Source organism: Chryseobacterium sp. HNCC26DJ239 (assembly GCF_057180445.1).
In genome coordinates this window covers 1-44,325 of sequence record NZ_JBXUGJ010000009.1, presented here as the reverse complement: position 1 = coordinate 44,325, position 44,325 = coordinate 1, and the positions used below count along the sequence as shown (strand labels likewise).

Below are 44,325 nucleotides of genomic sequence, written 5' to 3'. Positions count from 1 at the left end.
TATCGGTCATTCTTGCGAATCTATTGAAGAAAGACTCAGAAAATAAAATCAGTGCTATTGAATTAATCTTCTAAAAAGTAATTCTTAATTACCTTTTCAATTCTTTCCAATTGAAAATCTGTTAAACAAGAACCAGAAGGAAGGCAAAGCCCTTTATTGAATAAATCTTCTGAAACATTGTTACCAAAATATAAAGCATCAGAAAATATAGGTTGTAAATGAAGCGGCTTCCATAAAGGTCTAGATTCAATATTTTCTTCTTGTAAAGCCAATCGCAAACCTTCACTTGATTTTCCAGTTTTTGAGGCATCAATAACAATTGCCGTAAGCCAATGATTCGAATAGAAATCCGATGATGGTTCAGAAAAAACCTCAACGCCAACAATATTTTTGAATATATTTTTATAAAACTTATTAATTCTTCGTCTCGCCTCTACTCTCTCCTCCAAAACATTCATTTGGGCTCTTCCAATACCTGCCAAAATATTACTCATTCTGTAATTGTAACCTGTAATCGAATGTTGATAATGAGGTGCTTCATCTCTTGCTTGAGTCGCCAAAAATATAGCTTTCTCTTTATCTTTTTTTGAGTGACAAATTAAGGCGCCCCCGCCAGAAGTTGTAATTATTTTATTCCCGTTAAACGAGAAAATTCCAAAATCACCAAAAGTTCCGCAATTTTTATTTTTATACTTAGCCCCTAAAGCCTCGGCAGAATCTTCAATTAGAGGAATTTTATATTTATCTGCAATAGCTGTTATTTCATCCATTTTTGCAGGCATTCCGTACAGATGCACAACAATAATAGCTTTAGGTTTTATTCCGTTTAAATTACGATTTTTTATAGCAAATTCTAGAGCTTCAGGACACATGTTCCACGTTTCTGATTCACTATCAATAAAAACAGGTTTTGCTCCGCAGTACACAATTGGATTTGCCGAAGCGATAAATGAAAAAGTTGAAGTAATAACCTCATCGCCTGCAGAAACTCCCAGCAATTTTAAAGCTAGATGAATGGCCGAGGTTGCCGAATTTAAAGCACAAACTTCCACAGAATCTCTTAGAAAATTCTTTAATTGTTCTTCAAAAAGATTAATATTTTCGCCAATTGAAGTTACCCAATTACTTTGAAAAGCTTCTTCAACCAAAGCAAGTTCGCTACCTGAAAGATGCGGTGGTGAAAGCCATATTCTCTCTTTCATAATTTAAAATCAAAAAAGTAAATATAATCTTTCTTCTTAGAACTCGAAATTTAATAACAGAAAACTATTTTTTGATACGGTCTCCTTGACCTTTTCCGCCAACGGTTGCAAAAATATACTTAAAATAGTCAGAAACAGTCAAACTTTCAAGCATTTCGGCGTCTTTTATAGCCAATTCTACGGGTGTCGACATGTCGATTTCATTGATTTGAGAAAGCCCTGTAATTCCCGGAACTACGCTATAAACTCCTCTTTTGTCTCTTTCAGCAATAAGTTCTGTCTGATTGAACAAATTTGGACGAGGCCCCACAAGACTCATATCTCCTGTCAAAACATTGATGAGTTGCGGAAGTTCATCCAATTTAGATTTTCTTAAAAAACTCCCGAATTTGGTTACAGAGGCTTGATTAGAAAGATGGGTTGCCACAGATTTCGTATTCACATCCATCGTTCTGAATTTAATCAGTTTGAAAGGTTTTTTATTTTTCCCTACTCTTTCCTGTACAAAAATGGGCGATCCGGTATCAAACAAACCAATAACATACAAGATGATGAAAATTGGTGAAAGAAAAAGGAGTCCGAAAAAAGCAAATAAAAAGTCGAAAATACGAGTCATGGTTATATTTTTGGGCGAAATTTTGGTAAATTATTTATTTTTAAAACTTTCAATCGTTTTGCTTAAACCTTCTTCCGTAGATTCAGGCAATTGATTAATTTTTAGTGCGTTTTTTATTTTTTCATTTGAAACAACATACGATTCGGTAAGTTTTTTCAATCTCTCTGAGTTTAAAGGTAATTTTGCTTTATCACCAACAGAAGCCACTTTTTCAATTAAAGATTTAGAAATTTTCCACAGCTTCGGTTTTTTACCTAAAACTGAATTAATAATCGAAATTAACTCGTTACTCGAAATACTTCTATCATCTGCAAAGTTATAGATTCCTGAGGAAATATTTTGGTTTAACAACATTTCCGCGATTAAAAAGTTTAAATTATCGATGCCAAGGAACGACCTTTCGTTATGAAAAGCCGCCAAAGGCCATGGAATTCCTTTTTCCACGACTTTGTAAAGTAAGTTTAAATTTCCTTTATTTCCAGGACCGTGAATCATGCAAGGTCTTATGATGAATAACCTTTTCCCGTTTGGTAATTCTTGGTTGAGTAAATATTGTTCTGCTTCATTTTTAGATTTTCCGTATGCCGTTTTGGGGTTGGATTGATGATTTTCATCTAAAATTCCGTCCACAGAATCAGCCGTAGCTTTTACAGAACTGAAAAAGAAGAAATCTCGCGTGTTCGATTTTAAAAATTCACCAAAAAGCTTAATCGTTAAGTCTCGATTAACTTTAAAATACTCAGATTCTTCTGACGTATTTGAAGTATCATGTGCTTTACCTGCAAGATGGATAATTGCATCTGTTTCGTTCGGAAAGCTCCACTGATTCCTCAAAGATAATCCTGAAACTTCAAAACCTTTATTTTCAAGAAATTTCGATAAATTTTGGCCAACAAAGCCATTGACACCGGTAATTGTAAGTTTCATTTTTTTCCTTCTAGAATTGAAATTAATTTATCCAGCAACATTTCTCTTTCAAAGTTATCTTTAAAATATTTCACTCCATTTTCTCCCATTTCTTTTCTTTGTTCGGAAGAAAGATGATATAACTTCTCAACATTTTCTGCTAGTCTTTCAGCGTTTTCAGCGGAAGAAGAAAACCCGCACTTTGCTTTAGTAACAATTTTTGCACCTTCTCCATTCATAGAAACCAACATGGGTTTTCCACACGCCATATACGACTGAATCTTTGCAGGAATAGTAAGATCAAAAATCTTTTCATTCTTCAAAGAAGCGATAAGTGCATCTGCACATGCAAAAAAGTTTGGCATTTCTGTACTAGGAAATGACCCCAAAAGGAAAACATTCTCTTTCACACCTTTTTCTTCAACTATTTTCTCGAAAGTTTCTCTGTAACGACCTTCACCTAAGAAAACCCAATTAACAGGCAATCCTTTCTGTTTAACAATTTGAGCTGCAGAAATAAGCGTATCTAAACTCTGAGACTTCCCTAAATTACCCGCAAAAACAATATTGAATCCTTCAGGTAAAAGTTTTTGATAATCAGGAGAAGCTGGTTTTTCTTTATAAAATGCTTCAGTAGAATTGGGATAGAAAATGAGTTTTTCTTCTGGAACATCTTGCTTCAAAATATATTCTTTAAAGCCTTCTGACTGCACTAGTACTTTATCTGCTTTTTTGTAAATAAGACGTGTAATTTTATCAAAAAAACTTAGTATTAGTGGATTTTTAAAGCCTCCTGCGGCAGTTAAGCTTTCTGGCCATAAATCTTGTACCCAAAAATAATAAGGTGCTTTAAATTTTTTTGAGGCATGAATTGCAGGAATTCCAACGGTAATAGGGGATGGTTCATACACAAATATTTTATCAAAAGAACCTTTAATTTGATTCACCTTTAGCCAACCATACACTACAAAGGAAATATAATTTATAAAAAGTTTAATTCCTCCATTTCCTCGTGGAATTAATTTAGAACGATACACTTTAATACCTTCCCAAATTTCGTCTGAGCTGTTTGAATCATAACCTTCGAAAAAATTACCAGAAGGATAGTTTGGAAGTCCCGTTAAAACCGAAACTTCATGTCCTCTTTCTTTTAACCCTAAAACAAGGTCGTTTATTTTAAAATTCTCAGGCCAGAAATACTGAGAAATAACTAAAATCCTCATTAATAAAAATATAAATTTTCATGTTCTTGCATCCACACTAGTTGCTCTTCGAGCATCGTTCTGTAATCTGGAACATAATAGGGTAAAACTAAGGATTTTTTCAAGGATTTATCGACTTTCTTATTATCAAATGCTAGAATTTCGACATTTTCTTTCTTCCAAATCTCCTTAAATAAAGAAATTAGATGAAATTTATCAATAGGAACTCCGTTGGTAAGATGTTTTAGCCCTGTTTGTTTGTTTAGAATACAATATTCTATTGTTTTTGCAAGCTCTAAAGTGGTAACTCCGCTCCAAATTGCAGAAGTATATCCATTTACTTTACCCGTTTGATTCATAAACCAATGGAAAAGGCCAATTCCTTTTTCGTTAAGTTCGGGACCAATAATTGAAGTTCTTAATGTAAGATCTTTTTGATTTACAACTTCTCCCAACGCCTTTGATTGTGCGTAGAAACCTTCACCATCTTTAAGGGCATTCTCCTCATAATTTCCTTTTTTACCATTGAAAACACAATCTGTACTGATGTGAATAACTTGTGTTTTAGAATCTTTGGTAATTTCTTCTAAAAAGTGGGGAAAATAACTATTGAACCAAATTGCTTTTGCTGGATGGTCTTCAGCATCTTTATTTAAAATTCCGATACAATTTATAACTGTATCAAATTTTTCTGTTTGAATGATTGATTTTAGTTTTTCAGTATTAGAAACATCAAGTGAGAATATTTGTTGATTTTCAATAATATTTCTGGCAATTCCATACACTTCAAAACCAACATTTTTTTTTAGATAATGATAAAGCATATGACCTGCCATACCTTTAATCCCGATAACAAGTATTTTTTTTATTTCTTGTTCCATATTACTTTGTCAACAATCGAAGTATAGCTTTGTATTGCTTTTATAACACGATCTGAAGTATTGGTAACTTCATATTCAAATGGAAGACGAATCTCAGCATCAAAAAGGCCTTTTGATATTTTGATGGCATTCAACATTTGATCTTTAGAAATTCCTCCTAAAACAATTGTTCCTGCATCGATTGCTTCTGGTCTTTCCGTACTTGTACGAATACTTACTGCTGGGAAACCCATCATTGCAGATTCTTCACTAATAGTTCCACTGTCTGAAAGTACAATAAATGATTTGCTTTGTAATTTTACGTAATCAAAAAAACCAAGTGGAGCTACATTCTTAATTAAAGGATGAAACTGAATATTATTTTTTTCAATTTTATTTTTTGTACGAGGATGTGTAGAAAAGATAATTGGCATTTGATACTTTTCCGCAACTGCGTTGATTGACTCTACCAGTATTTCAAAATGATTATCCAGATCAATATTTTCTTCGCGATGCGCACTTACCACAATAAAATTATCTTCTTGTAATGATAAACGTTCTACTACATCGCTATTTTCAATCTTAGATTTATATTTATTTAGAACTTCTTTAAGAGGAGATCCTGTTACAAAAACATGATCTTTTCTAAAACCTTCACTTAATAAATATCTTCTGCTGTTTTCTGTGTACGTAAGATTGATGTCACTAATATGATCTGATATTTTTCTATTAATTTCCTCAGGAACATTTTGGTCAAAGCATCTATTCCCTGCTTCCATGTGGAAAATCGGAATTTTCAATCGTTTTGCTGCAATCGTGCTTAGAACACTATTGGTATCTCCTAAAACTAAAAGTGCATCTGGTTTTTCGTTTGCAAGAATTTCAAACGATTTTGAAATAACATTTCCTATAGTTTCTCCCAAATGATTACCTGAAACGTTTAGAAAGTAATCAGGTTTACGAAGTTCTAGATCCTCAAAAAAAATTTCGTTCAATTCATAATCATAATTTTGTCCGGTATGAATAAGAATATGATTAAAATATGTATCGCATTTCTTGATACACTCTGTAAGACGAATAATCTCTGGTCTTGTTCCTAAAATCGTTGCAACTTTTAGTTTTTTCATTGTATTTGTATTCAGATCTCTAATTTTTAATAGATCTTACTTTTAGCTACTTTATTATTTAACTGAAAAGAGATTTAATCCTTTTAACAAATTCTTAACTCCCTCTACATCTAGTCTTTTAGTATTATGCGAATTATAATCATCCAAAAGAGTTACAATCTGATGCCCTTCAGAAAAGAATTTTGCGTAGTTTAAATCTCTATTGTCCGCAGGAATCCTGTAAAATTCTCCCATATCTTCTGCATTCATCATTTCTTCTCTTGTACAAAGCGTTTCGTAAAGTTTTTCACCATGCCTTGTTCCGATAATTTTAATTTTATTTTTCGCACCTTTTAGCTCTAAAATAGCTTGTGCTAAATCTCCAATTGTAGTTGCGGGAGCTTTATTTACAAATAAATCACCAGGATTACCATGTTCAAAAGCAAAAAGAACCAAATCAACCGCCTCTTCCAAAGACATCAAAAAACGAGTCATATTAGGATCAGTAATTGTTAAGTCTTCATTTTTATTGATTTGATCAACAAAAAGTGGAATTACAGAACCTCTTGAAGCCATTACATTACCATATCTCGTAAGACATACCACTGTTTTTTTTAGATTTCTGGCTTCCGCAATAGCTACTTTCTCCATCATCGCTTTAGAAATTCCCATTGCGTTAATAGGATAAGCTGCTTTATCAGTTGACAAACAAATAACTTTTTTTACGCCATTAGAAGAAGCTACTCTTATAACATTCTCTGTACCTTCTACATTAGTTTTCACTGCCTGCATTGGGAAAAACTCACAAGAAGGAACCTGCTTTAGCGCTGCTGCATGAAAAACATAATCAACGTCTTTCATTGCATAATCTAAGCTGTTATAATCTCTTATATCGCCAATAAAATATTTAATTTTATCATTTTTGTAATGGTTACGCATATCATCTTGTTTTTTTTCATCCCTTGAAAAAATGCGTATTTCTGCAAAATGATCTGTATTTAAAAATCTATTGAGGACAGCAGTACCAAAGGAACCTGTACCACCTGTAATCAATAATATCTTATTTTTAATCTGCATGTCTCTATTTAAATACTTTATTTTTTTTATCTTTTGAAGGATATGTTATCAATACAGCTCTATTTTTATCCAAATATACAAAAAGGCTTCCTGCAACAACTCCTACATTTCCGTGTTTATTTATTACTTCTTTAATATCTTCAAAACTTCCAGCACCTCCTAAAAAACATAATGGTAAAGAGGTTAAACTTCTTACTTTCTCAAGTAATGAGTAATCATACCCTTCCATTGTTCCATCTTTATCTATCGAATTTATAACAATTTCTCCAACACCTAAACCTTCAGCTTTTCTTATAATTTTTTGAAAATCTTCTTTGATTTTTACTTTTCCATTATGTACAAAAATAGTATAATTTTCATCAATTTTCCTTAGGTCTAAAACCAAAACTACGCTTTGAGAACCTATAGTTCTCACCATTTTTTTTATTTCTTTCTCATTTTCAAAAAAAAGTGAAGAAATTGCAATTTTTTCTATTCCTAACTGTAAAATTTTCTTTGCAGAAGCTTCTGTTTTTACTCCTCCACCATAACAAATTGGCATTCTTGATTGCCTAGCAATTTTTTCAAGCAGTTCATAATCTGGTTCATTTTTTTTTACTGATGCATCAATATCAAAGATTATTACTTCATCAACCTCTTTTTCATTAAAAATCCTAATTGTATTTAAGGGATCACCAATGTACTTTTCATTTTTGAAATTAATTGTCTTTACAAGTCCGTGATTTCGCAACAACAAACTTGGTATTATTCTCGCTCTTATCATTTAGCTATAATTTAGCAAAATTAAATAATAATTTCTCTCCGCAACGATGACTTTTTTCTGGATGAAATTGTGTTCCATACACATTACCTTTACAGATTGCTGAAGTAAATTCCCCTCCAAATTCACTTATTCCAAAAACTTGATCATTTTCATGAGAATCAAAATAATATGAATGTAAAAAATAGAATAAAGAATCTTTTTCAATTCCATGAGTTAATTTGTTCTCTTTAATAAAATGTACGTCATTCCACCCCATATGTGGTAATTTGCTTTGATGAGATACTTTAGTTACATCTATTTTTTTTATTATCCCTTTTATCCATCCAAGCCCATTAGAAATACCTTCTTCGCTACTTTCAGCCATTAATTGCATTCCTAAACAAATACCAAGTACTGGAATTTTTTTTTGAAGAACTAATTCGTTCAAGACTTGTTTCATACCAGAAGCCTCAAGATTTTCCATAGCATAATCAAAACTTCCAACGCCTGGTAAAATAAGTTTTTCTACATCAGTTAAATCTTCAACATTGGTGGCAACTTTCACAGGAATTCTCATTCTTTCGTATGCATTTATAAAAGCTTTAGTATTTCCAATACCGTAATCAACAACTGTAATCATCTAAAAAGTCTTTTTTCCAAACCTAGACTTGTAAGAACTTTTGCTCCTAAACCAATAAAGTTCCTTTTGTTCTTATAGTCTTTAAATGTTTTATTTTCGCCTTCAAATAAGCCCTTTAATTCTTCTACTGTAATTCCTAATTTATTTGCTACATATTCAAATTCCCTATTAACTTCATCTTTTCCCATTTCAGGAAATTTTAATTTTTCTAAGGCTTCTTCCCTTGTCATTTGACCAGTTAGAATCAAACTTGAAAAGTGTACTTTTCGTCTATCGAACCCAAATTTTTTAGGCAACCAAAAATCTTCAAAAAACCTGGTAAAAACTGATTCATGATGCTTATGAGTAAACCTCTCCCAACCATATTTTGCATATAATAAATCTTCTGCATCCTTTTTAATAAATTGAACATAATTGAGTGGATTTATAACGTGCAGACCGAAAAAATATTTATACAGAATTTTGTATTCTAATATATCGATTATAGGAAATTTCTGCAATTTTTTCTTTCCAAATTTTTGGTGAATATCATTTATAAGCATTTTGTCGATACCAGCATAAGCGCCCCATTCCTCTGGCTCTTTACAACATTCTGTAGAAAAATTGGCTCCTGTTAAAATATATTTTATTCTATTTTTCTTAGCATATTTATACAAAGCAGAAAAAAAGGCAATATCCTGCGGCAAATCTTGGTCAGGAATCTGAGATTTCAAAAATGAGAGTTGAAGACTTTTCATTTCTTCCCAATCAATTACCTCAGTATACAAGTCTACTTGAAGTCCTTTTACTAGCTTTTCAATATTTGAAACTGCTTGGTTTGTATTCCAGCCAGCATCTACATGAAACGCTAAAGGATTCAAACCCATTATTTCTTTAGCTATATAAAGCATATATGAGCTATCTAAACCTCCACTAATACCTATAATACAATCGTATTTGTTTTTACATTTACTACTTTTTATTTTGTCTGCTACTTTTATTAAATAATCTGGATTATTCATTCCATACTTCCATGATGGTAGTATGTTTTTATCAAAATTCACAGCATAATCACTCTCCCCTTTCTCATTAAAAATAATCTTTGAATCAGTGTTATCCATCACTGTTCTAGAGCATATATGTTTTTTTTTCATCTAAAAAGGGAATTTGCGTCTTTTTAAATTAATTATTATTACAATAACTTTATTAAAGCCTCAATTTGGTTACTAGCTTTGGTTTGTGAAAATTTTAAATCTTCTTTAAGCGATAAAGATAGTGTTTTTGCTATAGAATCTTCATCAAAAGGGTTAAATGTTAAAGAAGGTTCACATACGGCATATAAATATGGTAATTCTGCACCAATAACTTTACATCCACAATCTATAGCTTCTAATATTGCAAGACCGAAGCTTTCGGCAAGTGAAGGATAAACTAAAAATTCCGCTGAACTATAAACATTTACTAATTCGCTCCTATCAATAAATCCTAAATTTACAATTGGGTAACCCTGATTTTGTTTTGCTTTAATAAGGTCGATTAAATGTTGATATGAATAATCTACAGTTATTATTAATTTACCTTTTTTTTCTTGATCATAAAACTTACAAAATGCATTGATGAGGCGTAAATGATTTTTGTGTGGCACTGCGTTACTCACAAATACAAAAGTTTCTTTTTCTCTTTCCGCATTAAGATTTCTCTCCATAGGCGGGTAAAATGGTACCCGAAGAATTTTATGTTCTGAAATATTAAATTTATTCTTAAAGTTTATGGTAATAGTATCAGTTTGTAACATCCAGAAATCACTATTCTTCGCAAAAAAATTTAAAACGCTTCTTTTTAAAAAAAATAAGAACTTAAATTTAGCAGAGGATTCTTTTGGAACTTTTATATAAAGGTCTGAGTGCAAATAAGTATAAACTTTAACCTTTAATTTTACACTTGGTGGTAAATCTCCAAAACATAAAACGGAACTGAATTTGCTTTTGTTTTTCAAATAGAAAAGATGCCTTTTAAACAATGAAGCTTCCAAGTAATAAATTTCGTTTGATGAATTTTTCAGAAAATTCATTTTACCTTCTACTCTTTTGTCAAGAAGGTAAATACATTTCTTATGTGTCTTTTCAAGCTCTTGTAAAAGATAATCTAGCAGGATTTTTCCTCCACTGTCATTAATATATATTGCGTCGATGAGTAACATTTCTAAATTTTTGTTTTCATTACTTCTGTTTTATTAAAAATTGATTTATAAGGAACATACAAATCATAATAACCTGCAATTGCACTTTGTAATCTTGTAAGGAAGTAAAAAACCATTATAAGAAGAATAATATTTTGAATTTGTTTATCCTTAAAATATAAAATAATGAAAGGACACAAAAATATTTGAACGGCATCATAATAAACTGAAAAACGAATAAGAGCGACCGACATAGGCACAAAAATAATAAATGTACTAATTCCTACTAAATAAAGATTGAAAAAACCTCTATACAAACTATCCGTGGCGTATAACTTATAAAAAAAGAGCGTTATCACAATGATAGCTAATCTATAAGACACACCTCTCATCATAGTTTCAAAAGGTGAATAAGAAGATCCAAATGCATTTTTGCTCTCTCTAAGATATGTCTCACTTTTTTCCGAAATAATAGATATATCTAAAACTACAAGATAAGAAAACAATTTTTTAGCAAAAAAAGTAAGCCCAAAAGAAATCAAAACTACCGCTATAATTTGAAACCTACTTAAATTCAGTTTCCAAATAAAATATGCTGGTAAAAAAATTATTGCAGATCGATGAATTAAAAAAGCTCCCAATACTGAAAGTAAAAACCCATAAAGTTTTCTATTGATAATAAAATGTAATGACAACATTACAAAAGCCATTGCCAAAGTTTGTCTCACAAAAAAAATTGATGCAAAACTATATGAAAACCATAAGAAAATTGAAAGTATTGGTGAAAGAGAATGCTTTCTGATAATATAGTAATTCAGCAAATAAATAATAACCGCTTGTACTAAAAGCATGTACGTATAAGTATTTGTAAAATACCTTACGATAGAAAATAGTTGAAAATATAAAATTTCATAAGATTCTTTATAATATTTTACAATATTCAAATCTCTGAACATGTAGTAGTAAGGCAACCAATCCGTTCCTTTTTCCCATCTTAAAAATGAAAGAAAGAAAAAGATAAGAATTGGAAATATCATCATCTTTTTTGAGAGATTCTTTCCAAAATTGAGTTCTACAAAACTAAGTAAAGCTAGTAACGAGAATATAATATATAAGTACATGAATGTCTATAATTTTATACAGCTAAATTGCTTATTTATGATTTTTCAACTTTTTTTGACATTATAATGATAAATTCATTAACTACTCTTATAAACTTTATGAAAATAACATTCTTATTTTGAATTCAGTTCAAAATAATATTTTGATAATTATATTGTTCCTGAATCTGCTGAAAATCATAATCCGTAACACCAAAATTTCTTTTTCCCGAAATAACATCTTCAATTATAACTTTCATTTCCATTACATTTTGACAAACAATTCCAACATCATTATCTTCTAAAATAGATTTACAATAGTCATTATCAAGACAAATTATCCTTTTCCTATTATTTATCGCATCGAAAATAGCCCCACTTGCAGTTAATCTATACATTGTTTTATTGTAAAAAAACATAATAATATCCAAGTTATCAATTGCTTTATTAAAGTCTTCTGTAGAAAGTATCTGCCCTTTTTCTGCGGCAAAATGCACTAATGGAAATTGACTTTTATCATAATAATGTAAACCAATAAGATGCATTTCGACCGTTCTATTTTCTATTTTTTCTTTTAAATATTCAGATAAAATAAAAAAATTATCTGTCCCTTTATCTTTATCTGCTACACCTACAATACCGATTTTTAAAACCTTATTTAGGGAATACCCTGTTATTTTTCTTTTTTGAAAAAAATACGGATGATTAATATATGAAAATTTGTTTTGATGATTTGGAAAAAGCTGAGTAAGATTATTTTTTATTGATTTTCCTAAAAGCAATAAAGATATATTTTCATTTATTGGATGATTAAAAAACATTAAAATCATTTTCTTATACCATCTTAAAGGTTTAAAAAGGGGAATTTGCTCTTTTAAAAGATACTCAAGCTCACCATGGCAAATAATTTGAATTGACACTTTACAAAACTTTGAAACTGTGTTTAAATATAATGTTGAAAATTCATTAAGAGAAGATAAAATAATTTTTTCTTTTTTACGATACTTTAAAATACATCTTAGAATTGTAAAAGCACCAAAAAGTTTTCTTATAAAAATATGATAGGAAAGTTCACCACTTGGAACAAAAACACTTTTAAAATCTACATTTTTTATTGATATATTTGATCTATCATTAATTTTCTTCTTTAGGTTCTCAATTGAAGAAGGGCTTGCTATATATTCCACGTGATCATAAGATTGAGACATAATAAGAAGAAAAGAGAGATTAAAAATCTCATGAAAAGTTCCTTGAGATTGGCTATCTACAAATACAACTTTCTTCATTGTTAAAATAAAGATTTAAATATACTTTTTAAGTAAAGCTTATTTTCACTCATTGTATAATCATTTTTTAAAAGACGTAAAAAAATTACAGGTAACTCCGCAAATATAAATAAGGAATAAAAACGATCGTGTTTTCTTAGAAAATAGTATTTGCTTTGCTCCATAATAATGCGTTTAAAATTAGAATATTTAGTATTAGCTCCATCACTTGCTCCTTCCAAATGAATAATTTGGGTAGTGGTTATGATATAGTTTTTATTTCCTTTTGTATTTAATCTTTTCTGAAGATCCGTTTCTTCATAGTACAAAAAGAAACTTTCATCAAAGCCTCCAATCTCTTCATACTTTTTTTTGCTCATAAAAAGATCTGCCCCTGTTACAAAATCAATATTTTGGTATTCTTTTCCCTTATCTACTTTAAAAACTGGAATGGGTAATCTTAAATAAGATCTAAGAAAGTAATTACTCATTGGATAGTAGCTTCCACTATTAATAATATTATTGTTTTGATCTACCAATACACATCCCAAGGCACCAATTTTAAGATTAATTTCATTATCCGAATAAAAATCCAATAACTTCTTGATCGAGTTCTCAATCAATATAGTATCGGAATTTAATAAAAAAATGAACTTTCCTAAAGAATTTTTCACTCCTAAATTATTAGCCGTACCAAAACCTGCATTAGTTTGATTCTGGATATATTTTACGCCTTCAATTTTACTTAAAAGTTTCGCAGACATATCCTGAGATGCATTATCTACAACAATAATTTCATAAGTGAATCCAAAAGAATGATTTTTGATACTATTAATACAATTGATAGTTAAATCACAGGTATTATAATTCACTAAAATGATAGAAACTTGCACTATTTTTTCTTTTTAGCAACGATTCCAAACTGTAAATATCCCCAATCTTTAAAATAATTAAAAGTTGCAATGTTAAACAATATGAACTTTTTGCTTCCAGTTTTATTAAGACCAACCAAATTTACAATTTCGTAGCCGTTTTCGTTAAAAAGCCTTTGAATACTTTTTCTTGTAAAAAACCTGACATGGGTTTTATCTAATGTTCCCCCATCTGTGTATTTCCAATCTTTTTTCATAATAATCTCCTCGAAAAAAATATGAAAAAATAATATATTTGGCATCGAAGCAACAATTACTCCGTTTTCATTTAGAAAATTGTTACAAGCTTGAAGCGCTTCTCCCGGATCCAAAATATGTTCAAGCACATCATTAAAAGTTATACAGTCAAATTTTTGATTTTGTAGCTCTGGTAAATCTACAGTAAAAAAACTATTGTAAACTTTGTCTAATTTTTCTGCAGCTTTTTTAGCAGAAATTGTATGTGGCTCTATTCCCCAAACTATTGAGTCTATTCTACTTTTTTTTATATAATGACCAAATGAACCATCACTGCAACCAACATCTAAAAATGTTTTGCAATATGAAGGAACAAGATGCGCAACCTCGGGTCTAGAATTTGCGTAATAATCGTTTGATTTTTTTTCGTAATCTTCTTTTAAGATATCAAATGTATTTTGCATATAAAGTTTACTATTTAAATTTTGCTATCAAATCTATGACAGAAGTGTTTATTTGATTATTTTTCTAGCATGTGATATAAATTCTTTACAATAACAGCCCAATCATATTTGTCATCCGCATATTTCTTAATATATTTAGGATCAGGCAAATCTATTTTATCATCAATAATATTTTGGAGGATTTCGCTTAATTTTCTACTGTCTCCAATGGGAAACAATTTTCCGTACTTTCCATTATCTAGTATTTCTCGTGACGGCAATAAATCTGTGGAAATTATATAACATCCTTTAGCTATAGCCTCCACCATTACAAGCCCAAAACTTTCAAATTTTGAAGTTAGTAAAAATATTTTTGCTTTACTATAATACTTATCTAGCTCCGCTCGACTTGTAATATTACCCATAAAAAAAACTTTTTCTATAAGTTTGGGATTATTGAGATAAAATTCTTTTATTTTATTGGTAAATAACTCATCAAAAGGGCCAATAATATAACATTTCCAATCTTCTAAATCTACTTCAGATAAAGCTTTCATTAAAGTTTCAGTATCTTTTGCTGGCAAACCAACTCTTCCCACTGTTATAAAAACTTTTTCTTTAAGAATTGGTAAACACTTGTTATCAGATTTAAAACCATTGGGTAACCACTCGCATTTTATTGCTGTTTGAGTATTAAAAAATTTATTTATTTTTTCAGTTTCTACTGTATTTAAATGTACATTACTGAATAAAAATTCTTTACATTTAGCCTTAAAGCCTTTACTAAAATCAATATTTAACGAACTTTCATTCAAATCTAGTTTAAAATAAAATTTCAATTTTCCAAATGATAAAATGCGAAAAAAATTGGCAATGAATAACTTATTAAAAGAAGGATGAAACATCATTATGAAATCATATTTCCAAAAATTAAGAAGTAAAAAAGAAAAAATGTTAAGATCTTCATTTTTAAAAATCTTTTTCAGCTGTACATATTTTAACCCCTCAACCTCATCTTTCAAATAAGGTAATTTTTCTTTCTTTTCATAAAAAGAAATAGAACTTTCATAATACCCATCATTTTGCAACATAAAAGGTATCATTCCGACATCTTTTACTAGATGTACGTTTTCTCCAATAGGAAAAATTGAATGAAATTTTTTACGTTTATACATTTTAAAGTTTACTTCTAATTTTATTTTTAACAAAATCAATTACCAAATTTTTCTCTTCAATATTGAAAAGCCATCCAAGAACCAATATTAGAAAACATAAGATACAAGATGTTAGCACTAAACTAACAAGATTATTATCAAATATCAAATGTTTACTTAGCCCAAAACAAACTAATGCCAAAAGAATTACCATACAAAAGTATCGTAAAGTTTTAAGCTTTAATTCATTTTTAAAAGGATATTTATAATACATTAATATTCCAAAACACAAATGTGATACTAATATAGATAAAGGAAAAACGTATTGAGCCAAAATATTATATAATGCAAAATTTAAAGCAATTACCATAACCTGCGTTAAGACGCCCATTAATGCATATCTTTTTTGACTTTGTGATGATAATAACGCCATTCCAAATACTACATAAAGAAAAACACCAATAAGCGAAATAGAGTAAAGTATTGAAAGATTAGCAATTAATTGGAGACTTTGAGTATTAATCGTGCCTTTATCATATAATAGATATACTAAAGGTAAAGAAGCTCCACTAATAAAAGCAACAATCACTCCAATTGTCAAAATACCTATTTGAAACATTTTTCTAAATTCTTCATTAAATTTTTCAATATCTTTTTTCAAATATGCAGTTGAAAGAACTGGCACTAAAATTGTTGTTATAATACTAATTATAATACTATATAAAAGTGTAGGTATACGATTAGAAAAATCAAGAATTGATATGGTTCCTTCTCCAAGCTTTGCTGCAAGAATTTTTTCAACAATTCCATTTATTTGCCCAAAAAAATAAGGAAAGAAAAAAGGCAATGCAAAAAGAAAAAACAATTTAAACCCTGAAAAACTAAAGTTCCATTTTTTTAAAGTAATAAGCTGAATATTTTTTTTGTGAAGAAAATATATAATAAATCCTAGCAGTAAAAAAGTAGAAATATATTGAGAAAAGACTAAAGCATAAATTCCCAAACCATCTGCCAAAAATATTAATAAAATAATATTTATTACTGTACTAAAAAATGCAGAAATTTCCGCAATATTGAAAATCTCATATGCATTAAGTATACTCAGCCCTATTTGCATAAGCTGATTAATCAATAGCATGGGAGCAACATAATATAGCATATTTACCAATACTACTCTTTGCTTCATGTTGTATTCTGGGGCAATAATTTCTGAAAACTTTTGAGGAAACAAATAAATAACCACTATCAAAAACAGAGAAAATATAATAAAATAGGTGATAAGAGATTGTGTATACTCAAGAGCTTTCTCCTGTGATTCAGTTTCTTTTAATGTGATAAACTTAGTTCTGAAAGTTTCGTTTACAGGTCCCCAAATTGCCAAATCAATCACCATAATAGTAGTGAAGACTAAAAGCCAAACATCTTTTTCAAGGCTTACACCAAAATATTTTGCTGTGAGTGATAACAGTAAAATATTAAGAGGTACTTTTAAAAGCTTTAGTAAAAAAAGTAATCCGGCTTGCTTTCTCACGACATAATAAATTAAAAAGATTCTTCTTTAATAGAAGTAAAAACAGTCTCACTTTAAGAAGTAAGTTACTATACATATTTGCTTCAATAAATTTGTAATTTTCAGATAAGATAATAGTATTTCTTATATATCAAAAGCATTACTAAAAAAATCTTTAATATATTTCTTAGAACTTAAACCAATTTATCCAACTCTTTTTTTGTTGAGCTCCATAACCATAACCATACTTATAGCCATACCCATACCCACTATTTTTCTTACTTACATCATTCAAGACAAATCCCACATTCTTAATTTTATTAAGATCAATCTGTTCATTTGCAAAACCTCCCACAAGTTCTTTTTCTGTATAATTTGATCTTGTAACATACATAGTCATGTCTGCTATATCAGCAATTAAGAATGAATCTGTAACCAACATTAAAGGTGCTGTATCTAGAATTATATAATCATAATCTGTCTTTAATGATTCAATGAGTTCCTCATATCTACCATTCGCCAATAATTCTGTTGGATTTGGTGTAATAGCTCCAGAATAAATTATATCACAATAAGGATTAAATGTTGACGGATGTATAATTTCTTCCTTAGGAATTGTCAGATCATACATAAATTCAGAAAGACCTGCAATCCCTTTTCTAGATTCATTATATCTCTGTAACTGAGGATTTCTAATATCCGAACCGATTATGATTACTTTTTTTCTAGGAGTTGCTAACGTAAGCGCCAAATTAAAGGATGCAAAAGTTTTCCCCTCTCCTTTTACCGTTGACGTCACAAAAATCACATTTCCTTTTTTATTTTTTGGTAACATGAAATTCATATTGGTTATCAATATTCTAAACGCTTCTGCCAAAGGAGAAAGATCATTCAATTGTACTAATTCATTTTCGCCTTTCGACAGCGAAGGCAACTCTCCAATTACAGGTTTTCCTCTAAGAAGTTTTTCTAAATCATGTTTTGATCTAATTTTGTCATTAAACAATTCTACGATATAAATTATAGCGACTGGAAATAAAAAACCAATAGCCAAAGCCAACAAGTATATCATCTGTCTTTTTGGTGATATTGGACCTGGACTAGTGAGAGCATCATCAACAATTCTTGCTTTTGGAGCTGCTATTGCAAGAGAAATTGCTGCTTCCTCTCTTTTTTGAAGTAATAATAAATACAATTCTTCCTTTATTGTTTGCTGCCTTTCAATACTTCTAAATAATTTTTCTTGCACAGGTACTCTAGAAATTTTTCCAGCAACTCTATTTTTCTCTCCAGTAATTGCATTTTTTCTGATTTGCAATGCTGTTCTACTTTTATTTAAGCTTTCCGAAATGGATGTACGTAAGCTTGTAATCTGTTTTGTTACATCTTGTACAACAGGATTCAAAACAGTAGAACCTTCTAATAACCTGTTTCTTTCAGAAATCAATTGATTATAAACTGCAATATCTGAAGATGTTTTGGAATCTTCAAGACCTACATTTAATGGTAAAACCTGATACGCGCCTTGTTTATTCAAATAATTAGACAAACTATTTACTAATTCAAGTTGAGATTCTGTCTCCAGTTGTGCATGTTGGGAATCTGCCTCTGTTTTTAATGACAGTTCTGCTTCAGATTTTATATCAGTAATGTTATTTTTTTCTTTAAAATCTTCTTTCTGATTTTCTACTTTCCCTAATTCCTCACCAATTAATTTTACTCTACCATCAATAAACTCAGCCGTTTTTTGTGCTTCAGAATTTTTGTCTAGAACCGCCTCTCTATTATAATTCACTGAAAGTCTGTTTAAAATATCCTCTGCTTTCTTCGGAACTGGTGAATCCATTGATATCTTAAGTACTGTTGCTTCTTCCTTTATCAATTCAATATTAAGCCCCTTTAATAGATCACGAGTTCTATTGATAGCAGAAGAGAATGCTAATCTGTACGATACACCTTTCCAAGCTTTGGGATTAAACTTAGGATTTTTCTGAAACATTATCACACCAAAAGGCATAGAAACAGCCTTATTAAACTCTGAAACGATATTTTTTTTAAAAGATTCACTCTCCAAAATAACATTATTATTTTCAATCATGGCGAAGACTGGAGAAGAAGGATATGAAGCATTAGGTTTTTCATTAATAACTCTTACAACAAAAGGAGACATCTCTTTGTACAGTTCAAACTCTTTTATTTTCCCTTGGGAATATACGGAAGTTTCTAATCCCAATTCTTTTACAACCGACATCATTAATTTCTTAGATCGTAATATTTCGATTTCGTTATCAATAGAATTTGTCCCCATGCTTCCCATTCCCCCTAATTCAGAAACAATAGACATTTCTGGAGAACCGGCAAGCGACTTATTCACTTCTTTAATTAATAAAGTTGTTTCAGTATTATAAACAGTGTCTGAATACCTTAGAAAAAACCATGCAGCAAGAACAGCTAAAAAGCAGCCAATAACAAACCAATACCATCTGAAAAAATAAGGTTTCAGAATTTCCCTTAAATTGATGGTATCTCTCTGCACTTGCTGAGTCATATTATTTTGATCCACTATTTGTTTTTATATTTCTTAATACTAATTTTTCGTCAATGCAATTACACTGATTCCTAAAGATACAACTACAGAAACAATTGATATATAAACACCTAAGTTAGGGTCTAATCGTGCTGCTTTTTCCCTGTTTACATTGGGTTGTATGTAGATGATATCATTTTGCTTAAGATAATAAAAAGGAGAATTAATAAATTCTGACTTCGTTAAATCAATACGATGTTGCGTAATCTTACCATCTACATTTCTTATTACTAAAACATTTTGTCGGATTCCATAAGGAGTTAAATCTCCCGCCATCGCCAATGCTCCTAAAATAGTAGCATTTCCTTCAGGAATAACATACGTTCCCGGACTTTTCACTTCTCCAGAAACTGATATTTTAAAGTTCACCAACTTAACATCTACGATTGGATCCTTAATGTATTTACTTAAAATGCCTGAAATCTTATCTCTAAATGTTTCAATATTCTCACCTTGAACACTAATTTTACCTATCTGTGGAAAAGTGATATTATAATTGGTGTCCACAAAATAGGTAGGCCCTGAAACAGGAGTCTGTTGTGGTAAACTATTAGAACTTGGTAGCGAATATTGAGTTACCGTAGTTGAGGATGAGTAATTTTGATTGAAGGGCTTCACAGCATCCATATCTCTTGCTGAGATCGAAACAATCAGCTGATCGCCGGGTTGCAATGTACTGCGACTATTTTTTATCGCATTATCTAACGCTACATTATCAATATCTGTCATATAATTGATTTCTTGTCTTGGTGCACATGAAAACAATAGTATGCCCGAAAATCCACAAAGGATAAACTTCTTTAAATTCATTCAATTTAATATTTTCACAAAAATAGGATTATTATTCTAGTTTCAAAATCTAGCTTGTCAATTTACTGTTAAGAAAAACTCTCAAAACTTTTCGAAACTCATCTTTTTACATTGACTTCCTAAAATCATCTATCAGACAAAAGTAATCAATAAAGCACATGAAAAAAATAAATTGAGTAATAAAGAATAGCAAAATATGGAAAATTTATAGCAAAGCACAAGCCTTAGGAGTGAAAATTTAAAAAAAAGAAAATTAAAAACACTGTAAATCTATTATTTCCTTTTAATTGTTCATTAATTTTAAGTAAACTTTAATTATCACTTAAAACAAAATATCCCTGAAAATTAGTAAAACTATTCATGGAAAATGAGTATGATTATAAAAAATATATCAAAAAAATATTTATTCTTCTCGATTTAGTCCAAAGGTTTTAAAATAACTTCTTGAAGTTTCAATCCAGAAGTACTGGTCAACTTTATCGCTTCAGCTCTCTTGCTTTCGGCATCGTCTAATGTATCATAGGAACCTTCATTTGGAAATATATAATAGTCAAAATTGAAAGCTCTTTCTCCCTCTCCTAATAAATATGACATCATAGAATATCTTAAGCACTCTGATACATTTTTAGCTACTTTGCATTTTTTAAACTCTTTTTCTTTATGAATTTGAGATAAATAAACATTATCACCTGTACTTCCTCGAGTTGCTAGAATAAATACATAACCTTTTTGAGCAAAGCCAAGGCAAAAGCATCCTAATAAGATTAGCGTTAAAAATAATTTTGTTTTCATGATATTTAGATTAGTTTTATTTTATGAATGAACAAAAATTCGGAAAGATTACAAACGTTTTAACGAAAAATCTTTCTTCAGTAAACCCTTATCATCTTTTCTTAAAACAAACGAAGACTGGGATTAAAAGCAAAAATTGATTTTTTTTTCGATAGTAAATTATATTAAGCCTTCACCTTTTCAAAAGTAAATTTAACTTTTCTTTAACACAATAGCTATAAAGGGGTATTTTCGCACAATTTTCATTCATAACAACATATTCATATCAAAATGGCAATAGATTAAGAAAATTCTATTCACCTATACATTTTTAAAATAGTAAAATATTGAACTTAAAATTTATAGAATATTTTTAAGAATCCATGTTTCAAAAACCAGAAAAAGAGCAATAGAATTGCCTAAACAAGCTTTGAGAGCACTTTTATTTATAGTATATTTAAAGTGAAAAACCCAACTATGAACTATTTATTACTCAACATGACGTTTCTTTTTGTCATTATTTTCGCGTTGAAAATTTTGCTTAAAATCATCAGAAAACACACACAACCTACTTATTTTGGCTGTGCTAAATACGGAAATCCACATTATAGAAAATACAGATTTGAACAGGACAAACTGAAGAAATAAGGTTCATGGGTTGTGTTTTATGTGGATGTGATAATTTGCGGATGCGCTGATTTGCTGATTCGCCGGTTGCGTCTAATGCGGATGTATAATCTGCGGATGCGCTTATTCGCAGGTTGTGTTTTATATGAATGTGATACTCTGCGGATGTGCGGATTTACTAAGTCCACACGAAAAGATTTATTAGCGGACGGCTGACAAACAAACTCTAAAAAAGCTGCCTTTGTAAAGACAGCCTATGAACTACTTTATTTTCTACGGTATTTAGACCATAAAAACCTCATTGTAATTGATGTAACATAGCTTGCTAAAGCCGCTACAGAAGCAGTAAGCGCGGACATTAAAATATTTTCCATAGGAGGCGATACAATAAAGCTGGCAATGAACCCGCCCAGAAAACTCAATTTAACATCCATATCAGGTCTTTTTTGGAGTGCAGATCACGTCTTCTTCATCGATCCTCATCGTCAGTTGACACATTGTTGATATTTTCCCTCCAGCCAAGGTAATATAGCCTGCCATAGCAATCATTTCTTTAGGTACTTGAAAGTGAAAACTTAATATTGCAGACCCTGCCATTATTAAGAACCACCCCACTTTACGTAACTTTTTGAATAGTTCGGGCATGGGTGCCGAACAACGTTTAAAAATATTCATATTGGTCATTTTTTACAACCAGAGCCATTGTGTAAAGGCTCTGGTTGAATTAAATATTAATTTTTAGTTATAGTGTTTAGGTGCTGATGCGCGGATTTGCTTATGCGCCGTTTGCGGCTAATCCGGATGTATAATCTGCGGATGCGCGGATTTACGGATGTAAGACAATGCATTAGATAAAACAACATTCTAAAACATCTATATTTTTTAACATCATCATCACTCTTTATAGAATTTACTAAGAGAAGAAAATCTTAAGGCGTGAGATTCTGCTATACGTCACCGTTTAGGTTTATAATCGCCAAAGGATTATAAGACCCATTCTTCAACGCATACATGCTGCCATTCACCTGTTGATAAAATTCAATTGCAAGAGCAAGAAAAAGCGGATGCGTAGAATTTGCGGGCATCATTAAAGTATGCGATATTTCAGGAGTTAAAGGGTCTGCTGAAAGAGGAAGCATTGCCGTAGCTTGTGATGTATTTTCAAACATTTCATTTTCAAAGTCTATTTCAGCAGCGCCAGAAACTACTTTAAAATGTGTTGCTCCTTGTGGCGCCGTGAGCATATCTATTGCATTGAAAGCCGGAATTGTGATCTGCATTTCTCCAGACACCCTATTGATCTGTGAAGAATAAGGGGCGTGCAGTGTTGTTGCCAACTTTCCAGACTCGTTGAATTCAAAGCCTTGTAAAAAAGCAACTTCACCATCTATCACATTTCGCAACCCTCTTTCACTAACAGCATCTGCCTGAATGACCTTCATCATGATTTGCGTAAGCCTACTGGCAATGGTTGTGGCTTTCACATTTGTTAATAAAGGTCTTAACGCAGCTCTAAAAGTTTTTCCAGCTTTCCCGGCTCTTCCGAACTCCTGTCCGTTTTCTCTCGTTCGTTGGAAGGCGGGATCATTTGCAATTCTGCGTGCGTCCAGCGTTCCTTTTTCTCTTACCAAATATCCATCTTTAGATTTGTAAAACGTAATGTCTCCGATGGTTCCGGTAATTTTAAAAATACCATTTTGACGTGCCATTTTTTTGGGTTTTAAGATTAAACTTATAGCCTTTTAAATATTTTGCTTTTTTAAGGTATCACTTCGACTATGCTTCGCCTACGCTCAGCAACCGGGCTGTAGTGACGCTCAGCAATCATGCTGTAGTGACGCTTAGCAAGCGGTTTATTTCGAGATTCCTCCTATTAAGGCGGATTTGAAGATTTGCACAGTCGAGGATTTGCTTACCAAACATTAAGCAAGAAAACCTCGCTGGATCATCATAAAAAAGCAATATTATAGGCTCTTATTATTTACCGTTCTTTTGTGTTGCAACATTTGACTGATCGGCTATACAAAGGTTTATAAAAAAAATGGTTTGTTTTCGGAACCTTTTCGATTTGTCGAAAGATTGTTACACTTCGACTACGCTCAGTGACCAACTTCGGCTATGCGTAGTGGCAGTGCTTCGGCTACGCTCAGCAAACGGTTAGTAATGAGTAATGAGTATTGAGTAATGAGTAATGAGTAATGAGTAATGAGTAATGGGTAATGGGTAATGGGTAATGGGTGATGGAGAATTGGCAATGTAGAATGGGGTATTGGGGTTGGGTTATGATAATTTTTGAAGAAGTTGAAGCAGTTCTCCTGATTTTTTGTGCTCTATTGCCTCTATTTTCAGTAAGCTTTTACTAAAAATCGTAGTCTTCGAAATGTTTCTCGATATTTTCTTTTAAATAATGAAGAAATTTTGCTCTGAGGATTTTTCGGTTTTTGATTTCATGAAGTATTTTCTTATGGTTGTCTAAGTCTATCCCAAAGATGAGTTCTGCGTTTTTTATAATCTCAGCCATGGTTATGTTTCCCCCATTGATGCATTTCATTTGATGAAGAGCATACAGCAACTCAATTAACGATGCTTTCGATGCCGACCATTCCAAGGGTTTTAATTTCTGAAAACAGGTATCACTAATTTCCTGCTTTTTTCTTTCGTCCATATATTTTTCCAATTTTTCTATAGCCTTATAGCCCGAAATCAAATGATCATGAGAGGTTGAAAACCGTAAATCTATATCATATAAGGTATCTGGGACTTTCCATTTTAGATCTGCAGTTTTTCTCATAAAATACTTATGATCTAAAAAGGTAGCCCCTCTTCTGTAATAGCTTAAGAAAATGAGGTTTTGTTCATATTTTTTTCTGTTGTTTTCTAATGCCTCTGAATAGTATTTCAACAAAGGTTTTCCAGAACAGATTGGTTTCTCAGATTCAATATTGATTATGAGGGAATAGAAAATAAATTCTGATACAAAGAGTGGTTTTAGTTCTCTGAAGAACGTAATCTCGTCTGCACTTTCCAGAAATACATGTGCTGCGACCAGCTCTTTAATCGCACGAATATTTACATCAATACACATTAAAGAAGCTTCTGCCAAAGCTAAAAGATTTGGACTTTCGTTTTCAATTCTGCTGAGTTGCAACAACATTTTTTTGTAGGTTTCTGTTGTTTTGAAAAGTAATTTTTTTGATGTCATGGCTGTTTGGATTGGCACTTCGGCTACGCTCAGTGACCGACTTCGGCTACGCTCAGTGACCGGGCTGTGATAACGCTCGCTTCGGCTACGCTCAGCGACCATGATATGGGCATGCTCAGGAAACTGGTTTATTTTTTCAAGAAGCCAAAAAATTTCCAGATCATTCTGTATTTTACTTTTAGCGGGGAATAGGCGATTTGGTTCCCTCTGAAAGCTTTGCCTACTTCTTCGGTAATGGTGTGGTAACTCGACATTCCAGAGCTGCTTGCGCCTCCTACCGCCATAGATGTGGTAGTAATCCCCGAATATTTCCAAGAAATTTTATGTTTCAAAAAATATCGGATGATGAGCTCATAATCTGAAGCTATTTTATAGCCTAACACATAATCACCAAGACGACCAAATAATTCTTTTTTAAAGAAAATTGATGGATGTGGAGGCATAAACCCTATCTTCAACTTTGCCGGAGACCATTTTTTTGAAGAATATCTTCTAATAATTCTCCCATTTTTATGCTGTACAATATCTCCTGTACATGCATCTACAGGATTATTAAGCAGAAAATCAACTATTTTACCTACGGTTTCGGGCTCAAAAAAGGTATCATCAGAATTTAATATTCCAATGTAATCACCTGTTGCCATAGCGATGCCTTTATTCATGGCATCGTATAAGCCTCTGTCCTTTTCAGATATCCATTTCGTCACGGTATCCGGATATTTTTTTATGATGTTTACCGTTTCATCTGTCGAATTGCCGTCTACAATAATGTATTCAATATCATGATAAGTCTGTGTTGTTACCGATTTGATTGTCTCTTCCAGCGTTTTCTCTGAATTGTAACAAACGGTTATTATTGAGATTTTCATCTGTTTTTGTCAAATATTTTTGTTATATGAACTGATAAGAATAAGAATAAGAATTACAAATATTTATAATATTTTGATTTCCAGACACATTCATCGACATAAAAAGTAATAATCAATCAAAAATTGCGAAATAAAACAATTTTGTTATATTATATTACTAATCTAAACTAAAAAAGGTTTCAGCAACTACATTCCAAGATTCAGGAAATTTCCGTTTAATATCAGAATAGTTTGGTACCACAGACATTTTATGATCGTTGACAAATTTTCTCACTGCATGTATGAATGACTCAGCGGAGTAGGGTTCAAAATAGTAAGCTGTACTCTCACAGATCCATGTGGAGTAACTAAATTTCACCGTGATAATAGGTAATTCTAAAAATATTGCTTCTACTAAAGGTAATCCATAACTTTCTGTGGATGACAAAAACAACAATGCATCAACTTTTTTATAGTACATATTCATTTCATCTGAAGAAAGTTTACCCATATTTTTCACAAAAGGTATCGCTTCAAAGGGTCTGAAATGTTCATCTTCAAGTGTTAACCAAATTTCAATATCAGAAAAATCTATTGAATTCGATGAAATATAATTATGTAAAGTAACTATAAATTCGTGTTTTTTATGTGGATAAAAAGCTGCGGGATAAAACAGTACTGTTTTATCATTTTTTTTAATTGTCTTGTAATGTTCAGTTTTCAGCCAATTTGGTACCGGCTGCGGAGAAATGATTATCTTATTTTCAATTGCTGGATAAGATTTTACAAGAGCATCAGCCATCGCACCCGTTTGTACAATGATATTAGATGCAAATTTATTATTAATTGAAAACAGAAGTCTGTTGATACGAAAACCAACACTTTTGCCCGAATTAGAATTGATCTTTGGATAAACTAAATTGAGCTGATGTACGAGTACAATCTGATTTTGTATTCCTCGTAGAGGTATATCTCCCAAAACTATAGTTTTGGTATCCGAAAACAAAAACTTAGAAAACAAACATTCCACTAATCTTGATATACTATTGGGCAAAAATCTTATGTATCTAATTACATTACCTTTCCTTGGAAAGTAATCGGCCAATAACCCCTTAGAAGGCAAATGTATGGTAGAATCATCCAAAAAGCCAAGCGAAGAACTTGCATCCAAAAATGATTTTACAACTTGGGACGCACCTAAGCCATGCACATTAGTTGCATGTATCTGTATTTTAGTTTTTTTCATCACTGCATATTTTGAATAATTCAAGATGCTTTACTACCATTTCTTCAACGGTAAATTGCATGGCAATATCTAACGATCTTTTTTTCATTTTTTCCAGATCTGCTGATAACACATCATTTATTGCCTGTGCCAAAATATGAGGATTATCAACGTCTACAATAAAACCGTTTTTACCCTGATCAATGAGACTGAAAGCACTGCCTACTCTATTTGTGGATATAACAGGTAAACCATTACCAACCGCCTCATTTAAAACCAATCCCCATATATCTTCCCTACTTGGAAAGACGAACAAATCTGCTATTTTTAAATAATTTAAAACAACTTCTTTTGACTGCTTGCCCAAAAAGTTAACTTTACAAGGTATTTTATGATTCTGAACTATATCTCTTAAATTTTCAAGTTCTGGACCATTACCAATAATTAAGACTTCAACATCTGTATCATTTAAGAATGGTAAAGATTTCAACAAAACATCTACACCTTTCCGCGGAATCAGCTGACCTACAAAAATCAAATATCTAACATCTTTGTTTAACTGTAACTTATCTTTTAAACGATAAAGCTCGTCTCTATTGATTGGCTTATTTACAATTTCATTCTGATGAAGAGATGAAAAAGAATATTCATATATTTTTTTTGGTTCTGCACCATAAAAAATTAGTGTTTCGGAAGTGTTAATTCCACTAGACAGCCAGTAATCAGCCGAACTGATTAACAACTTTTTAAAATTAGTTTTCAAAAAACCTTTCGTAACGAATCCTCCATCAGAATTTAGAATAAACTTTTTTTTAAAAAATATACAATAGAATATTGTCAGAATTTCTGGCAATAAATAATATCCACCAACCACTAAAATGTCATTTTTATGAGATCTTAATAATCTAAACAAGTTTAAAATACCTTTAAATTTGGATTCATCAAAGAGATAGAGATGTTCAAATTTATTTTCCTTTTCCTCCTTTTTCCATGGAGAATTAATCATACTCCTGTTGTAGTAGATTACTTTTAAATCAACTTCTTCAGAGAGCTTATTAAAAAAATCAACTCTGTACGGAGAAGGTATGTACGTTAAAAAAACAATTTTTTTTGTTCTGACCATATTATTACGCTAAAGCTGCTTTATTTTCTTCGCTGGAACACCTCCTACAACCGTATTAGACTCGACATTTTTGTTAACTAAAGCCGAGGTTCCTACCACTGCACCACTATTAATTATTATATTACCCGCAATAGTTACTCTTGCACCAATCCAGCAACCATGATGAATTTCTATAATAAAAGATGTACCCTTTCCTGCTCTTCTGTCACTGTCCCCAATTTCGTGCGATCCGGTGACAAAAGCTACATCCGGAGCCAAATCACAGTTATCTCCAATTCTGACTTTCCCATTTCCATAAATTTTGAGTCCGCTTCCAATCCAAGTATTTGATCCTATTGTTAGATCAGCTACAGTTCCCATTTCAATTGGACCAACTATTCTAGAATTTTTTCCGACAGAAATACCCCCAATTTTCAGCAAAAAATTCTTAAATGCAAAGTATTTTGTTGTTGATAAAAATGAATTTATAATAAAAAGCGCTAAAACTCTTAATACTTTTTTAATCATGTTTTCGAAGCATTTTTTTCAATTATTTCAAAACTTTTTTTCCACTTATCAATTCCAAACATTTTGAAAACTTTTGATGATTGATTAGCGTATTGATTCAATAATAGATTTTTATCAGTATATTTTAGTTCGTTTAAAAATATCCTAAAATCATCTAAGTTTGGCTTAACATATAAGTAATCTACTCCATCTAGTTCAGAATATTCCATTGTTGAAATAAGAATTTTATTAAACATCAAATGTTCTATACTTTTTGAAGGAAAATTATACAAATTCTCCTCATATTCAGGATCTCTACTATTAAGTGAGAAAGTAGCTTTATCTAATTCAACAAGATATTGATCATAATCTAAAAAACCTAAATATCTGATATTAGAAAATTTATTGCAATATTTTTCTACCAATCCTTCATCAACGATTTTTCCAGTTATAATTAATTCATATTCTGGGAACTCAGAGAAAACTTTTAAAATCAACTCTGGGCATCTATTTTCTGATAAAATACCGGAAAGTATGAATGATAAATTTATTTGATTTATCCTACTATTGTTTTTTATGTCTGTGACAATACCAGGTAATATTATCAAATTTTTTTGAGTCAAAAATTTGTTAGAAGTCAAACTGATAATACCATCAGATCTATTGATTACTTTAAAAATAAAAGTCTGTAGTGAATATACTTTTTTAGATGGAGTAAAATCTAATAGAATTATAAATTGTTTAACAGATCGTTTAAATATTTTTGTTAGAAGGAAGAGAAAAATTGTCTGATGAGTTAAGTTATAATACCATACGTTCGCTCTTTTACCAAATAACGAAAAAGCTTTTAAATTATCAAAAAAGGTATTAAATAATTTTAGTTTCTTGGTACTACCTAAAATCCTGTTTTGTATATAAATAATATCACTATCAGTTTGAATTTTCTCCTCAATATTAGGAGGTATGATGGACAAAATTTCATCAAAACAATTATTATCAATAAGATTATAAGAAAAATAATTTGCTGCAGCAGAAACATTTAAGCTCTTAATTTTAACTGGTGGTACTACGTTTGTTAGGAAAATTCTTTTACTCATTTTAACGATGTTTCATATATTTTTTATATTAAATTTTTTTTCTTATTAGAAAAACACTGACCAAGATGTAGAAAAAAACCTGAGTTTCGGAAAATGATGAATTACTTGTTATATTAAATATTATAATATTATTAGCTATAGCAAGATTCAAATATCCGAAAGAGGGAGATAATCTTGTTCTGTTGTAGATAGTGTATGAATAAAAACCATGAAAAAAAACAAATATAAATGAACCTAAATATCCTAAATTTTCAAGCAGCGGGGCAACAGTTGAAAGCCATCCTGTACTTATTATTGTAGACTCCGAATCATATTTTTGTTTATAGTTGTCTAAACGCTCAGCTTGTGTTTCACCCAAAACGTCAAATCGATCAAATTGTCTTTCTACGAAAGGTGAAAATCGTAAAAACTTAACATCTGCAAAATTTATATCACTTTTTTTAAGATATTCAGACAACATAAAAATCTCATGGGAAAAGTAAAATGTGTAATCAACAAAAAAATTTTCAACTGCTTTGGGGCCCATACTCATAGTCTTCTTAAAATCTTCGCTGTAAGTCATACTATTTTGAGATTCAAAAATTTCTAACTTCGATCTACTATCTAGAGATGAACTTCTCTCAGTTGAAATAAAAATAAAATATCCCAATATCAAACTAATGAAACTTAAGAAAATATATTTATGCACTTTTGACAGAACTATCTTAATACGGTAATACTTCATTACTGAATAACATAGCAATGAAGATATGATTAGCTGAAAAACCATTTGTCTACCTGCGGACAAGACACTTCCGAATGCAAAAAATAGTATTCCTAAAATATAATAGATTCTGTATTTTGATTTCTTTAAAAAGAAAAATGCTGCAATGGAAAATAATCCACCAAAGTATAAAACACCTGCTAATTGAGAAAAAATTGTTGCCTCACGAGAATTATACAAATCTCGTAATAAATTAGGTGCTAATATATTTCCACCATAAATTACAACAATCTCTACAGCCAATAGGGCTGTTGCAATTACTGAAAATACAGAGAAAACTATCGTATATTTTTCAATTTTAGATAAATCTAATGATGAAAAAAAACTACTAAATCTAACCTTGTCAATTTTATTTCTACTATTAGAGGTATACATACTAAAGCAATATCCTAAAGTAAATATTGATATTAATAATATACACAAAGAAACTGCACTAGATGATTCTATTGTACTACTAAATTGGAGAATCCCACAAAAAGCATTGATAAACAAAATATTCCACGCCATAAACATCCAAAGTAAAGGGTTTAATGGATTGAAATATCTGCAACCAACTATCAACAAGCCGTAGCAAAAAACAAAATTTATTACTGAATTGAAAGGATGCAATAGCAGTACTACAATAATTAGTACCTGAGCCAAAATAACTTTCATAAATTATCAAATTTTCATCTATATCTGTAGAAAAACGTTTACGACTATATACTAATTACATATCACTTATTATCTTTATAGCATGCTTTATATAAAAATTTAAAATATGAAAAGCCTATTTTAGGAGGCAGTAAAAATGCTAAACATCTTATCTTGTTTAAGAAACTTAATTTCATAAACACATTTAAATTTACATTTTTATAACTAGCCTTAAATATTTCATTACCAAAATGATCACTTGATGAGTATGCAGAAACGCATAATGCGAATCTTTCAAGATAAACATAATCAACTGATTCCCGAGGCAAAATTCTTATTCTTGACATTGCGCTAAGATAGCTATCCATTTGTTTAATAATTTGAAGACTATCATTGATTCTCTTAATTTCCTTAGAGTTATCGGTCATTATGGAATTAGGTCGAATATTGTAAATGTATGTATTTTTACTACTGACAATTGCTGAACTAATATTATACACTAAGAAAAAAGACCACAACCGATCTTCATGATAAATATTACTAAAAAAACGTAAATCATTAGCTCTGATTATTTCCGTTCTAATTAATCTGTTCCACGCATTATTTGGTATCTTATGAAGTAAATAAATCTCATTGTATTCATATCGTTTTACAAACACGTCTGAAGCAATTACTTTTTTATTAGACTCAATGTGGGAACATATTATAATATCAGAATTGTATTCATTCATCAATGACATCATATATTCTATACAGTCGTCTGTAATTGTATCATCACTATCTAGAAAGAAAATGTATTCTCCACTAGATATTCCAATTCCACTGTTACGTGCCTCAGATAACCCCCTGTTGCAATCATGCTTAAAAATCTTAAAAAATATATGACCATTATACCTCTCGATAAATCCATTTACTAAACTCATGCTGTCATCAGTACCGCAATCATCAACTATAATACATTCAATATGTTTATACCTTTGTTCAGTGACTGATTCTAAGCAAGACAGTATATATTCTTCAACATTATATACTGGAATAATAATCGAAACTAATTTACCTTCTTTGACCATTTTGACAATTTTGACAATTTTTGAATGAACACATCTTTTAATTCCTTTTCTATGATGAATATGAAACTATAAATAAGAATTTGAGCAACAATTAAAATAGTATTAATTAATAATCTTTTGAAGCCGACATCATAGTTTTTAATAATTAATAGAGGTATGATAGACGTAAAAACAAATAACATTAAACATGGAACAATTACTTTGCTCAAAAATTTTTTTATATTGAAAGCCTTAATGTATTTATTTAAAATTATCAAATCACTTATAGAAACAAATATTATTGTGATAATAATTGCAGAGTATGAGTAATACGGAATTTTTGTGAATAACGAAATAATATACATCAAAGGAATTGTAAGCAAATTTAAAGTTCCTGATATGAAACTTATGTGTTTCATTTTACCAGTCGATTGTATAGCTATAATCAATGGATAAAAAACTGAAGCTATCAAAATATAAATCAAACTTATTCTAGTAAATTCAGTACTATACGGAGGAACATTTTTTAGCCATATACTGAGTACATATTTACATTCAATTATTATTGGAAAGGTAAAAGTAAATAAAAGTACAAATGAATACTTTGAAGTAAGCTGTACCAAATTAATCATTTTCAGTATTTCATCCCTCGAAAAGGACATCACAATTTGAGGTCTAGCTGCCATAACGATATTGTTTGAAAAACCGGAAACAGCGTTTCTAACCTGAATAGCAACACCGTTAGCTGCATTTAGTAAAGGCCCCCACAATAGATTTAAAACAAAACCTACACCTTGATTTCCAACCATATAACACACACTCCCATACATATCTAAAAAAGAAAATGTTAATATTTCTTTTAGGAAATGTTTATCATACGTAAAACTATAATTGCAGACAGAAAACGTCCTTTTGCAAAACAAATAATTGCATATTAATCCAAAGAGAGAAATTAAGCATAACATTACTGAATACGATAGTAATTTATCAAATTCGATAAATAACAAAGAATATGTTAAAGCAAGTTTCAATATAGATTCCGATATTGAAAAATAAGCAAAAAAAGACATCTTTTCATATGCGACTATGGTTGCTTCGTACGAAATTCTAATGAATGCAAATAAGAAATTGAAAAGTATAAAATGGAATGCCAAAAGAGAAGTCTCAATTCGTGATTTTGGAATAACCAATTTATGTTTGATTAAATAAGCCCCTAAAACTTCTGCAATCATAAATATTAAAACTCCCAATAAAATTTGAATTGTTAAGCTAGTATTAAAAACTTTCTTTAAATTTTCTAAATTATTTTTACCTAATTCAAAAGTAAAAAATCTAGATATAGAGCCACTTAAAGTTCCATTTAAAAAAGAAAAAAATAAAACTATACCACCTATGATATTGTAAATACCAAAATCTACAAAACCTAACACTTCTAGTATAATCCTAGAAGTGTAAAGAGAGATGCAAAGATTTATGAGCATTCTAAAATACAACAAAGATGTATTTTTTGCTAACTTACCAGTATGTACCAATTAATATAATTTCAAATCACTCTCCACCATCTCTTTCACCAAAGCCTGTAAATCATACTTCGGCTCCCAACCTAACTGTGTTTTAGACTTAGTAGGATCACCAATCAAAAGATCTACCTCTGTCGGTCTGTAATAATCAGGATCTACAGAAACAACCGTTTTACCAATTTCTAATTGATAGAGTGGATGATGACATGCAACAACTTTTGCAATTTCATTTTCGTTTTCTCCCTCAAAAGAAAGTTCTACCCCAACTTCTTGGAAAGCCATTTTGACAAAGTCTCTTACAGAAGTGGTAACACCTGTTGCGATTACGAAATCTTCCGGTTTTTCTTGTTGAAGAATTCTCCACATCGCTTCAACGTAATCTTTGGCGTGTCCCCAGTCACGAAGGGCATTTAAATTCCCTAAATACAGACATTCTTGCTTACCTTTTGCGATCGCTGCAGTCGCCATGGTAATTTTACGGGTAACAAAAGTTTCCCCCCTTCTTGGAGATTCGTGGTTGAATAATATTCCGTTGCAGGCAAACATTCCGTACGCTTCACGGTAGTTTTTGGTAATCCAAAAACCATAAATTTTAGCCGCACCATAAGGCGAACGAGGATAGAAAGGTGAATTTTCGTCGTAGAAACCTTTTTCGTTTTTATTTTCCGGAAGTCCTCCGTACAATTCAGATGTTGAAGCTTGGTAAATTTTAGTCTTTTTTTCTAAACCTAAAATTCTTACCGCTTCTAGAATTCTTAATGTTCCGATTCCGTCTACATTGGCTACATATTCAGGAGAATCAAAAGAAACTTTTACGTGAGACATCGCGCCCAAATTATAAATTTCGTCTGGCTGTACTTCCTGAATGATTCTGATAATATTGGTAGAGTCTGTTAAATCCCCATAATGCAAGGTAAAATGTACATTTTGCTCATGTTGATCTTGATATAAATGGTCAATTCTTTGGGTATTGAAAGAAGAAGCCCTTCTTTTAATTCCATGAACTCTATATCCTTTTTCTAATAGTAACTCTGCTAAGTATGAACCGTCTTGACCTGTAATTCCTGTAATTAATGCTGTTTTCATGTGTATTTTATTGCGGATTCGCGCATTTGCTTATTCGCAGTTTTTGTGTTATATTCTTTTTTATGCGGATTCGCGGATTTGCTTATTTACCGTTTGCGTGTTAATCTATGTGCAATTGGCCAATAAAGAAATTTGCGGATTTTTTCTTATCCAGCTGCAAATTTACATTTTCACTTCTTTAAAATTGTTAATATTCTCCAAAAACCATTGATAAGTTTTGTTAATACCATCTTCAAGGTTAATTTGGTGTTTCCAACCTAGCTCGTGCATTTTAGAAACATCCATCAATTTTCTTGGTGTTCCGTCTGGTTTTTCAGCATCCCAAATGATTTCTCCTTGATGACCAACTACTTTTTGAATTAACTCAGCCAAATCTTTAATGGTTAAATCTACCCCTGTTCCCACATTGTATAAATGTTCAGGCAAGACATTTTCTAATGCAAAAATCACTGACGCAGCCATATCATCAACAAAAAGAAATTCTCTCATCGGAGTTCCTGATCCCCAAAGAGTAACTGCTGCGTTGTTGTTTTCTTTCGCTTCATGAAACTTTCTGATCATTGCAGGAAGGACATGAGAAGTATTCAAATCAAAATTATCGTGCGTTCCGTAAAGGTTTGTGGGCATCAAAGAAACATAATCTTTCCCGAATTGTTTTCTGATGGCTTCACAAGTTTTAATCCCCGTAATTTTCGCCACCGCATACCATTCGTTGGTTGGTTCCAAAGAATCTGTTAAAAGATATTCTTCCTTCAAAGGTTGTGGTGCCATTTTAGGATAAATACAAGAAGAGCCTAAGAAAATAAACTTTTCTACCTCATTTTTAAGAGAAGCATCAATCAGGTTATTCTGAATCTGCATATTTTCCATTAAAAACTGATAGGGAAATGAATTATTTGCTAAAATTCCGCCCACTCTTGCCGCTGCATCAATCACCACATCAGGTTTTTCCGTCGCCATAAATTCAGAAACGGCATTTTGATCTTTTAAATCTAATTCTTTGCTAGTAAGACCAATCAAATTGGTATAACCTTGCTCTGAAAGCTGTCTCCAAATAGCAGAACCCACCATTCCACGGTGTCCTGCGATATATATTTTTGAATCTTTTGAAATCATTTTTACAAATCTTTGTTCTACCTTAGTGTAGATTGATACTTTTCTAGTTGGCTGTAAATTTTCTTTACATCTTGAGATTTCTCCTTCTGTAAAACTAAAATAGCATCTGGAGTGTGTACAAAAATGCAATTCTTCATTCCAATAAAGGCTGTGAAAATTTCTGTACCAATCACCATATTTCCGTTTTCATCAGCCGGGTGACCTGTTGAACGAAGATAATCGTACAACGATTCAAACGAGCCTAAATCATTCCATCTAAAATTAGCAGGAACTACTTTTATTTGTTTAGACCGCTCCATTACCGCGTAATCAATACTAATGGACGGGATTTGTTTGCATGAAGTTTCGTCTAATAAATTATTTTCAGATTTTTCCCAAGCTTCCAAAGATTTTTCAAAAACTTCGGGTTGGTATTTTTTTAATTCATCTAATAAAACTCCTGCTTTGAAGCAAAACATCCCGGAATTCCACAAGAAAGTACCTCTGTCTAAAAACTCCTGTGCGGTTTCTGTATTTGGTTTTTCTCTGAAAGAAAGGACGTCTTTACCTTCAAATTCGATATAACCATATCCGGTTTCAGGTTTTGTAGGAACAACACCAAAAGTGACAACGAAGTCTTTTTTAGCCAACTCAACAGCTTCTAAGAGAGATTTTTCGTACGCCTCCTGATTTTGAATTAAATGATCGGAAGGTGTAATAATCAAAACATCATCCGCTTCAACCGCCAATGCAGCAAAAGCAATCGCTGCGGCTGTATTTCGTGCAATGGTTTCCGTAACGAAAGTTTTGGGAAGATCAATATCTTTTAGTAAATCTCTACTCCATTCGATATGGTCTGAATTACCAACCACCATCAATTCATCCACTACAGCTTTATTTCTTTCTGCTGTTAATTCAAATAGAGATTTTCCTTCAAAAATTTTCAGAAATTGTTTTGGATGGTTTTTTCTTGAAAGAGGCCAAAGTCTACTTCCTACTCCTCCTGATAATATGACGTTATATATTTTCATGCTCTGTTGTAATCGTCTTCAATTCTTACAATATCATCTTCACCGAAATAGGTACCATACTGTACTTCGATGAAAACAACAGGTTCGTTTGTTTTATTTTCAATTCTATGATGCGCTCCTAATGAAATTTGAGCTACTTCTCCTGTTTTAAAATCTTTTATTTCATCACCAATGGTAATTGTTCCTGTTCCAGAAACAATAGTCCATACTTCAGCACGATGATGGTGGTATTGAAGAGAAAGCCTCCCTCCCGGATTTACCAAAATTCTTTTTACTTTATGAGTTTCTCCATCTTCCAAAACCCAATATTCTCCCCAAGGTCTAACGTCGTGTTCCTTCATTTAAATTAGTTTTTACAAATATATACAGTATATTTTCAAATACTGATTAAAAATATTTTAATTATAATCTATTATCAATAATTTCTTTACTTAAAATCCCTTTCACATCATAAATAATTCCATTCGGTATAAGGTAATTTTTTAAGTTGAGTTCTAAAAACTCTTGATGCGAAACAGAAAGTACAATTACATCGAATTGTGAATCGTTTTCCAAATTCTTCAATAAATTGATTTGATATTCTTCAAAAACTTCTTCCGTATCTGCCCAAGGATCAAAAGTGGTAACCTGTAGACCGTAGTCTTGTAAATGAGTAATTACATCAATCACCTTTGAATTTCGGATATCAGGACAGTTTTCTTTGAAGGTAATTCCAAGGTTTAAAACCTTCGCTCCTTTTATAGGAATCTCTCTTTTTATCATTAATTTAATGACTTGAGAAGCAACAAAAGCTCCCATAGAATCATTCAATCTTCTAGCACTTAAAATCAACTCAGAATAATAGCCAATTTCCTGTGCTTTCTGCGCTAAGTAAAACGGATCTACTCCGATACAATGCCCTCCAACTAAACCAGGTTTAAATTTCAGGAAATTCCATTTTGTACCTGCAGCTTCTAAAACATCATGCGTATCGATATCCATTAAAGAAAATATTTTTGCCAACTCATTCATGAAGGCAATATTTACATCTCTTTGAGAGTTTTCAATTACTTTTGAAGCTTCTGCTACTTTAATGGTAGGTGCTAAATGTGTTCCCGCAGTAATCACCGATTTATACAAATCGTCTACTATTTTTCCGATTTCGGGTGTAGATCCGGAAGTAACTTTTAAGATTTTATCAACCGTATGCAATTTATCTCCTGGGTTAATTCTTTCCGGAGAATAGCCTGCAAAAAAATCTTTGTTGAATTGTAACCCCGAAATTTTTTCTAAAACAGGTACACATTCTTCTTCAGTTACACCAGGATAAACAGTAGATTCGTAAATTACGATATCGTTTCTACCTAATACTTTACCTACCGTTTCTGATGATTTGTACAAAGGGGTCAAATCCGGTCTGTTATGTTTATCTACAGGTGTAGGAACTGTAATAATATAAATATTTGCATTTTGAATATCTGAAATATTTGCACTGCAAAATAAACCAATAGAGTTATCAGAAATAGGATTGGTGGATCTTACTACCGCTTTAAGCAAATCTTCATCAACTTCTAAGGTTGAATCTTTTCCATCATTGATTTCTTTGATTCGATTTTCATTAATATCAAAGCCAACAACAGAATACTTTGTTGCTAAAAGTCTTGCTAATGGTAATCCAACATAACCAAGACCAATTACCGCTATTTTATGATTTACATTCATTTATGGAAATAGTTTTATTATGTAAAAAAAATAATAAAACTTAATTTTTATTAAAATTTGAACCAATCTCTCCAGGTTTTTTTATGAGAAGCACCGTAACCATAACCGTACTTATAACCATAACCGTAGCTGCTGTTGGTATTATCTACATCATTTAAAACAAATGCTGCATTCTTGATCTTCGACTGCCCAATCTGTGTATTAGCAAAGCTGATTAATTTCTTTTCTGTATACCCCGATCTTGTAACATAAACAGTAACATCGGCAACATCGGCAATCAAGAAAGAATCGGTTACCAACATCAAAGGTGCCGTATCCAATACAATATAATCGTAATGAGGTTTTAAACTTTCAATTAATTCCTGATATCTTCCATTTGATAAAAGATCGGTTGGATTGGGCGTAATTGCTCCAGAATAAATAACATCACAATTTGGGTTGAATGTAGTCTGATGGATGATTTGTTCTTTGGTAATCTTATCATCATACATGTACTCCGCTAATCCCATTAAACCTTTTCGAGATTCGTTATATCTCTGTAACTGTGGATTTCTAATATCAGAACCAATGATCATTACTTTGGTACGAGGTGTAGCCAACGTCAAAGCTAAATTTACAGAAACAAATGTTTTACCTTCTCCTTTTACAGTAGAAGTCACAAAAATTACTTTCCCTTCCTTCTTTTTAGGTAACATGAAGCCAATATTGGTAATTAATATTCTAAATGCTTCTGCTAAAGGCGATAAATCGTTTACTTGAACCAATTCTGAACCACCTTTTACCAATGAAGGTACTTCCCCTACAACAGGTTTATTCCCGCTTAACTTTTCTAAGTCGTGAGTAGATTTTACTTTATCATTTAGTAAATTAAACAAATAAATAATCGCAAAAGGAATTAATAATCCAATTATTAAAGCTCCCAAATAAATCATTTGCTTTTTAGGAGAAACTGGGGTTGGAGCAGTAAAAGCATAATCCACAATTCTAGCTTTTGGAGCTGCAATTGCTAAAGATATTGCCGCCTCTTCACGTTTTTGAAGTAACAACAAATACAATTCTTCTTTAATCGTTTGTTGTCTTTCAATACTTCTGAACATTTTCTCCTGAAATGGGACTTTAGAAATTCTGCCACTCAGTCTATTCTGTTCTGTTTGAATTGCATTTTTGTTAATTTGCAATGCAGAACGTGTTTTATTTAGACTTGAAAGGATAGACGAACGTACATTATTAATCTCTTTAGTAACATCTTGTACTACAGGATTGAGCGTTGTTGACCCTTCTAATAAACGACTTCTTTCGGTAACCAATTGATTGTAGGTTCCCATATTCATAGACGTCTCTGAGTCGTTAAGTCCGATATTTAAAGGTAAGATTTGATAAGCCCCTTGTTTATTCAGATATCCTAACAAACTATTTACAACTTCAAGTTGAGATTCATTTTCAATCTGGCTTTGTCTTGCTTTTGCTGAAGTTTCTAGTGAAAGTTCCGCTTCAGATTTAATATCCGCGATATTGTTTCTTACTTTAAAATCTTCTTTCTGAGTTTCAACTCTACCAAGCTCTTCTCCAATTAGACGAACTCTCTCATCAATAAATTCAGCAGTTTTTTGAGCCTCAGAATTTTTATCTAATACAGCTTCTCTGTTATAATTTACTGCAAGTCTATTCAGAATATCTTCTGCTTTTTCAGGTATTGCATCATTTATTGATAATTTTAAAACGGTTGTTTCTTTTTCAACCACTTCAACATTCAATAATTGTACATAAGATTTAGCTCTAGTAATACCAGATCTAAACTCTAATCTAAATTGTTTATTATTATAACTTAATTTATTTGAATTACTATTTTTCTGGAACATTACAATTCCAAACGGCAATGACAATGCTTTATTAAAGTTAGTTTTAATCGGAGCCTTGAAACTTTCAGATTCTAAAATAATTTCATCATTCTTTATAAGTACATAAACAGGCTTTGTAGGATAGATTCCTTTCCTGTTTTCTTTAACAATTCTAACAATAAAAGGTGCACTGTCTTTATAAAGTAAAGTTTCTTTAATTTTACCTTTTGAATAGATATTTGTTTCTAAACCTAGCTCCCTTACTACTGAAAGCATCAATTTTGTTGATTTTAGAATTTGTTTCTCATTCAAAACAGAATTAGACCCCATTCCTCCGATACCTCCAATTTCTGAAAGCACCGACATTTCTGGAACTCCTGATGTTTTTTTTACTTCTTTAATTAATAAAGTAGATTCAGTATTATAAACAGGAACCGAATATCTCAGAAAAAACCAAGCAACAACAACTGATATTACAGCCCCTACTACAAACCAATACCATTTGAAAAGATAGGGTTTAATCAATTCTCTAAGATCTAATGTCTCTTCCTGTAATTGATCTTCAAAATTATTTTGATCCACTATTTGTTTTATATTTTTTTAATATTAATTTTTCGTCAATGCAATTACACTGATTCCTAAAGATACAACTACAGAAACAATTGAAATATAAACACCTAAGTTAGGGTCTAATCGTGCTGCTTTTTCCCTGTTTACATTGGGTTGTACGTAAATGATATCATTTTGCTTAAGATAATAAAAAGGAGAATTAATAAATTCAGACTTCGATATGTCGATACGGTGATGGGTAATCTTACCATCTACATTTCTTATCAACAATACATTTTGTCTGATTCCATAAGGCGTTGTATCTCCCGCCATAGCTAATGCACTTAAAACCGTAGCATTTCCTTCAGGAATAACATACGTTCCCGGACTTTTCACTTCTCCTGAAATGGAAACTTTGAAATTCACCAATTTAACATCGACGATTGGATCCTTAATGTATTTACTTAAAATGCCTGAAATCTTATCTCTAAATGTTTCAATATTCTCACCTTGAACACTAATTTTACCTATCTGTGGAAAAGTGATGTTATAATTGGTGTCCACAAAATAGGTAGGCCCTGAAACAGGCGTCTGTTGTGGTAAACTATTAGAACTTGGTAGCGAATATTGAGTTACCGTAGTTGAGGATGAGTAATTTTGGTTGAAAGGCTTCACAGCGTCCATATCTCTTGCTGAGATTGAAACTATTAGCTGATCGCCCGGCTGTAAGGTACTGCGGCTATTTTTTATTGCATTGTCTAATGCTACATTATCAATATCCGTCATATAATTGATTTCCTGTCTTGGTGCACATGAAAACAATAGTATGCCCGAAAATCCACAAAGGATAAACTTCTTTAAATTCATTCAATTTAATATTTTCACAAAAATAGGATTATTATTCTAGTTTTAAAAATCGGAGGTAGAATATCATATTAATCTTGGTTAATAAAATATCCATCATAACATATCCGTTTTTAATTACCCTTATTTTCGCTGATTTTATAATTATCTAATTTTTCAAATTCAGAATTATTACTAATAAACTCTGGAACTAAAGCTTTAAGTAATGTTACAACTTCATACTTATCTCTATTTACCGCAGATCTAACGATTTTAACAAAATAAGAATCGACCGTAGCAAAATCTTCGCAGTAATCCTTACTTATCATAATCTTCTCATTATGCGTAGGAATATTTATTGTATTTTCACTTAATAACTCCTCGTACAGTTTTTCGCCTGGTCTAAGGCCTATAAAAGAAATCTTAATATCTTCATCAGGAATGTATCCAGAAAGTTTAATCATTCTCTTAGCAAGATCTAAAATTTTAACCGGGTCTCCCATATCAAATACATATATTTCGCCTCCATTCCCCATAGTACCTGCTTGTAAAACCAATTCGCAGGCTTCCGGAATAGTCATAAAATATCTAATTATATCTGGGTGAGTAATTGTTACAGGACCACCTTTCTGTATTTGCTTTTTAAAATGAGGGATTACCGAACCATTTGATCCCAAAACATTACCAAAACGTGTGGTTATAAACTTGGTCGTATTACCTTCCGTATTTTGTAAAGATTGAACAAACAATTCAGCAGCTCTTTTCGAAGCTCCCATAACATTTGTAGGGTTTACTGCTTTGTCAGTAGAAACCATCACAAATCTGTTAATTTTATACTTTTTCGAAAGCAAGGCTACATTTTTTGTGCCTAAAATATTTACAAAAATAGCCTCATGAGGATTTTCTTCTATAAGTGGGACATGTTTATAGGCGGCTGCATGATAAACCATAGAAAAATTATATTCCTCGAATATCCTTTCTAGTCTAGACTTATTTGAAATATCTGCTAAAATAAATTTGAAGTTTTGATCAGGAAATTTTTCCAATAATTCTAGCTCCAAGTCATATAACGGAGATTCGGCTTGATCAAGAACCACAATTTGAGAAGGACTAAATTCCGCAACCTGTCTTACAATCTCGCTACCAATAGAACCCGCACCTCCGGTAATTAAAACATTTTTTTCAAAATGTCTTTTTTTAACATCCTCATTATCAATCTTAATCGGGCGACGATTCAATAAATCTTCAATCTGCAAATTTCTAATTCCTCCAACTAAATCTTGATCCCGCATTTTTCCAATTGTTGGTGCTTTAAGAACTTTCAATCCTTTATCTAAAGAAAGATTCATCCATTCTTCAAGTTCTTTTTTGCTCATTATTTCCTTAATAATCAGGACTGCATCAAAATCAGTAAGAATTTTAGGCGAATCAAAAAATTCATTCTTGCCATAAATATTATGTCCTAATAAAACAGCTCTTTTAGAGTCGGTCCTATTAGTAATAAAACCTCCAAGTCTATAAGGATAATTGGGATTATGCATGATTGCTCTAGCTAGTGCGACAGAAACATCTTCTATTCCCACCACTGCTACTTTCATTGTTGATGATGCTCTTTTATAATCAATTACCAGATTAAAAAATCTTTTTGTCACCATCCTGAAAAAAAACATTAGTGACACAGAAATAAAGAAAAGTAAGAAAATATTTGGATAAAGAAATAGAGGTTTACCTTTCAATAAATAGAAAAAATAATTGAAAATAGTAAGAGTAATCAACGTACTACTCGCAGATAATAAAATTTTAAAAAAATCAAAAAAAGTAGAATGCCTTATAATTCCCGCATATGTTCTGAAAACAAACATAAATACGAAATTTACAAAAATTACTATTATCATCTTCAATGGCAAAAGATGAGGATAATTAACTTTTACATTTAATTTCGACAAAAAGTAGTATGAAATTATTAAAGACAAAAAGACAAATCCTATGTCAAAAAACAAAACCATCCATCTGGGTATATATCGTACTCGCGTGATTTTCAATAAATTATCACCATTATACAATGCTCTTAATCCCTCGCCAAATTTTTTCATCTAATTGCTAATAATAGTTTCTAGTTTTACAAGCAAATGTATGAATATTATTACTATTTTTTTAATCTTTTTCATCAATTTTCTATCATATTCTTCAATGCTCATAAAAACCTGTACATCAAATTATAAAGTTAAATCTAAATCCACTCACTGGCAAAATAAATTTAAATGTTAAGCTAATTGGATAAAAAATATCCTATAGCCAAAGCCTTACTAGACAACTAAAAATTCTTAGAAGCTTATACCCGCTATTCGCTC

Annotated in this window: 40 protein-coding genes; 1 reads left to right on the top strand and 39 read right to left on the bottom strand. The window is 31.2% G+C overall.

What is annotated here, in order from left to right; all coding sequences use genetic code 11:
* Positions 1 to 62: 62 nt before the first annotated feature.
* The 20 genes from AC2A1D_RS17315 to AC2A1D_RS17220 form a co-directional block, all read right to left on the bottom strand.
* Positions 63 to 1,202 carry a DegT/DnrJ/EryC1/StrS family aminotransferase gene (locus AC2A1D_RS17315; protein WP_484044834.1) on the bottom strand — a complete coding sequence of 380 codons (1,140 nt, stop codon included), beginning with the start codon at positions 1,200 to 1,202 and terminating at the stop codon, positions 63 to 65.
* A gap of 64 nt (positions 1,203 to 1,266) precedes the next feature.
* Positions 1,267 to 1,818 carry a sugar transferase gene (locus AC2A1D_RS17310; protein WP_484044833.1) on the bottom strand — a complete coding sequence of 184 codons (552 nt, stop codon included), beginning with the start codon at positions 1,816 to 1,818 and terminating at the stop codon, positions 1,267 to 1,269.
* Between the two features lie 30 nt (positions 1,819 to 1,848).
* The gene (locus AC2A1D_RS17305; RefSeq protein ID WP_484044832.1) at positions 1,849 to 2,745 is read right to left on the bottom strand and encodes an NAD-dependent epimerase/dehydratase family protein; all 897 of its coding nucleotides are present in this window, start codon (positions 2,743 to 2,745) and stop codon (positions 1,849 to 1,851) included.
* Entirely contained in the window at positions 2,742 to 3,947 is a 1,206-nt protein-coding gene (locus AC2A1D_RS17300) for a glycosyltransferase family 4 protein (RefSeq protein ID WP_484044831.1), read from the bottom strand. The genes AC2A1D_RS17305 and AC2A1D_RS17300 overlap by 4 nt, the downstream gene beginning before the upstream one ends.
* The gene (locus tag AC2A1D_RS17295) at positions 3,947 to 4,807 is read right to left on the bottom strand and encodes a dTDP-4-dehydrorhamnose reductase family protein (protein WP_484044830.1); all 861 of its coding nucleotides are present in this window, start codon (positions 4,805 to 4,807) and stop codon (positions 3,947 to 3,949) included. Before AC2A1D_RS17295 ends, AC2A1D_RS17300 begins: the two co-directional genes overlap by 1 nt.
* Positions 4,792 to 5,913: a non-hydrolyzing UDP-N-acetylglucosamine 2-epimerase gene (wecB, locus tag AC2A1D_RS17290; RefSeq protein ID WP_484044829.1), complete on the bottom strand. Its 1,122-nt coding sequence runs from the start codon at positions 5,911 to 5,913 to the stop codon at positions 4,792 to 4,794. Before wecB ends, AC2A1D_RS17295 begins: the two co-directional genes overlap by 16 nt.
* 54 nt (positions 5,914 to 5,967) lie before the next feature.
* The gene (locus AC2A1D_RS17285) at positions 5,968 to 6,969 is read right to left on the bottom strand and encodes a polysaccharide biosynthesis protein (protein WP_484044828.1); all 1,002 of its coding nucleotides are present in this window, start codon (positions 6,967 to 6,969) and stop codon (positions 5,968 to 5,970) included.
* A 4-nt stretch (positions 6,970 to 6,973) separates the two neighbouring features.
* Entirely contained in the window at positions 6,974 to 7,732 is a 759-nt protein-coding gene (locus AC2A1D_RS17280) for an AglZ/HisF2 family acetamidino modification protein (protein ID WP_484044827.1), read from the bottom strand.
* A gap of 4 nt (positions 7,733 to 7,736) precedes the next feature.
* A complete protein-coding gene (gene hisH, locus AC2A1D_RS17275) occupies positions 7,737 to 8,351 on the bottom strand; it encodes an imidazole glycerol phosphate synthase subunit HisH (protein WP_484044826.1) in 615 nt (204 codons plus the stop codon).
* Positions 8,348 to 9,484 carry an N-acetyl sugar amidotransferase gene (locus tag AC2A1D_RS17270; RefSeq protein WP_484044825.1) on the bottom strand — a complete coding sequence of 379 codons (1,137 nt, stop codon included), beginning with the start codon at positions 9,482 to 9,484 and terminating at the stop codon, positions 8,348 to 8,350. Before AC2A1D_RS17270 ends, hisH begins: the two co-directional genes overlap by 4 nt.
* A gap of 38 nt (positions 9,485 to 9,522) precedes the next feature.
* Complete coding sequence (locus AC2A1D_RS17265) at positions 9,523 to 10,530, bottom strand: glycosyltransferase (RefSeq protein WP_484044824.1); 1,008 nt, start codon at positions 10,528 to 10,530, stop codon at positions 9,523 to 9,525.
* 2 nt (positions 10,531 to 10,532) lie between these two features.
* Positions 10,533 to 11,546: an EpsG family protein gene (locus AC2A1D_RS17260; RefSeq protein WP_484044836.1), complete on the bottom strand. Its 1,014-nt coding sequence runs from the start codon at positions 11,544 to 11,546 to the stop codon at positions 10,533 to 10,535.
* 209 nt (positions 11,547 to 11,755) lie between these two features.
* Entirely contained in the window at positions 11,756 to 12,895 is a 1,140-nt protein-coding gene (locus tag AC2A1D_RS17255; RefSeq protein WP_484044823.1) for a hypothetical protein, read from the bottom strand.
* Positions 12,896 to 12,897: 2 nt separating this feature from the next.
* Positions 12,898 to 13,767: a glycosyltransferase family 2 protein gene (locus tag AC2A1D_RS17250; RefSeq protein ID WP_484044822.1), complete on the bottom strand. Its 870-nt coding sequence runs from the start codon at positions 13,765 to 13,767 to the stop codon at positions 12,898 to 12,900.
* Positions 13,767 to 14,447 carry a class I SAM-dependent methyltransferase gene (locus AC2A1D_RS17245; RefSeq protein WP_484044821.1) on the bottom strand — a complete coding sequence of 227 codons (681 nt, stop codon included), beginning with the start codon at positions 14,445 to 14,447 and terminating at the stop codon, positions 13,767 to 13,769. Before AC2A1D_RS17245 ends, AC2A1D_RS17250 begins: the two co-directional genes overlap by 1 nt.
* A 56-nt stretch (positions 14,448 to 14,503) precedes the next feature.
* Positions 14,504 to 15,601 (bottom strand): glycosyltransferase, encoded by a 1,098-nt coding sequence (locus tag AC2A1D_RS17240; protein ID WP_484044820.1) that lies wholly within the window; start codon positions 15,599 to 15,601, stop codon positions 14,504 to 14,506.
* A gap of 1 nt (position 15,602) precedes the next feature.
* Complete coding sequence (locus AC2A1D_RS17235) at positions 15,603 to 17,111, bottom strand: lipid II flippase MurJ (RefSeq protein ID WP_484044819.1); 1,509 nt, start codon at positions 17,109 to 17,111, stop codon at positions 15,603 to 15,605.
* Between the two features lie 166 nt (positions 17,112 to 17,277).
* Positions 17,278 to 19,638 carry a GumC family protein gene (locus tag AC2A1D_RS17230; protein ID WP_484044818.1) on the bottom strand — a complete coding sequence of 787 codons (2,361 nt, stop codon included), beginning with the start codon at positions 19,636 to 19,638 and terminating at the stop codon, positions 17,278 to 17,280.
* A gap of 39 nt (positions 19,639 to 19,677) precedes the next feature.
* Positions 19,678 to 20,487, bottom strand: coding sequence for a polysaccharide biosynthesis/export family protein (locus AC2A1D_RS17225; protein WP_484044817.1), 810 nt, complete (start codon positions 20,485 to 20,487; stop codon positions 19,678 to 19,680).
* 417 nt (positions 20,488 to 20,904) lie between these two features.
* Entirely contained in the window at positions 20,905 to 21,279 is a 375-nt protein-coding gene (locus AC2A1D_RS17220; RefSeq protein ID WP_484044816.1) for a hypothetical protein, read from the bottom strand.
* 456 nt (positions 21,280 to 21,735) lie between these two features.
* On the opposite strand from AC2A1D_RS17220, the gene AC2A1D_RS17215 reads away from it, so the two are divergent.
* Positions 21,736 to 21,906: a hypothetical protein gene (locus AC2A1D_RS17215; protein ID WP_484044815.1), complete on the top strand. Its 171-nt coding sequence runs from the start codon at positions 21,736 to 21,738 to the stop codon at positions 21,904 to 21,906.
* Positions 21,907 to 22,320: 414 nt separating this feature from the next.
* Here the strand turns inward: AC2A1D_RS17215 and AC2A1D_RS17210 are convergent, their stop codons facing one another.
* The 19 genes from AC2A1D_RS17210 to AC2A1D_RS17120 form a co-directional block, all read right to left on the bottom strand.
* Positions 22,321 to 22,560: a hypothetical protein gene (locus AC2A1D_RS17210; protein ID WP_484044814.1), complete on the bottom strand. Its 240-nt coding sequence runs from the start codon at positions 22,558 to 22,560 to the stop codon at positions 22,321 to 22,323.
* Positions 22,561 to 22,832: 272 nt separating this feature from the next.
* Entirely contained in the window at positions 22,833 to 23,594 is a 762-nt protein-coding gene (locus AC2A1D_RS17205; RefSeq protein WP_484044813.1) for a hypothetical protein, read from the bottom strand.
* 650 nt (positions 23,595 to 24,244) lie between these two features.
* On the bottom strand, positions 24,245 to 25,087 hold the full coding sequence (locus tag AC2A1D_RS17200) for an RteC domain-containing protein (RefSeq protein ID WP_484044812.1): 843 nt from the start codon (positions 25,085 to 25,087) through the stop codon (positions 24,245 to 24,247).
* Between the two features lie 128 nt (positions 25,088 to 25,215).
* Entirely contained in the window at positions 25,216 to 25,956 is a 741-nt protein-coding gene (locus AC2A1D_RS17195) for a glycosyltransferase family 2 protein (RefSeq protein WP_484044811.1), read from the bottom strand.
* Positions 25,957 to 26,113: 157 nt separating this feature from the next.
* Positions 26,114 to 27,181: a glycosyltransferase gene (locus tag AC2A1D_RS17190; RefSeq protein WP_484044810.1), complete on the bottom strand. Its 1,068-nt coding sequence runs from the start codon at positions 27,179 to 27,181 to the stop codon at positions 26,114 to 26,116.
* Positions 27,168 to 28,283, bottom strand: a complete 1,116-nt coding sequence (locus tag AC2A1D_RS17185; protein WP_484044809.1) for a glycosyltransferase — start codon at positions 28,281 to 28,283, stop codon at positions 27,168 to 27,170. Before AC2A1D_RS17185 ends, AC2A1D_RS17190 begins: the two co-directional genes overlap by 14 nt.
* A gap of 9 nt (positions 28,284 to 28,292) precedes the next feature.
* Positions 28,293 to 28,790, bottom strand: coding sequence for an acyltransferase (locus AC2A1D_RS17180; RefSeq protein ID WP_484044808.1), 498 nt, complete (start codon positions 28,788 to 28,790; stop codon positions 28,293 to 28,295).
* Positions 28,787 to 29,866, bottom strand: coding sequence for a glycosyltransferase family protein (locus tag AC2A1D_RS17175; protein WP_484044807.1), 1,080 nt, complete (start codon positions 29,864 to 29,866; stop codon positions 28,787 to 28,789). The genes AC2A1D_RS17180 and AC2A1D_RS17175 overlap by 4 nt, the downstream gene beginning before the upstream one ends.
* A gap of 28 nt (positions 29,867 to 29,894) precedes the next feature.
* Positions 29,895 to 31,283: an O-antigen polymerase gene (locus tag AC2A1D_RS17170; RefSeq protein WP_484044806.1), complete on the bottom strand. Its 1,389-nt coding sequence runs from the start codon at positions 31,281 to 31,283 to the stop codon at positions 29,895 to 29,897.
* 62 nt (positions 31,284 to 31,345) lie between these two features.
* Positions 31,346 to 32,332, bottom strand: coding sequence for a glycosyltransferase family 2 protein (locus AC2A1D_RS17165; protein ID WP_484044805.1), 987 nt, complete (start codon positions 32,330 to 32,332; stop codon positions 31,346 to 31,348).
* Positions 32,311 to 33,843: an MATE family efflux transporter gene (locus tag AC2A1D_RS17160; protein ID WP_484044804.1), complete on the bottom strand. Its 1,533-nt coding sequence runs from the start codon at positions 33,841 to 33,843 to the stop codon at positions 32,311 to 32,313. Before AC2A1D_RS17160 ends, AC2A1D_RS17165 begins: the two co-directional genes overlap by 22 nt.
* Positions 33,844 to 34,917, bottom strand: a complete 1,074-nt coding sequence (gmd, locus tag AC2A1D_RS17155) for a GDP-mannose 4,6-dehydratase (protein ID WP_484044803.1) — start codon at positions 34,915 to 34,917, stop codon at positions 33,844 to 33,846.
* A 162-nt stretch (positions 34,918 to 35,079) separates the two neighbouring features.
* On the bottom strand, positions 35,080 to 36,030 hold the full coding sequence (locus AC2A1D_RS17150) for a GDP-L-fucose synthase family protein (protein ID WP_484044835.1): 951 nt from the start codon (positions 36,028 to 36,030) through the stop codon (positions 35,080 to 35,082).
* Between the two features lie 20 nt (positions 36,031 to 36,050).
* Positions 36,051 to 37,043: a mannose-1-phosphate guanylyltransferase gene (locus AC2A1D_RS17145; protein ID WP_484044802.1), complete on the bottom strand. Its 993-nt coding sequence runs from the start codon at positions 37,041 to 37,043 to the stop codon at positions 36,051 to 36,053.
* Positions 37,040 to 37,384, bottom strand: coding sequence for a phosphomannose isomerase type II C-terminal cupin domain (locus AC2A1D_RS17140; protein WP_484044801.1), 345 nt, complete (start codon positions 37,382 to 37,384; stop codon positions 37,040 to 37,042). The genes AC2A1D_RS17145 and AC2A1D_RS17140 overlap by 4 nt, the downstream gene beginning before the upstream one ends.
* Positions 37,385 to 37,445: 61 nt before the next feature.
* On the bottom strand, positions 37,446 to 38,744 hold the full coding sequence (locus tag AC2A1D_RS17135; RefSeq protein WP_484044800.1) for a nucleotide sugar dehydrogenase: 1,299 nt from the start codon (positions 38,742 to 38,744) through the stop codon (positions 37,446 to 37,448).
* A 50-nt stretch (positions 38,745 to 38,794) separates the two neighbouring features.
* Positions 38,795 to 41,164, bottom strand: coding sequence for a GumC family protein (locus tag AC2A1D_RS17130; RefSeq protein WP_484044799.1), 2,370 nt, complete (start codon positions 41,162 to 41,164; stop codon positions 38,795 to 38,797).
* Positions 41,165 to 41,188: 24 nt separating this feature from the next.
* Positions 41,189 to 41,998 (bottom strand): polysaccharide biosynthesis/export family protein, encoded by an 810-nt coding sequence (locus AC2A1D_RS17125; protein ID WP_484044798.1) that lies wholly within the window; start codon positions 41,996 to 41,998, stop codon positions 41,189 to 41,191.
* A gap of 110 nt (positions 41,999 to 42,108) precedes the next feature.
* Complete coding sequence (locus tag AC2A1D_RS17120) at positions 42,109 to 44,067, bottom strand: polysaccharide biosynthesis protein (protein ID WP_484044797.1); 1,959 nt, start codon at positions 44,065 to 44,067, stop codon at positions 42,109 to 42,111.
* Positions 44,068 to 44,325 lie beyond the last annotated feature (258 nt).

Bases quoted from the DNA above. Each gene is read 5' to 3' on its own strand.
- AC2A1D_RS17225 (WP_484044817.1), bottom strand. From the start codon at position 20,487: ATGAATTTAAAGAAGTTTATCCTTTGTGGATTTTCGGGCATACTATTG.
- AC2A1D_RS17255 (WP_484044823.1), bottom strand. From the start codon at position 12,895: ATGAAGAAAGTTGTATTTGTAGATAGCCAATCTCAAGGAACTTTTCAT.
- AC2A1D_RS17140 (WP_484044801.1), bottom strand. From the start codon at position 37,384: ATGAAGGAACACGACGTTAGACCTTGGGGAGAATATTGGGTTTTGGAA.
- AC2A1D_RS17170 (WP_484044806.1), bottom strand. From the start codon at position 31,283: ATGAAAGTTATTTTGGCTCAGGTACTAATTATTGTAGTACTGCTATTG.
- AC2A1D_RS17190 (WP_484044810.1), bottom strand. From the start codon at position 27,181: ATGAAAAAAACTAAAATACAGATACATGCAACTAATGTGCATGGCTTA.
- AC2A1D_RS17265 (WP_484044824.1), bottom strand. From the start codon at position 10,530: ATGTTACTCATCGACGCAATATATATTAATGACAGTGGAGGAAAAATC.
- AC2A1D_RS17135 (WP_484044800.1), bottom strand. From the start codon at position 38,744: ATGAATGTAAATCATAAAATAGCGGTAATTGGTCTTGGTTATGTTGGA.
- AC2A1D_RS17145 (WP_484044802.1), bottom strand. From the start codon at position 37,043: ATGAAAATATATAACGTCATATTATCAGGAGGAGTAGGAAGTAGACTT.
- AC2A1D_RS17175 (WP_484044807.1), bottom strand. From the start codon at position 29,866: ATGAGTAAAAGAATTTTCCTAACAAACGTAGTACCACCAGTTAAAATT.
- AC2A1D_RS17195 (WP_484044811.1), bottom strand. From the start codon at position 25,956: ATGAAAATCTCAATAATAACCGTTTGTTACAATTCAGAGAAAACGCTG.
- AC2A1D_RS17180 (WP_484044808.1), bottom strand. From the start codon at position 28,790: ATGATTAAAAAAGTATTAAGAGTTTTAGCGCTTTTTATTATAAATTCA.
- AC2A1D_RS17185 (WP_484044809.1), bottom strand. From the start codon at position 28,283: ATGGTCAGAACAAAAAAAATTGTTTTTTTAACGTACATACCTTCTCCG.
- AC2A1D_RS17210 (WP_484044814.1), bottom strand. From the start codon at position 22,560: ATGAATATTTTTAAACGTTGTTCGGCACCCATGCCCGAACTATTCAAA.
- AC2A1D_RS17295 (WP_484044830.1), bottom strand. From the start codon at position 4,807: ATGGAACAAGAAATAAAAAAAATACTTGTTATCGGGATTAAAGGTATG.
- AC2A1D_RS17230 (WP_484044818.1), bottom strand. From the start codon at position 19,638: ATGACTCAGCAAGTGCAGAGAGATACCATCAATTTAAGGGAAATTCTG.
- AC2A1D_RS17315 (WP_484044834.1), bottom strand. From the start codon at position 1,202: ATGAAAGAGAGAATATGGCTTTCACCACCGCATCTTTCAGGTAGCGAA.
- AC2A1D_RS17125 (WP_484044798.1), bottom strand. From the start codon at position 41,998: ATGAATTTAAAGAAGTTTATCCTTTGTGGATTTTCGGGCATACTATTG.
- AC2A1D_RS17280 (WP_484044827.1), bottom strand. From the start codon at position 7,732: ATGATAAGAGCGAGAATAATACCAAGTTTGTTGTTGCGAAATCACGGA.
- AC2A1D_RS17220 (WP_484044816.1), bottom strand. From the start codon at position 21,279: ATGAAAACAAAATTATTTTTAACGCTAATCTTATTAGGATGCTTTTGC.
- AC2A1D_RS17270 (WP_484044825.1), bottom strand. From the start codon at position 9,484: ATGAAAAAAAAACATATATGCTCTAGAACAGTGATGGATAACACTGAT.
- hisH (WP_484044826.1), bottom strand. From the start codon at position 8,351: ATGATTACAGTTGTTGATTACGGTATTGGAAATACTAAAGCTTTTATA.
- wecB (WP_484044829.1), bottom strand. From the start codon at position 5,913: ATGAAAAAACTAAAAGTTGCAACGATTTTAGGAACAAGACCAGAGATT.
- AC2A1D_RS17285 (WP_484044828.1), bottom strand. From the start codon at position 6,969: ATGCAGATTAAAAATAAGATATTATTGATTACAGGTGGTACAGGTTCC.
- gmd (WP_484044803.1), bottom strand. From the start codon at position 34,917: ATGAAAACAGCATTAATTACAGGAATTACAGGTCAAGACGGTTCATAC.
- AC2A1D_RS17205 (WP_484044813.1), bottom strand. From the start codon at position 23,594: ATGGCACGTCAAAATGGTATTTTTAAAATTACCGGAACCATCGGAGAC.
- AC2A1D_RS17165 (WP_484044805.1), bottom strand. From the start codon at position 32,332: ATGGTCAAAGAAGGTAAATTAGTTTCGATTATTATTCCAGTATATAAT.
- AC2A1D_RS17245 (WP_484044821.1), bottom strand. From the start codon at position 14,447: ATGCAAAATACATTTGATATCTTAAAAGAAGATTACGAAAAAAAATCA.
- AC2A1D_RS17305 (WP_484044832.1), bottom strand. From the start codon at position 2,745: ATGAAACTTACAATTACCGGTGTCAATGGCTTTGTTGGCCAAAATTTA.
- AC2A1D_RS17260 (WP_484044836.1), bottom strand. From the start codon at position 11,546: ATGATATTTCCAATTCTTATCTTTTTCTTTCTTTCATTTTTAAGATGG.
- AC2A1D_RS17310 (WP_484044833.1), bottom strand. From the start codon at position 1,818: ATGACTCGTATTTTCGACTTTTTATTTGCTTTTTTCGGACTCCTTTTT.
- AC2A1D_RS17200 (WP_484044812.1), bottom strand. From the start codon at position 25,087: ATGACATCAAAAAAATTACTTTTCAAAACAACAGAAACCTACAAAAAA.
- AC2A1D_RS17215 (WP_484044815.1), top strand. From the start codon at position 21,736: ATGAACTATTTATTACTCAACATGACGTTTCTTTTTGTCATTATTTTC.
- AC2A1D_RS17300 (WP_484044831.1), bottom strand. From the start codon at position 3,947: ATGAGGATTTTAGTTATTTCTCAGTATTTCTGGCCTGAGAATTTTAAA.
- AC2A1D_RS17120 (WP_484044797.1), bottom strand. From the start codon at position 44,067: ATGAAAAAATTTGGCGAGGGATTAAGAGCATTGTATAATGGTGATAAT.
- AC2A1D_RS17240 (WP_484044820.1), bottom strand. From the start codon at position 15,601: ATGTATAAACGTAAAAAATTTCATTCAATTTTTCCTATTGGAGAAAAC.